Source organism: Nocardioides sp. (assembly GCF_041393715.1).
GTDB lineage: Bacteria > Actinomycetota > Actinomycetes > Propionibacteriales > Nocardioidaceae > Nocardioides.
On sequence record NZ_JAWKJQ010000014.1, the window covers coordinates 1 to 57,671 of the forward strand.

The 57,671-nt window shown below is 73.0% G+C and carries 48 protein-coding genes, 1 tRNA gene and 2 pseudogenes (1 of these 51 running past the window's edge); 27 read left to right on the top strand and 24 right to left on the bottom strand.

Annotation, left to right across the window (positions count from 1 at the left end; all coding sequences use genetic code 11):
- Positions 1-224 precede the first annotated feature (224 nt).
- Complete coding sequence (locus R2740_RS17495) at positions 225-1,937, bottom strand: helicase HerA-like domain-containing protein (protein WP_371303980.1); 1,713 nt, start codon at positions 1,935-1,937, stop codon at positions 225-227.
- An 89-nt stretch (positions 1,938-2,026) separates the two neighbouring features.
- Between R2740_RS17495 and R2740_RS17500 the strand changes: the two genes are divergently transcribed.
- Both R2740_RS17500 and R2740_RS17505 read left to right on the top strand, forming a co-directional pair.
- Positions 2,027-2,323: a type II toxin-antitoxin system VapB family antitoxin gene (locus R2740_RS17500; RefSeq protein ID WP_371303981.1), complete on the top strand. Its 297-nt coding sequence runs from the start codon at positions 2,027-2,029 to the stop codon at positions 2,321-2,323.
- Positions 2,323-2,835, top strand: coding sequence for a LytR C-terminal domain-containing protein (locus R2740_RS17505; RefSeq protein ID WP_371303982.1), 513 nt, complete (start codon positions 2,323-2,325; stop codon positions 2,833-2,835). Before R2740_RS17500 ends, R2740_RS17505 begins: the two co-directional genes overlap by 1 nt.
- Positions 2,836-2,844: 9 nt before the next feature.
- Here the strand turns inward: R2740_RS17505 and R2740_RS17510 are convergent, their stop codons facing one another.
- From R2740_RS17510 to R2740_RS17520, 3 genes and pseudogenes are all read right to left on the bottom strand, one after another.
- Positions 2,845-3,366, bottom strand: a complete 522-nt coding sequence (locus R2740_RS17510; protein WP_371303983.1) for a 2'-5' RNA ligase family protein — start codon at positions 3,364-3,366, stop codon at positions 2,845-2,847.
- Positions 3,367-3,369: 3 nt separating this feature from the next.
- The gene (locus tag R2740_RS17515; protein WP_371303984.1) at positions 3,370-3,960 is read right to left on the bottom strand and encodes a cation:proton antiporter; all 591 of its coding nucleotides are present in this window, start codon (positions 3,958-3,960) and stop codon (positions 3,370-3,372) included.
- A 67-nt stretch (positions 3,961-4,027) separates the two neighbouring features.
- Positions 4,028-4,999: pseudogene (locus R2740_RS17520) on the bottom strand (cation:proton antiporter); the annotation flags it as partial.
- Here R2740_RS17520 and R2740_RS17525 point away from each other — a divergent pair.
- Positions 4,998-6,200, top strand: coding sequence for a pyridoxal phosphate-dependent aminotransferase (locus R2740_RS17525; protein WP_371303985.1), 1,203 nt, complete (start codon positions 4,998-5,000; stop codon positions 6,198-6,200). The pseudogene R2740_RS17520 and the gene R2740_RS17525 overlap by 2 nt on opposite strands.
- An 18-nt stretch (positions 6,201-6,218) precedes the next feature.
- Here the strand turns inward: R2740_RS17525 and R2740_RS17530 are convergent, their stop codons facing one another.
- Positions 6,219-9,335, bottom strand: coding sequence for an alpha-amylase family glycosyl hydrolase (locus tag R2740_RS17530; protein WP_371303986.1), 3,117 nt, complete (start codon positions 9,333-9,335; stop codon positions 6,219-6,221).
- 249 nt (positions 9,336-9,584) lie between these two features.
- Here R2740_RS17530 and R2740_RS17535 point away from each other — a divergent pair, with 249 nt between their 5' ends.
- From R2740_RS17535 to R2740_RS17570, 8 genes are all read left to right on the top strand, one after another.
- The gene (locus R2740_RS17535; RefSeq protein WP_371303987.1) at positions 9,585-9,992 is read left to right on the top strand and encodes a hypothetical protein; all 408 of its coding nucleotides are present in this window, start codon (positions 9,585-9,587) and stop codon (positions 9,990-9,992) included.
- Positions 9,989-10,873 (top strand): hypothetical protein, encoded by an 885-nt coding sequence (locus tag R2740_RS17540; RefSeq protein WP_371303988.1) that lies wholly within the window; start codon positions 9,989-9,991, stop codon positions 10,871-10,873. Before R2740_RS17535 ends, R2740_RS17540 begins: the two co-directional genes overlap by 4 nt.
- Entirely contained in the window at positions 10,870-12,387 is a 1,518-nt protein-coding gene (locus R2740_RS17545) for a hypothetical protein (protein WP_371303989.1), read from the top strand. The genes R2740_RS17540 and R2740_RS17545 overlap by 4 nt, the downstream gene beginning before the upstream one ends.
- A 63-nt stretch (positions 12,388-12,450) precedes the next feature.
- Entirely contained in the window at positions 12,451-12,846 is a 396-nt protein-coding gene (locus R2740_RS17550) for a hypothetical protein (RefSeq protein WP_371303990.1), read from the top strand.
- Entirely contained in the window at positions 12,843-13,814 is a 972-nt protein-coding gene (locus R2740_RS17555; RefSeq protein WP_371303991.1) for a hypothetical protein, read from the top strand. The genes R2740_RS17550 and R2740_RS17555 overlap by 4 nt, the downstream gene beginning before the upstream one ends.
- A complete protein-coding gene (locus tag R2740_RS17560) occupies positions 13,811-15,076 on the top strand; it encodes a hypothetical protein (protein WP_371303992.1) in 1,266 nt (421 codons plus the stop codon). Before R2740_RS17555 ends, R2740_RS17560 begins: the two co-directional genes overlap by 4 nt.
- 46 nt (positions 15,077-15,122) lie before the next feature.
- Positions 15,123-16,634 carry a hypothetical protein gene (locus R2740_RS17565; RefSeq protein ID WP_371303993.1) on the top strand — a complete coding sequence of 504 codons (1,512 nt, stop codon included), beginning with the start codon at positions 15,123-15,125 and terminating at the stop codon, positions 16,632-16,634.
- 68 nt (positions 16,635-16,702) lie between these two features.
- Positions 16,703-17,104 carry a pyridoxamine 5'-phosphate oxidase family protein gene (locus tag R2740_RS17570; RefSeq protein WP_371303994.1) on the top strand — a complete coding sequence of 134 codons (402 nt, stop codon included), beginning with the start codon at positions 16,703-16,705 and terminating at the stop codon, positions 17,102-17,104.
- Positions 17,105-17,174: 70 nt separating this feature from the next.
- Here the strand turns inward: R2740_RS17570 and R2740_RS17575 are convergent.
- The 3 genes from R2740_RS17575 to R2740_RS17585 all read right to left on the bottom strand — a co-directional run bounded on the left by R2740_RS17575 (position 17,175) and on the right by R2740_RS17585 (position 18,316).
- A tRNA-Ser gene (locus R2740_RS17575) sits at positions 17,175-17,264 on the bottom strand.
- A gap of 73 nt (positions 17,265-17,337) precedes the next feature.
- On the bottom strand, positions 17,338-17,778 hold the full coding sequence (gene tadA, locus R2740_RS17580; RefSeq protein WP_371304029.1) for a tRNA adenosine(34) deaminase TadA: 441 nt from the start codon (positions 17,776-17,778) through the stop codon (positions 17,338-17,340).
- Between the two features lie 43 nt (positions 17,779-17,821).
- Positions 17,822-18,316 (bottom strand): tRNA adenosine deaminase-associated protein, encoded by a 495-nt coding sequence (locus R2740_RS17585; RefSeq protein WP_371303995.1) that lies wholly within the window; start codon positions 18,314-18,316, stop codon positions 17,822-17,824.
- Between the two features lie 121 nt (positions 18,317-18,437).
- On the opposite strand from R2740_RS17585, the gene upp reads away from it, so the two are divergent.
- Positions 18,438-19,085: a uracil phosphoribosyltransferase gene (gene upp / locus R2740_RS17590; protein ID WP_371303996.1), complete on the top strand. Its 648-nt coding sequence runs from the start codon at positions 18,438-18,440 to the stop codon at positions 19,083-19,085.
- Between the two features lie 225 nt (positions 19,086-19,310).
- Here the strand turns inward: upp and R2740_RS17595 are convergent, their stop codons facing one another.
- Positions 19,311-20,231, bottom strand: a complete 921-nt coding sequence (locus R2740_RS17595) for a hypothetical protein (RefSeq protein ID WP_371303997.1) — start codon at positions 20,229-20,231, stop codon at positions 19,311-19,313.
- 275 nt (positions 20,232-20,506) lie between these two features.
- Here R2740_RS17595 and R2740_RS17600 point away from each other — a divergent pair, with 275 nt between their 5' ends.
- Positions 20,507-22,060: a Re/Si-specific NAD(P)(+) transhydrogenase subunit alpha gene (locus R2740_RS17600; protein WP_371303998.1), complete on the top strand. Its 1,554-nt coding sequence runs from the start codon at positions 20,507-20,509 to the stop codon at positions 22,058-22,060.
- Between the two features lie 2 nt (positions 22,061-22,062).
- On the top strand, positions 22,063-23,499 hold the full coding sequence (gene pntB / locus R2740_RS17605) for a Re/Si-specific NAD(P)(+) transhydrogenase subunit beta (protein WP_371303999.1): 1,437 nt from the start codon (positions 22,063-22,065) through the stop codon (positions 23,497-23,499).
- Here pntB and R2740_RS17610 read toward each other — a convergent pair whose 3' ends face one another.
- From R2740_RS17610 to R2740_RS17620, 3 genes are all read right to left on the bottom strand, one after another.
- On the bottom strand, positions 23,500-23,874 hold the full coding sequence (locus R2740_RS17610; protein ID WP_371304000.1) for a DUF2510 domain-containing protein: 375 nt from the start codon (positions 23,872-23,874) through the stop codon (positions 23,500-23,502).
- 120 nt (positions 23,875-23,994) lie between these two features.
- Positions 23,995-24,564 (bottom strand): RNA 2',3'-cyclic phosphodiesterase, encoded by a 570-nt coding sequence (gene thpR / locus R2740_RS17615; protein ID WP_371304030.1) that lies wholly within the window; start codon positions 24,562-24,564, stop codon positions 23,995-23,997.
- Between the two features lie 55 nt (positions 24,565-24,619).
- Positions 24,620-25,126 (bottom strand): DUF2231 domain-containing protein, encoded by a 507-nt coding sequence (locus R2740_RS17620; RefSeq protein ID WP_371304001.1) that lies wholly within the window; start codon positions 25,124-25,126, stop codon positions 24,620-24,622.
- Positions 25,127-25,217: 91 nt separating this feature from the next.
- Here R2740_RS17620 and R2740_RS17625 point away from each other — a divergent pair, with 91 nt between their 5' ends.
- Positions 25,218-25,907 carry a response regulator transcription factor gene (locus tag R2740_RS17625; protein WP_371304002.1) on the top strand — a complete coding sequence of 230 codons (690 nt, stop codon included), beginning with the start codon at positions 25,218-25,220 and terminating at the stop codon, positions 25,905-25,907.
- Here the strand turns inward: R2740_RS17625 and R2740_RS17630 are convergent.
- Positions 25,888-27,255 (bottom strand): sensor histidine kinase, encoded by a 1,368-nt coding sequence (locus R2740_RS17630; RefSeq protein ID WP_371304003.1) that lies wholly within the window; start codon positions 27,253-27,255, stop codon positions 25,888-25,890. The genes R2740_RS17625 and R2740_RS17630 overlap by 20 nt on opposite strands.
- Positions 27,252-27,995: a VIT family protein gene (locus R2740_RS17635; protein ID WP_371304004.1), complete on the bottom strand. Its 744-nt coding sequence runs from the start codon at positions 27,993-27,995 to the stop codon at positions 27,252-27,254. The genes R2740_RS17630 and R2740_RS17635 overlap by 4 nt, the downstream gene beginning before the upstream one ends.
- A 140-nt stretch (positions 27,996-28,135) precedes the next feature.
- Between R2740_RS17635 and R2740_RS17640 the strand changes: the two genes are divergently transcribed.
- Complete coding sequence (locus R2740_RS17640; protein ID WP_371304005.1) at positions 28,136-28,942, top strand: isocitrate lyase/phosphoenolpyruvate mutase family protein; 807 nt, start codon at positions 28,136-28,138, stop codon at positions 28,940-28,942.
- Positions 28,943-28,952: 10 nt separating this feature from the next.
- On the opposite strand, the gene R2740_RS17645 is transcribed toward R2740_RS17640, so the two are convergent.
- Together R2740_RS17645 and R2740_RS17650 are read right to left on the bottom strand one after the other, a co-directional pair.
- The gene (locus R2740_RS17645) at positions 28,953-30,098 is read right to left on the bottom strand and encodes an acyl-CoA dehydrogenase family protein (protein WP_371304006.1); all 1,146 of its coding nucleotides are present in this window, start codon (positions 30,096-30,098) and stop codon (positions 28,953-28,955) included.
- A 23-nt stretch (positions 30,099-30,121) separates the two neighbouring features.
- Positions 30,122-30,835 carry an NAD-dependent deacylase gene (locus R2740_RS17650; RefSeq protein ID WP_371304007.1) on the bottom strand — a complete coding sequence of 238 codons (714 nt, stop codon included), beginning with the start codon at positions 30,833-30,835 and terminating at the stop codon, positions 30,122-30,124.
- Positions 30,836-30,888: 53 nt separating this feature from the next.
- On the opposite strand from R2740_RS17650, the pseudogene R2740_RS17655 reads away from it, so the two are divergent.
- A pseudogene (locus R2740_RS17655) lies at positions 30,889-31,406 on the top strand (DUF3291 domain-containing protein).
- A gap of 185 nt (positions 31,407-31,591) precedes the next feature.
- Here R2740_RS17655 and R2740_RS17660 read toward each other — a convergent pair.
- The 4 genes from R2740_RS17660 to recC are packed head-to-tail and all read right to left on the bottom strand — an operon-like array spanning position 31,592 to position 40,750.
- The gene (locus R2740_RS17660) at positions 31,592-32,239 is read right to left on the bottom strand and encodes an ACT domain-containing protein (RefSeq protein WP_371304008.1); all 648 of its coding nucleotides are present in this window, start codon (positions 32,237-32,239) and stop codon (positions 31,592-31,594) included.
- 23 nt (positions 32,240-32,262) lie between these two features.
- Positions 32,263-34,050 (bottom strand): exodeoxyribonuclease V subunit alpha, encoded by a 1,788-nt coding sequence (gene recD, locus R2740_RS17665; RefSeq protein ID WP_371304009.1) that lies wholly within the window; start codon positions 34,048-34,050, stop codon positions 32,263-32,265.
- Positions 34,047-37,373, bottom strand: a complete 3,327-nt coding sequence (locus R2740_RS17670) for a UvrD-helicase domain-containing protein (RefSeq protein WP_371304010.1) — start codon at positions 37,371-37,373, stop codon at positions 34,047-34,049. Before R2740_RS17670 ends, recD begins: the two co-directional genes overlap by 4 nt.
- On the bottom strand, positions 37,373-40,750 hold the full coding sequence (gene recC / locus R2740_RS17675) for an exodeoxyribonuclease V subunit gamma (RefSeq protein ID WP_371304011.1): 3,378 nt from the start codon (positions 40,748-40,750) through the stop codon (positions 37,373-37,375). Before recC ends, R2740_RS17670 begins: the two co-directional genes overlap by 1 nt.
- Before the next feature lie 244 nt (positions 40,751-40,994).
- On the opposite strand from recC, the gene R2740_RS17680 reads away from it, so the two are divergent.
- Complete coding sequence (locus R2740_RS17680; RefSeq protein ID WP_371304012.1) at positions 40,995-42,674, top strand: formate--tetrahydrofolate ligase; 1,680 nt, start codon at positions 40,995-40,997, stop codon at positions 42,672-42,674.
- Between the two features lie 88 nt (positions 42,675-42,762).
- On the opposite strand, the gene R2740_RS17685 is transcribed toward R2740_RS17680, so the two are convergent.
- Positions 42,763-42,972: a DUF6458 family protein gene (locus R2740_RS17685; RefSeq protein WP_371304013.1), complete on the bottom strand. Its 210-nt coding sequence runs from the start codon at positions 42,970-42,972 to the stop codon at positions 42,763-42,765.
- An 11-nt stretch (positions 42,973-42,983) separates the two neighbouring features.
- A complete protein-coding gene (locus R2740_RS17690; RefSeq protein WP_371304014.1) occupies positions 42,984-43,127 on the bottom strand; it encodes a hypothetical protein in 144 nt (47 codons plus the stop codon).
- Positions 43,128-43,257: 130 nt separating this feature from the next.
- Between R2740_RS17690 and R2740_RS17695 the strand changes: the two genes are divergently transcribed.
- From R2740_RS17695 to R2740_RS17705, 3 genes are all read left to right on the top strand, one after another.
- The gene (locus tag R2740_RS17695; RefSeq protein WP_371304015.1) at positions 43,258-43,911 is read left to right on the top strand and encodes a DNA-binding response regulator; all 654 of its coding nucleotides are present in this window, start codon (positions 43,258-43,260) and stop codon (positions 43,909-43,911) included.
- 69 nt (positions 43,912-43,980) lie between these two features.
- Positions 43,981-46,038, top strand: a complete 2,058-nt coding sequence (locus R2740_RS17700) for a CapA family protein (RefSeq protein WP_371304016.1) — start codon at positions 43,981-43,983, stop codon at positions 46,036-46,038.
- A 128-nt stretch (positions 46,039-46,166) separates the two neighbouring features.
- Positions 46,167-46,520: a hypothetical protein gene (locus R2740_RS17705; protein WP_371304017.1), complete on the top strand. Its 354-nt coding sequence runs from the start codon at positions 46,167-46,169 to the stop codon at positions 46,518-46,520.
- Between the two features lie 66 nt (positions 46,521-46,586).
- Here the strand turns inward: R2740_RS17705 and R2740_RS17710 are convergent, their stop codons facing one another.
- A complete protein-coding gene (locus R2740_RS17710) occupies positions 46,587-47,030 on the bottom strand; it encodes a hypothetical protein (RefSeq protein ID WP_371304018.1) in 444 nt (147 codons plus the stop codon).
- A gap of 363 nt (positions 47,031-47,393) precedes the next feature.
- The gene (locus R2740_RS17715; protein WP_371304019.1) at positions 47,394-48,626 is read right to left on the bottom strand and encodes an endonuclease/exonuclease/phosphatase family protein; all 1,233 of its coding nucleotides are present in this window, start codon (positions 48,624-48,626) and stop codon (positions 47,394-47,396) included.
- Between the two features lie 110 nt (positions 48,627-48,736).
- On the opposite strand from R2740_RS17715, the gene R2740_RS17720 reads away from it, so the two are divergent.
- The 6 genes from R2740_RS17720 to R2740_RS17745 form a co-directional block, all read left to right on the top strand.
- Positions 48,737-50,446, top strand: a complete 1,710-nt coding sequence (locus tag R2740_RS17720) for an NAD-dependent malic enzyme (protein ID WP_371304020.1) — start codon at positions 48,737-48,739, stop codon at positions 50,444-50,446.
- 217 nt (positions 50,447-50,663) lie between these two features.
- Positions 50,664-51,539 carry a DUF6576 domain-containing protein gene (locus R2740_RS17725; RefSeq protein ID WP_371304021.1) on the top strand — a complete coding sequence of 292 codons (876 nt, stop codon included), beginning with the start codon at positions 50,664-50,666 and terminating at the stop codon, positions 51,537-51,539.
- Positions 51,540-51,657: 118 nt separating this feature from the next.
- The gene (locus R2740_RS17730) at positions 51,658-53,067 is read left to right on the top strand and encodes a hypothetical protein (protein WP_371304022.1); all 1,410 of its coding nucleotides are present in this window, start codon (positions 51,658-51,660) and stop codon (positions 53,065-53,067) included.
- Positions 53,068-53,265: 198 nt separating this feature from the next.
- Positions 53,266-56,271, top strand: coding sequence for a S8 family peptidase (locus R2740_RS17735; protein WP_371304023.1), 3,006 nt, complete (start codon positions 53,266-53,268; stop codon positions 56,269-56,271).
- Positions 56,272-56,284: 13 nt separating this feature from the next.
- Positions 56,285-56,635: a hypothetical protein gene (locus R2740_RS17740; protein WP_371304024.1), complete on the top strand. Its 351-nt coding sequence runs from the start codon at positions 56,285-56,287 to the stop codon at positions 56,633-56,635.
- A gap of 50 nt (positions 56,636-56,685) precedes the next feature.
- Positions 56,686-57,671, top strand: the 5' portion of a protein-coding gene (locus tag R2740_RS17745) for an alpha/beta hydrolase family protein (protein WP_371304025.1). It continues 88 nt past the right edge of the window; 986 of the gene's 1,074 nt are visible here — the first part of the coding sequence; it begins with the start codon at positions 56,686-56,688; its stop codon lies off the right edge, out of view.

The window sequence follows — 57,671 nt, forward strand, 5'->3', positions numbered from 1 at the left end:
CCCCAACTCCGGCCCCGGATCCACCACCAGATCCACGCCTCGCGCGAGCCCTCGGAGCAGACCCGGAAGCCGCCGTACCCGCCGCAACCCCAGCAGCGCTCCCGCCCCTCACAGCCAAGAACCGCCACCACATCAGAGCCGGCAGCCGCAAGGGCACCTGAGTTCGCGGCGCGCCCTACGCGATCACCTCAGCGACGACCCCAGCGACGACCTCAGCGACGAACCTAGCGCCGACCCGACTTGAACATCCCCCGCGCGATCTCCCGGGCGGCGGTGCGCATGAAGTCCTTGAAGGCGCTCGACTGCACGACATCGCTGATCAGACCGCCGTCGTCCTTCTTCTTCGCGGCCTCCTTGCGCTCCTGCGCCTGGTCGAGCTTCTCCTGGCGCAGCTGCTCCTTGAGCTTGGCGTCCTCCTCGGCCTTGCGCGCGCCCTCCTCGAGCTTGGCGGCGAGCTTCTCGCGGGCGGACTCGCGGTCCACGGCCTCGGCGTACGTCGCGTAACGGGGGCTGGCCTTGACCGTGGCCTCCATCGCGGCCGGGTCGGCGGGGCCCATCAGCGACTCGGGCGCGCGCAGCCGGGTCCAGGCCACGGGGGTGGGGGCGCCGCGCTCGTTCATCACGGTGATGACCGCCTCGCCGATGCCGAGGCTGGTGATCACCTCGCCGAGGTCGTCGTAGGCCGAGGTCGGGTAGGTGTTGACCGTCGCCTTGAGCGCCTTGGCGTCGTTGGGCGTGTGGGCGCGCAGCTGGTGCTGCACCCGGGAGCCGAGCTGCGCCAGCACGTCGTCGGGCACGTCGGTCGGGCTCTGCGTCACGAAGAAGACGCCGACCCCCTTGGACCGGATCAGCCTGACGGTCTGGGCGATCTGGTCGAGGAAGGCGTCGGAGGCGTCGTGGAAGAGCAGGTGCGCCTCGTCGAAGAAGAAGACCAGCTTGGGCTTGTCGATGTCGCCGACCTCGGGCAGGTCGTGGAACAGGTCGGCCAGCAGCCACATCAGGAACGTCGAGAACAGCGCCGGCCGGTCATTGAGGTTGGGCAGCTCCAGGAGGCTGATCAGCCCCTTGCCGTCGGCGGTGGTCTGCAGGAAGTCCTTGGACTCGAACTCCGGCTCCCCGAAGAACAGGTCGGCGCCCTGGTCCTGGAAGGCGATCAGCTCGCGCAGGATCACCCCGGCCGTCGCGGTCGACAGGCCACCGAGGCTCTTCAGCTCGGGCTTGCCCTCGTCGGAGGTGAGGAACCCGACCACGGCACGCAGGTCGGCCAGGTCGAGCAGCGGCAGGCCGGCCTTGTCGGCGTAGTGGAAGATCAGCCCGAGGCTGGACTCCTGGGTGTCGTTGAGGCCGAGCACCTTCGACAGCAGCATCGGCCCGAACGCCGTCATGGTGACCCGCAGCGGGATGCCGGTGCCCTGGCCGCCGAGGGCGTAGAACTCGGTGGGGAAGCCGGTCGCGGTCCAGGTCTGACCCACCGACGCCGCCCGGGCGTCGATCTTCGCGCCTCCCTCACCGGGGACGCTCAGCCCCGACAGGTCGCCCTTGATGTCGGCCGCGAAGACCGGCACCCCGTTGGTGCTGAGCTGCTCCGCGAGCAGCTGCAGCGTCTTGGTCTTGCCGGTGCCGGTGGCACCGGCCACCAGGCCGTGCCGGTTGACCATCCCGAGCGGGATGCGGATGTGGACGTCGGCCAGGTCGGTGGCGTTGAGCATCAGGCCACCGAGCTCGAGCGCCGGCCCCTCGAACGCGTAGCCCGGCGCCACGGCGGCGGAGATCGGGTCCTGCTCGGCCGCCGGCTCGGCGGGCTCGGCCGGCTCGGCGGGCTCGGCCGGTGCGGGGGACGCCTCGGCGGGAGCGGGTGGCGCCTCGGCCTCGGCCGGGGGTGCCGCGGCGTCGGGGTCGGCGGACTCGGGGGCGGCGGCGTCGGGCGTCTCGCTCATGAGCGGCAAGCCTAGTCTCGCCGGGCCGGTCGGCGTACCGCCGGATCGCGCGGACGGACACCGGCTCCGCCGTGGTTAGACTCGCGGGCGTGATCTTCAAGCGCGTCGGCGAGGGGCGGCCCTACCCCGACCACGGCCTGTCCGACAAGGGATGGGCCGACGTGCCGCCGCGCCAGGTGCGCCTCGACCAGCTGGTCACCACCAAGGACACCCTGCAGCTGGCCACCCTCCTCGACGAGGACTCGACCTTCTTCGGCGACCTGTTCGCCCACGTCGTGGAGTGGAAGGGCGAGTACTACCTCGAGACCGGCCTGCACCGCGCGCTGCGGGCGGCGCTGCAGCAGCGCAACGTGCTGCACGCCCGCGTGGTGGCGGTGCAGGGCTGATGCCGCGCGGAGTCAAGACGGCCCTCACGCTGACCGCCCTGGTCGCACTCGTCGTCGTGGGGGGCATGTGGGGATGGGCGGCGTTCACCGAGCCCTTCCCCCAGCGCTCCGCACAGACGACGGCGTGCACCGACACGACGCTGGCCGCGGGCACCTCGCTGACCCCCGAGAAGATGCTGGTCGACGTCTTCAACGCCAGCGACCGGGTCGGCCTGGCCAGCCGCACCTCCGAGGAGCTCACCTCGGCGGGGTTCGCGGTGGGCCGCGCCAGCGACGCCCCCGACGGCACCAAGGTCAAGGTCGCCGAGATCTGGACCACCGACCCCCAGGGGCCGGAGGCGAAGCTGCTGCGTTCCTACCTCGGCAAGCGCGCCAGGATCACCAACGCCGAACCGCTCGACGACGGCGTCACGCTCGTGCTCGGCCCCAAGTTCAAGCAGGTCACCAAGGGCAAGAAGTCCCTCGAGCTCGCCGAGGACACCACCGTGTGCGTCCCTCCGGCGCCGGAGTGAGCAGCCCCGTCAGGCGCCGAGGCTGAACCGCCGGTCCACGGTCCACCGACCGCCTTCGCCCTCGACCAGCAGGGTGAGCCGCTCGGCACGACCCTCCACCGGGAGCTGGGACAGCACCGAGGCCTCCGCCCGTTGCAGCGCCGATCGGTCGTTGCCGTGTCCGATCGTCAGGTGCGGGATGACCTCGTCGAACGCACCGCCGTACGGCGGCTGATCGGGGAAGGCAGCCCACAGCAGCTCGGTGAGACGCACGAACGGCTCCGGTGGCTCCGGTGCCAGGTAGACCACGTCGTCCCCGAACCACGCCGGCGTCGAGAAGCGGTAGGAGAAGGTCTCCACCGACCCCGCGATCGCCGCGACCCGATCATGTACTCCCTCGTCGAGCTTCTCAACGGGCACGAAGGGAAACAGCACGGTCACGTGCGCGGGCACCCCCAGCGACGCCAGAGGGTCGAGGCGCAGACGGTGCTGCGCCACGGTCGACTCCGCCGCCGGAACCTCCACCACCAGCCCCGAACGGCCACCGGTCATGCTTCACCCCTTCCCCGGGTCGGCGTGCAACCACTGGGCCAGCCGGCCGCCGGCGGAGACCTCGCGGAGCCGGCGCTCGGTGTCCTCGCGGGCGTCGCGCGGGGTGACGATGAGCAGGTCGTCGCCGTGGCGGAGGACGGTACGCCGTTCGGGCACCAGCGTCCGGCCACCCCGGATCACCATCGACACCGAGGCACCCACCGGCAGCCGAAGCTCGCCGACCTCGACACCGTGCATCTTCGAGACCGGGCTGATCGTGACCTGCAGCAGGTCGGCGGCGATGCGTTCCAGCGGCGCCACCTCGACGTCGAGCCCCCGGGGCTCGGAGCGGCGCGCCACCCGAAGCACCTTCGCCACCCAGGGAAGCGTGGGCCCGGTGAGCAGGGTCGCGACGACGACCAGGACGAAGACCAGGTCGAACAGCCGGCGGGAGGACTCGACGTGCTCGGCGTAGGGGATCGTCGCCAGGACCACCGGCACCGCACCGCGCAGTCCCGCCCAGGACAGGAACGTCTTCTCCCGCGCGGACAACCCGCTCCCGATCGAGGACACCACCACCGACAGCGGCCGGGCCACGAAGGTGAGCACGACCACCGACCACCAGGGCCATCCCCAACGTGGACGGGGTGATCCGGCCGGGCGAGACGAGCAGCCCGAGCATCACGAACAGCCCGATCTGGGCGAGCCAGGCCACGCCCTCGGCGAAGGACCGGGTCGCGGCGCGGTGCGGGAGCTCCTGGTTGCCGAGCACGAGCGAGCCGACGTAGACGGCGGCGAACCCGGAGGCGTGAACGCCCGCGCCGGCGCCGTAGGCCAGCAGAGCCAGGGTCAGGAAGGCCAGCGGGTAGAGGCCGGACGCCGGCAGCGCGACCCGGCGCAGCACCCACGCCCCGGCGAAGCCGATCGCCAGGCCGACCAGCACGCCGGCGACCAGCTCGTAGACGATGATGCCGGCCACGGCGGGGCGCCGTACTCCGCGACCGCGCCGGTCGAGATCAGCGTCACCAGCACCACGGTGGGGGCGTCGTTGAGCCCGGACTCGCCTCCAGGCGCCGACCAGCCGCTGCGGCAGCGGCACCACCCGCAGCACCGAGAACACCGCGGCGGCATCGGTCGGCGACGTGACCGCGCCGAGCAGGACCGCGAGCTCCCACGGCATCCCCAGCAGGTAATGCCCGGCGACCGCGACCACCGAGACCGACACCGCGACCCCGACCGTGGCCAGCAGGAAGCCGAGCCGCATCGACGGCCGCACCTCCCGCCACGAGGTGGTGAGACCACCCTCGGCCAGGATCAGCGCCAGCGCGCCGAAGCCGATCGCGTGCGCGACCTCGGGGTTGTCGAACTGGATGCCGGCGCCGCGCTCCCCGAGCGCGACCCCCATCAGGAGGTAGATCAGCAGGCTCGGCAGCCCGGCTCGCGAGGACAGCCGGACGGCCAGGATGGCCAGGAACGTGACCGCGGCGCCCACCAGCACGAACGTGTCGAGCTGGTGGAGGTCGAAGGTCACGAGGCTCCTTCGGCGGCGCGCGGGCGGTGAGCACGATCCTATCGGGGCCGAGAGTGCGTCCCTGCATCGGTGGTCCGGGGGTGGATGGCGAGCGGCCGCGCCGAGGGGGCACGATGGCGGCATGAGCGGCGACACGACCGAGCGGTACGCCGTCGCCGCGCGCGCCGCCGTACCCCCGTTCCACGTGATGGACCTGCTCGCCGCCGCGGCGGCCCGCCAGGCCTCGCACGGCGACCTGGTCAACCTGGTGGCCGGACAGCCGATGACCGGGGCGCCGGAGCCGGTGCGCCGCGAGGCGATCCGGCTGCTGGAGTCGGGCGACCCGCTGGGCTACACCGTGGCCACCGGCATCCCCGAGCTGCGCGCCGCGATCGCCGGGCACCACCGACGCGCGCACGGCATCGAGGTGAGCCCCGACGACGTGGTGGTCACGACGGGCTCGTCCGGAGGCTTCCTGCTGGCCTTCCTCGCGGCCTTCGACGTAGGCGACCGGGTGGCGATGGCACGGCCCGGCTATGCCTGCTACCGCAACGTGCTCGCCGCGCTCGGCTGCGAGGTCGTCGAGATCCCGACCGGGCCCGACGACCGGTTCCAGCCGACGGTCGCGCAGGTGGAGGAGCTGGTCGCCCGCACCGGGCCGATCGCCGGCCTCGTGGTCGCCTCACCGGCCAACCCGACCGGCACCATGCTGCTGCCCGAGGAGCTGGCCGCCCTGGCCCGCTGGTGCGAGGAGCACGGCGTCCAGCTGGTGTCCGACGAGATCTACCACGGCATCGAGTACGCCCCGCTCGACGGCGACGAGGCACTGGCCCGCAGCGCCTGGGAGACCTCCCGCGAGGCGATCGTGTTCTCGTCGTTCTCGAAGTACTTCTCGATGACCGGCTGGCGGATCGGCTGGATGCTGGTGCCCGAGCGACTGCGCCGCGCGGTCGACGTGCTCACCGGCAACTTCACCATCTGCCCGCCGGTGATCGCCCAGCGCGCCTGTCTCGCGGCCTTCGACGACGCGTCGTACGCCGAGCTCGACGGCCACGTCCGCCGCTACGCCGTCAACCGGCGGCTGCTGCTCGAGGGCCTGCCCCGGCTGGGCATCGACCGGCTCGCCCCGGCCGACGGCGCGTTCTACGTGTACGCCGACCTCGGCCACCTCACCGACGACTCGATGGCCTGGTGCCACCGCACGCTGGCCGAGACCGGCGTCGCGCTCACCCCCGGGGTCGACTTCGACCCCGAGCACGGTCACCGCTTCGTGCGGTTCAGCTTCGCCGGCACCACCGAGGACATCCACGAGGCGCTCGACCGGCTTGGTCGCTACCTCGGCTGACCTCGTCGGCCGGCGACGTCAGGAAACCGTCGCCGTGGCGAGGTGGGTGGCGATGTCGTAGGAGATCGTGACGGTCGCCCCCTCAGTCACGGACAGCGGGATGTTGGGGCCGTTGGCCACGCCGCCGGCGCCGTAGTTCTCGTCCCACGACAGGCCGTGCGCGACCTTGAACTCGTAGTCGCCGGCCGGGAGCAGCGTGGTCACCCAGGTGTAGGTGCCGTCGCCGTCGGGGTCCTGCAGCCACGGTCGCATGCAGTCGGGCTGCCAGTCGCCCGGGCAGCCCAGCGCGCTCTGGTAGCTGCCGGGTGCGGTGATGATCGGCCCCTGCGCGTCGCTGGTCACCCAGTGCGTGCCGTGGTCGTAGTAGAACGTCACGGGGGCCGCCGTGGTGGTCAGGTCGATGTTGGGCCCGTCCGGGACCGCGCCGGCGCCGTAGTTCTCCTCCCACGACTTGTTGATGGCGACCTTGTAGCCCCAGCCGCCGGCCGGGAGGGTGTAGGTGCCCTTCCAGATCTGGTCGTCGGGATCGAGCGCGAGCTGCGCCTGGTCGCAGTCGGGCGCCCAGTCGGTCGCGCAGCCCATGGCCGTGTTCAGCGTGCCCGGGACGCTGACGTTGTCGGGCTGCACCACGACGCCGCCGCCACCGCCGGTGGGCGGCTTGGGCGGGTCGCCCACGACGGCCGAGGTCGACGCCGCCGACAGGTGACCGCGCGGGTCGCGGACGACGGCGCGGTACTCCAGCACGGTGCCCTTGGTCAGCCCGGTGACGTCGTGGAAGACCCGGTAGGGCGCGTTGTCGTCGACGCCGAGCTTGGTCCAGTCGCGGGTGCCGACCGGGCGGTAGGAGAACGACACCTGGTTGAGGCCCGCAGCGCCGGTTCCGGTCAGGTCCACGCCCACCTCCGCACGGCCGCCGACCGTGCCGGTGGTCGGGGTGCGGAAGGTGACCGCCGGCGCCTGCTTGCCGACGTCCATCGGCTTGCTGGCGCGGAACACCACCGCGGACAGCGGCGGCACGGTCACGGTGACGGACCCGTCGGCGCCGGACCGCACCGAGCGGCGGCTGCCGTAGACCGGCTTGAAGGTCGCCCGGGAGGTGCCGGTCACGAACGTCGCCGACGACTCGGTGGCGGCGTTGTTGAGCGCGACGACGTACTCCCGCGGATGCTTGCTGCGCGAGACGCGGGAGAACGCGAAGACCCCAGCCTCGTCAGCGGCGTAGCGCGGCAGCTGCGCCCCGTTGGCGAGCGCCACGTTGCTGCGGCGCAGGTGGGACAGCGACCGGATCTGACGGTAGAGCGGGTGCGAGGGGTCGAAGCGGTCCAGCGACCCGGACGGCCCGGCGAGCACCTTCTCGGTGGCGTACTGGTCGGTCTGGGTGGCGAACATGTCCTCGCGCGCGTCCTTGTCGCCGCCGAGGCCGATGAAGCCCTGCTCGTCGCCGTAGTAGACGACCGGCTGGCCGCGGGTGAGGTACATCAGGTCGTTGGCGAGCTCGACCCGCGCCAGCAGGTCGGCGTCGTCGCTGGCGGCGCCCTGCAGCATCATCGCGACCCGGCCCATGTCGTGGTTCCCGAGGAACGTGGGGAGCTGGTAGGCGTTGGAGTCGGTGTCGGTGTAGTAGTCGTCCAGGGCATAGAAGTCGGCCATCTTCGTCGGCTCGGAGCCGGAGGCGAACGGCACCGCCTTGGCCTGGAAGCCGAAGTCGAGGGTGGCCTGCAGCCGGCCGTTGGTCGTGAAGGTCGAGAGGTACGCCGGGTTGCCGTCGTAGACCTCGCCGAACATGAAGAAGTCGTCGTTGCCCAGGCCGTGGGCGTAGTCGAGCAGGGCCGGCGAGAACTGCTGCCAGAACTCGATGTTGACGTGCTTCACGGTGTCGATGCGGAAGCCGTCGATGCCGAGGTCGGCCCAGGACTCGTAGACCTTGGTCATCCCGTCGACCACCTCGGGCCGCTCGGTGAACAGGTCGTCGAGGCCGACGAAGTCACCCCACTCGCTCGACTCGCCGGCGAAGGTCGAGTCGCCGCGGTTGTGGTACATCGTCACGTCGTTGAGCCACGCCGGCACCTTGACCGTCGCGTCGGCCGGCGTCGGGAAGACCGGGTGGTAGGGGAACGACACGTTCGGGTCGAGCGCCGGGAAGTCCGCCGAGCCGGCGACGGCATGCGGGTCGAACACGTTGCCGTCGGCGTCGCGGTAGGGGCTGGTGGTCGAGGGGATGTAGCCGTAGGTGCCCTCCTGGTAGGAGATCACGTCGGCCGTGTGGTTGGTGATGATGTCGAAGAACACCTTCATGCCCTTGGCGTGCGCCTGGTCGATGAGGTTCTTCATGTCGTCGTTGGTGCCGAGGTGCGGGTCGATCTGGGTGAAGTCGGTGATCCAGTAGCCGTGGTAGCCCGCGCTCACGTTGGCGCCCGTGCCCTGGACGGGACGGTTCTTGAACGACGGGGTCAGCCAGATGGCAGTGGTGCCGAGCCCCTTGATGTAGTCGAGGTGGCTGGTCACTCCCTTGAGGTCGCCACCGTGGTAGAAGCCCTTGTCCGTGGGGTCGAAGCCGGTCTCGAGCCGGCCTCCGGTCAGGCCGCCGAGGTCGTTGCCGGTGTCGCCGTTGGCGAAGCGGTCGGCCATCAGGAAGTAGAACCGCTCCTTGGTCAGCGAGGAGCGGAGCGAGGTGCCGGAGCGGCCCCAGTCGCCGCGGGTCGGACCGCCGAGCACCTCGGCCCGCACGGTGAGCAGGTGGGTGGCCTCGTCGAAGGAGAAGGTCAGCCGGGCGTCGCCCTCGAGGACGAGTGGGAGGTTGGGACCGTCGGCGACGCCGCCCGCGCCGTAGTTCTCGTCCCAGCCGTCGTTGACCGCGATCTTCATCTCATAGCTGCCGGCCGGCACGTCATAGGCACCGCTCCAGACGCCGGTGGCCGGGTCGAGCGTCAGGTGGGTGGCCGCACAGGCGGGGTCCCAGTCGGTCGGACACCCCAGCGCGGCCTGCAGGCTGCCGACCAGGGTGACGCTGTCGGTCGCGGCGCGCGAGGGTCCACTCGGCAGCACCACGAGGGCAGCGACCAGCGCTGACGCGAACGCTGCCCAGAGTGCGGCCGGCAGGCGCAAGGTGGCGGACGGACGGCGGCGAGACGGCATCACGGACTCCCATGCACTAGGCCCCCGAGACGGGGCGGCGTGTGTCGGCCCTCACAACTGGCCGTCTCCGCACCGTAGCGGGGTGGCGCGGTGCTGTGAACCCCGCGTCGAGCTCCCCGAAGGCGGCTCATCCCCAGGCGCGCGGTGCCGTGGTTTGTGGTCGCGCTCGGCGGGGCAGGAACACCAGCACGCGAGAGAGGTGGGGCGATGTATGGCGACACGACGGTGATCCGCGGCCTCGGAACCCGCATGCGGGACCAGGCGGAGGACCTGCGCGGCCAGGCCGACGAGCTGCTGGCCCGGGCCGAGGGGGTGGCCTGGCAGGGCTGGGCGGCCGACGCGATGCGCACCCACGCGCGCGACCGGGTCGCCGCGCTGCGCACCACCGCGACGGCCCACGACGACGCCGCCGGCGCGCTCGACCACCACGCCGCCGAGGTCGACCGTCTCACCGCGCTGATCGCGGCCCTCGAGCAGCGGGCCCGCCGGCTGATCGCCGCCGCCCGCGACCGGCTGGCGGCGCTGGCGCATCGTCTGCTCGACGGCCTCGCCGGTCCGCTGCCGGACCCCCTCGACCAGCTGCTCGACCGGTTCGTCCCACCGCCCAGCGGCCACCGCGACTGGCTCGACGTCGACCTCCCGGGGCTGCACCGGTGAGCGCCACGAGGGTCCGGCTCGGGGCACCCCCGACGCCGCGACAGCAGCTCGCCGACCTGCCGATGCGACTGCCGCTCAGCCCTGGCGCCGTCGCGTGGCTGGCCACCGCCGCCGGCGTGGAGCTGCCCTGGCACCGACCCACCACCCCCTCACTGCTGACCACTCGGCTGTCGGGGCCGGGAGCCTCGCCGCCGATCGCCACCGACGAGGCGGCGCGGGCCGAGCTGCGTGGTCTCGGGGCGCTCGACCGCGACGGGCGGGTGCGGCCGACGGTGCTCACCGCACTCGCGGCCTTCGCCCGCGCCGAGACGACCGTCGACGTCGTGCTGGTCCGCCGGCTGTCCGCAGGTCCGGTGAGCCTGCATGCCTGGCACCGCCGGTGGGGCGACCGGGTCACCTGGCTCACCGCGGCCGGTGGCGCTGTCGAGCTCGGCTGGTGCGGCCTCGGCCACTGGCACGCCCAGCTGACGGCCCTGCCCGCCGGCGCTCAGCAGGGACCGCGCGACCGGTGCGGTCCCGGGCCTCGGGTCGGGTTGACCCTTCCCCTCCCCCTGGTGCTGGGCACCGGCACCGCCGCCACCGAGGGTCGGGCCGACTTGCTGGAGGAGCTGCTGAGCCGTCCCGACGCGACCGGGGAGACCGAGCAGCTCCGGCTGCTTCACGAGGGTGCGAGCGCCCGGCTGCGCGCGACCGTGGCGGGCCACGGCCCGGCCGGCGACCGGCGGCTCGGCATCGTGAGCTGGCTGCGCTACGACGACGGCTGGCGGTCCCTGACCCCGGTCCACCGCGACGGCCAGGCCTTCGTCCGGGTCGACCCGGTGCCGCCGACCCGGCTCGGCACCGAGGTGGCCCGCCTGCTGCGTGGGGTGGCCGGCCGATGACCCCCGACCACGACGGCACGATCACGCCGGTCCCACCCGGCGAGGTGCGCGGCGGCGCCGCCGGCCTGGCCGCGCAGTACGCCGAGATGCGCGCCCTCGCCACGGCGTACGACACCGCGGGCAACCGGCAGCGCGACCAGGCCGGGCTCGGCAGTCGGGTGCTGGCCGACACCGACCTGCTGCAGTCGGCGCTGCTCTCGCCGTTGACCTTCGCCGACGCCGAGGCCGCGGTGCTCGCCGCCACCCTCGGGCCCGACGGTCTGCTGGTCGCCTCGCTGGCCTGGGAGGCCGACGCGCTGCTGGTCCGGGTGACCATCGAGGCGTTCGAGTCGACCGACGAGCTGGTCCGGCTCACCTTCGAGGTCGTCGACTACTCCCTCGGCCGGCTCGCGGGGTTCGCCCTCGGCGCGGCCTTCGTGACCGCCGCCGCCACCGCGCCCCTGTGGCTCCCCCCGCTGGCTCTCGACGCCGCGGGCGCCGCGACCATCTACGGTCTGCTGCCGCCGGCGCTCCAGGAGCGGCTGCGCAAGGCCGGCGGCCGGCTCACCGACGACCTCACCGACGACGTGCAGCAGTGGCTGGTCGACCACCCCGGGGCCGTGCAGCACCTCGTCAACGGCGGCGGTGGCGTCATCGACGGCTTCTGGGACGGGGTGACCCCGGGGCCGTGGGGGTTCCCGCCGGTCACGCCGACCACCGAGGACGCCGCCGGTCTGCTCGCGGGGCTCTACCCGCCCGACGGGCCGCCGCACGTCGACGTCCGCGACGACCTGTCGAGCCTCGGCGGCAGCCAGCCGGTGCCCGGCAGCCTGGCCGACGTGATGACCCATCTCGACCAGGTCAATGGATGGTCCGACGCCGACCATCCCGCCGACAACGGCACCATCGAGATCCAGACGTGGACCGGTGGCGACGGCGTGCCTCACCACATCGTCTATCTCCCCGGCACCGACGACCTGACCACGCTGCCGTGGACGGCCGACGACGACGTCCGCGACCTGCCGACCAACCTCCTGGCCCTCAACGGACAGAGCACCACCTACGCCGAGGGCATCCTCTCGGCGATGCACCAGGCCGGCATCGCCCCCACCGACACGGTGATGCTGGCCGGCCACTCGCAGGGAGGCATCGAGGCCGCGTGGATCGCCTCGCACAGCCAGGAGTTCCACGTCACCCAGGTGGTGACGGCAGGGTCCCCCGTCGCGGGCCTCGGCGACTACCCACCCGGCACCCAGGTTCTCTCGCTCGAGCACCACGGCGACGTGGTCCCGTTGCTCGACGGGGAGGACAACTCCGACGCCGCCAACCACGTGACCGTCACCTTCGACGACCACGAGACCAGCGTCGGCGGCAACCATGCGCTGTCCCACTACGTCAACGGCGCGGCCGGTGTCGACGCCTCGACGCACCCCTCGCTGACGGCCGCGCTCGCCGACCTCCACGACGACGGCTTCCTGACCGGCGAGACCACCGACGTGGCCTACCAGGCGTTCCAGATCACCCGGCGGCCCTGAGCCTCGGGGCCGAGGCTGGCTACCCTGACGCACACCGACACGACGCGCGGAGGGGAGACGGCGGTGTACGGCGACCCCGAGGTGATGCGGCATCGCGCCACCGAGCTGCGCGAGCAGGCCACCGAGCTGCGCCGGCTGGCCGACCGCCTCGTCGGCCAGGCCGAGACCGTCGCGTGGACCGGCCGGGCCGCCGTCGCCATGCGCGAGCGGATCCGCGACCGCGCAGCCCGGCTGCGCGACCTGGCCGGCGGCCACGAGGAGGCCGCGACGCTGCTCGACCGGCATCGCGAGGAGGTCGAGCGGCTCACCGAGCTGATCGCCGAGCGGGAGCGTCGCACCCGACCGGACGCGCCCGGGCCGCTGCCACCCTCCGGGCACCGCGACTGGCTGAACTACGTCGGGACCTCGGCGACGGCCCCGCCGGACGACGTCCCTCGTGACACCGGAGGTGCGCCGTGACCGTCGTCGACCTCACCACCACCCCCGCGCCCGAGCCGGCCGGGCTGCTGGACGGGCTGCCCCGCCGGGTCGGCCTCACCCTGGCCGAGCTGCGGCATGCCGCCCGGCTCGCGGGCGGTGCGCCCCTCCCCTTCGACGACGCGGCGACGGCCGGCGGCGTCGCACCCGGCGGGCGGCCGGCAGACCGGTTGGCCGACCGGCTGGGCGAGGAGGCGACCGGCGCCGCGGGGCCGGCGTACGACCGGATCGTGGCGGGCCTCCCCGACCCCGCCTCGTCGCTCGGCCGGCGCGGGCTGGCCCAGGGCACGGCCCTCGACGCCGGGCTCGCCGGCGCCCTCGGACTGCTCGCCACACCGAGGCTGGCCGTCGACCTCGACCTCGCCACGCCGACCGGACGGGTGCGGTCGTGGCACCGACAGCGGGGCCCGGCCGTCGCGACCCTGTCGACGGCCGACGGGGTGCTCTTCGAGGTCGCGTGGTGCCACGCGAGCCAGTGGACCGACGAGCTGGCCCGGGTGGCGACGGTGCCCGAGCTGCCGACGGGGCCCGAGGAGCCGGACGAGCGCGCGCGACGGACCGTGCTGCTGCCCTTCGAGCTGGCCGACGCGGCAACCGAGGCCCAGACCGCGGGGAGGCACGACGTGCTGCCGGCGTTGCTCGACCAGGCCGGGCCGGTCACCGACGTCCAGGGCCGCGCCCTCGAGCGGGCCGAGGCACTCGCCGCGCTGTCGGGGCTGGCGGCCGCCACCCACGGGCGGCTCCGCGCGCTCGCCACCGACGTCACCCGGACCGACGCGCTGCCCGTCGCCACCGTCGCCTGGCTGCTCGGCGACCGGGGCTGGCTGGCACTCGAGCCGGCCTCGGGAGCAACCGCCACGCTGCGCCTCGCGCCCGTGCGGCCCGTCGACCTCGGCGGTGCCCTCGCCCCCGCCCTGGCCGCCGTGACCTCCGCCGGGGCGGCGTCGTGACCGGGGTGCCGGGGGCCACCGACGGCTTCGAGCAGATGATGGCGCTGGCCGACGTGTTCGACGCCACCGGGGCCGAGCTGCGCCATCGCGCCCGGCTCGGGACCGACGTCCTGGCCGACCCCGACATCGAGCCGTCCGCCGCGCTCAGCCCGCGCACCTTCGAGGCGCTCGAGACGGCGCTGCGCGCCCTCTCGACCGGCAAGGCCGGGCTGCAGACCCGCTCGGTCGAGCTGGACGCCGACGCGTTCGTGGTGCGGGCGACGGTGCTGACCTACCGCTGGATCGAGGAGCTGCAGGAGGCGGCGTACTCCACCCTCGGCCGGATCGCCGGGCGCGCCGTCGGCTACCTCGCCCCCCAGGTCGCGCTGGGCGGGGCGATCGTGTCGGCCGGTCTGATCGAGACCGAGTCGATGGAGCGCGACGACGTCGCGGCCTATCTCTCCGAGCTCGCGGAGCAGAACCCCGAGCTGCGTGAGCACCTCACCAGCGGAGGAGGCGGGCTGCTGGAGAGTCTGCAGATGCGTGGCCTCCTCACCACCGGACTGTCGGCCGACGAGACCCCGGGACTGGCCGCGGAGGGGCTCGACCGGCTGGGGCTGTCGGCGCTGCCGGTCTCGCCCTCGGCCGCGGTGCGCGATGTCGCGGGGGCCGTGCTCGGGAGTGCCGAGCACGACGGGGCCACCGAGGTCGCGGAGGGCAGGCCCCGCGGCCTCGCGGATCTGGTCGACGGACTGCTGGCCGCGACGAGCCGGGTGGTGGTGGCCCGCGTCGCCGAGGGGCGGTACGTCGCCTGGCTGCCCGGCCCGCACGTCGGGCTGCGCGGGCTGCGGTTGGTGGGGGACGAGGGTGACTACCCCTCGGCGGTGGTCGAGGCGCTGGCCGACGCGACGGCCGGCGACGAGGACGCGCGGGTGCTGCTGGTCGGACTGGCACAGGGCGGCGTCGCGGCCGCCGCGGTCGCGGCCGCCGAGCACGAGGGCTTCACGGTCGACCAGGTCGTGGTCGCCGGCTCCCCCGCGGCGCAGGTGCCGCGGCTCCCCGACCACGTGCGGCTGCTGGCGCTGGAGGAGCGGAGCGACCCGGTGGCGCTGCTCGGAGCCGTGCTGCATGCCGGTGACGAACGCCGGGTCACCGTGGTCTTCGAGTCCCGCGAGCCCGGACCCTCGGCCTACGCCGAGGGCGCGCGGGTCGCCGATGCGGCCGCCGACCCCGTGCTGCGCGCCGAGTTCGCGCGGCTCCGCCAGACGGGCTTCCTGGGCTGAGCCGCTCTCAGCGGGGCTTCAGCGGGGCCGCCGTACCGTCGGAGAAGTGCCGACGACCGTTGCTCGCACCAGCCGTGACCAGGCCGCGCAACCGTCGGGGACGGGGTCCTCGGGGATGCGGGTGGTCGTGCTGGTCGCCGTCGCGACGGCCCTGCTGCGGGTGCCCTTCCTGGCCCGCCAGGAGTATCCCGACGAGGGCGGTCTGCTGGTGGTCGCCCGCCACTGGACCAGCCTCGGTCCGTACCTCTACGGCTCGCTGTTCGTCGACCGGCCGCCGGCGCTGGTGGCGGTCTTCAAGGTGGCCGATCTCGCGGGTGGTCTGACCGCGCTCCGCCTGCTGGGCCTGCTCCTGGCCGGCGCCTCGGTGCTGCTGGCCGGCATGGCCGGCTCGGCGGTCGGCGGCCGCCGTGGGGCGATCGCGGCCGCTGCCACCGCGGCGATCCTGCTCAGCAACCCGATGCTCGGCAGCCATGAGGTCAACGCCGAGCTGGTCGGGCTGCCGTGGGTGCTGGGCGCGGTGGTGCTCGGGCTGCACGCCCGCCACCGGGTCGGCCCCTGGCCGTGGCTGGTGGCCGGGGCGCTCGCCGGCGTGGCCCCGCTGGTGAAGCAGAACCTCCTCGACGGGCTCGCCTTCCTGGTGGTGCTGGCCGTCGCGGACGCCCTGCGGGAGCGGCACGGATGGCGGGTGGGCGTGCTCCGGGTGGCCGCGACCGCGGCCGGCGCCCTGGCTCCGGCGCTCGTGACGGTCGCCTGGGCCGCCACCGGGCCGGGGCTCGCCCCGCTGTGGGAGGCCGTCGTCACCTTCCGGGTCTCGGCCTCCGAGGTGCTCGCCCAGACCAGCTCCCCGGCCAACGACCATCGGGTCCGGCTGCTGCTGCTCATCGCCGTGCTGAGCGGACTCGTGCCGCTGCTGCTCACCGCGATCTGGCGGCTGCGACGAGCCTCGCCCCGGAACCCGGTCCTGCTCGCCGGTGCGGCGCTGCTGCTGGTGGAGCTGGTGGGGGTCGTGGGCGGTGGCAGCTATTGGGACCACTATCTGCTGGCCACCATCCCAGGGGTGGCGCTGTTGGTCGCCCTGGCGACCCGGCCGCCCGGGCAGCGGCTGCTCACCGGCGTGCTCGCCGGCTCCCTCGTCTCCGCGCTGGTGGCCGGGGGCGTGACCCTGATCGCCGAGACCGAGCGGTCGCTGGGCCGGGAGGCGACGATGGCCGCGTGGCTGCGCGAGGCACGACAGCCCGGCGACACCGGCCTGGTCATCCACGGCCAGCCGCAGGTGCTGGAGCGGGCCGGGCTGCGGCCGGCGTACCCGTTCCTGTGGAGCCTGCCGACCCGGGTGATGGACCCCGAGCTGGCGCGGATGACGGCGACGCTCGACTCACCCGGCGGCCCCGACTGGGTGGTCCAGCTCGGCTCGATCGACACCTGGTCGCTGGACCCGACGGGTCGGGCCCAGCAGGCGCTCGACGCGCACTACCGCCCGGTGGCGAACGTCTGCGGCTTCCCGGTGCTGCTGCGCCAGGGCGTGCAGCGCACCCTGCCTCCGCCCCCGGACTGCTGACGGGCTCGCCACTCGGTGTGGCAGGGGCCACCCTTCCGGCACGAGGACCGAGGGGGCAGGATGGAGGCGTGAGCGATGTCGCCGTGCTGTCGGACTCCCAGTGCCTCGAGCTGCTCCGGGGCGAGCAGGTCGGCCGGGTCGCGCTCTGCACGGTCGACGGGCCCCAGGTGTTCCCCGTCAACTTCACCCTGACCGACGACTCGGTGGTCTTCCGGACCACGGCCTACAGCGTGCTGGGCACCCACGCCTGGCAGTCCCGGCTGGCCTTCGAGGTCGACCAGATCGACACCGAACGGCGCAGCGGATGGAGCGTGGTCGCCTCCGGGCCCGGAGCCCAGGTGCGGCCCGGCCCCGAGCTCGACGACATCGTGCGGACCTGGAACCCCGACCCGTGGGCCGGCGGCACCCGCCCGCTCTACGTGCGGCTGCGGTGGGACACCCTGTCGGGGCGGCGGATCGGCCCTGCCTAGGTCGTTCGCGTCGCCGGTCACCGGATGACGAAACCCCGCCCGGACGGACCGGACGGGGTCCCGCCTCAGCTGGCGGTGGCGGAGGGATTTGAACCCTCGGTGGGCTTGCACCCACAAACGCTTTCGAGGCGTTCTCCTTAGGCCGCTCGGACACGCCACCGCCGACGAGGGTACCGGAGCGGCACCGGCCCGCCGAATCGGCCGGACCGCCGACGGTGGCTCGCGGAGCCGGGTCAGCCGCTGTCGCGCTGGGCCGCGAAGAACTCCTCCAGCAGCGCCGCGGACTCCTCGGCGAGCACGCCGGTCACCACCTCGGGTCGGTGGTTGAGACGGCGGTCGCGGACGACGTCCCAGAGGCTGCCGACGGCGCCCGCCTTGTCGTCGTACGCCGCGAACACGACGCGCTCGACCCGGGACAGCACGGCGGCGCCCGCGCACATGGTGCACGGCTCGAGCGTCACCACGAGCGTGCAGCCCTCCAGCCGCCACTCACCCCGCCGCGCCGCCGCGGCCCGCAGCGCGACGACCTCGGCGTGGCCGGTGGGGTCGTGGGCCGCCTCCCGCACGTTGTGGCCCGAGCCGAGCACCCGGCCGTCGGGATCGAGGACGACGGCGCCGATCGGCACGTCGCCGGTCGCGAGCGCTGCCCGCGCCTCGTCGAGCGCGAGCCGCATCGGGTCGCCCCAACGAGCGACGGCGGGGTCGGTCATCCTCGCCTCAGGCCGGGCTGAGCCCGACGGCCGCGTCGAACAGGGCGCCGAAGCCGAGCCGGCGGGCCACCTCGGACAGCACCTCGTCGGGATAGAGGTCCTCGGCGTCCTCGTCGAGCAGCGCGCCGAGGTCCATCGCGCTCATCCCGAGGTCGCCCAGGATGTCGAGGTCACCGGCCGGCGCGGGCTCGTCGTCGTCCTCCGGCGTGGGCAGCCCGAGGTGCTCGACGGCCGACGAGGCGAGCTCCCACTCCTCGGCCGCCGTCACGTCCGAGAGCAGCAGCCGCACGTGCGGGCCGGCCACCCGCACCACCAGGAAGAAGTCCTCGTCGACGCCGACGAGACCCAACGCACCGAAGTCGCCGGGGAACCGACGCAGCGCGCCCGCGAAGGTGTCGAGGTCATCGAGCACGGCATGGGCGACCTCCTCCAGCGCCCAGACGCCCTCCTCGCGGTAGGCGGCGAACGCGAAGTCGATCCCCTCGAGCTGCTCGATGGTCACGACTCCAGGGTGACAGACGGCCCCGGCCGCGCCAAGCCGTTTCGACGGCGTCGGGTCACCGGCGGGTCGGGCGTGGAACCGGCCTTCGCCCAGGGCCGTCGGCGGCACTAGGGTGCCGGTCATGCGCACCCTCGTCGTCGACCACCCGCTCGTGTCCCACAAGCTCACCGCGCTGCGCAAGGAGACGACCGACACTCCGACGTTCCGGAGGCTCGCCGACCAGCTGGTCACGCTGCTCGCCTACGAGGCGACGCGCGACGTCCGCGTCGAGGCGATCGACATCCAGACCCCGGTGGCGCCGACCACCGGCGTACGCCTCCGCTCACCGCAGCCGCTGGTGGTCCCGATCCTGCGCGCCGGCCTCGGGATGCTCGACGGGATGCTGCGACTGCTGCCGACCGCCGAGGTCGGCTTCCTCGGCATGATGCGCAACGAGGAGACCCTCGAGGCGTCGACGTACGCCGAGCGGTTGCCCGACGACCTCTCCGGGCGGCAGTGCTACGTCCTGGACCCGATGCTGGCCACCGGCGGCACCCTGGCCGCGGCCATCCACTTCCTCACCGACCGGGGTGCCGACGACATCACCGCGATCTGCCTGCTGGCCGCGCCCGAGGGCTGCGCCCGCCTGGAGCAGGAGCTCGACGGCCTCGACGTCCCCGTCACCGTCGTCACCGCCGCGATGGACGAGCGGCTCAACGAGAAGGGCTACATCGTGCCCGGCCTCGGCGACGCCGGCGATCGCCTCTACGGCAGCGCCGGCTCGCACTGACCGCCCCCTCCCCCGCGGGTCGTGTGTCCCAGCCGTCGTAGTCCCCGCGGGGACGGTCACACAACCCACCTCCCCCGCGGGTCGTGTGTCCCAGCCGTCGTAGTCCCGCGCGGGCCGCCACAACCCGCCGCCCGCGGGTTGTGTGTCCCAGCCGTCGTAGTCCCCGCGGGCACGCGCACACAACCCCACCCAGGCCGACCGATCGGCCGAGCAGAGGCACAGACCTCAGGCGGCGCGGACGAGCGGCACACCCAGGGCGACCAGGTCGGCCATCACCTGGTGCGGCTCGTCACGCAGCTCCACTGCCGTGCAGCGCACGATCACCCGCCCCGGCACCGTGAGCCGGCGTTGGCGGCGCATGTCGTCGGCATAGGTAGCGACGTCGAGATGGAAGGCGCCATCGACCTCGAGAACGAGCAGCCTCCCGTCGGGCAGGTCCCACTCGCAGTCGGTGTAGCGCCGGCGGCCACTGCGGTCCGTCCGCACCTGCTGACGCCTGGGAAGCGCGACTCCCGCGCGCCGGCACGCACGTCGTACGTCGATCTCGGCGACCGACTGCGCGCCCCCGGCAAGATCGCCGATGAGTCGTCGGAAATGGCGACTCCGCCTCAACGGCGGCAGGGCATCGACCGCTTCGGCGTAGCGCGCCGGCGTGGTGAGCCGCTGTTGCACCGTGGCGGCGATCGCTCCCTGACCGGTGCGCAGCTCGCATGAGTAGGCCGCGAACAGCAGCACGGCCTGCTCGAGCCGCATCGTCGGGATCGCGAGGTGGCCGGCGACCCAGATCGGGTAGGGACGTCGACTGCGGAAGAACTTCACCCCCGGGAGCGGCGGAGGCACGTGCTGGTCGTTGACCACCACGGTGATCTCGTCTCGATGCCAGCCGCGCAGGCCGTGCAGCTCTCCACTCGTGAGCGCGCCGAGCACCGCCCGGGGCCCACCGTGCAGCACGGCGACCCAGAGCCTCTGCTCCCAGGACAAGGGGCCCGTGGTCGTGGTCAGCACGGTCGGCGTCCGCTCCGCCCATCGCCCTACGCGCAGGTGGTGGCGCACGGTGGACTCGGTCACTCCGAGTGCTCGCAGCTGTCGTCTCGCCAGCACCCCGGTCTGCCGCTCGGCGAGGGGCGCCCATCGTCGGTCGTCCATGCCAGGGAGCATGCCCACCCGAGCGACTGCCCGCGTCGGCCCTCCACAGGTGCCGTCCCAGACTCGGGCGGGTTGTGTGTCCCAGCCGTCGTAGTCCCCGCGGGGACGGTCACACAGCCCGCGCAGCGGAGTGAGTCGTGTGATCGGCCCGGCGCGGAGGACGACGGCTGGGACACACAACCCCCAGGGCGGGGGGAACCCACCACCTTTAGTACGTTGAAGGCCGGGCGTGCCGTCGATGGCCACCCCTCGAGCAGGACCCCCAGGAGGGCAGCGTGCGCATCGGCATCCCCCGCGAGTCCCAGGACGGCCAGACCCTGGTCGCGGCGACGGCGAAGACGGCTCAGCAGCTGGCCGGGCTCGGCTACGACGTGGTGGTCGAGGCGGGCGCCGGAGCCCATGCCGACCAGCCGGACGCGGCGTACGCCGACGCCGGGATCACCCTCGGCTCCGACGGCGACGTGTGGGGCAGCGACATCGTGGTCAAGGTCGACGCTCCCTCCGACGCCGAGATCGGCAGGCTCCAGCAGGGCGCCACGGTCGTGTCGCTGATGGCGCCGGCCCGCAGCCCCGAGCTGCTGGAGCGGTTGCAGGCAGCCGGGGTGACCGGGCTCGCCATGGACGCAGTGCCGCGGATCTCCCGGGCCCAGTCGATGGACGTGCTGTCGTCGATGGCCAACGTCGCGGGCTACCGCGCGGTGATCGAGGCGGCGCATGCGTTCGGCCGCCAGTTCACCGGACAGGTCACGGCGGCCGGCAAGGTGCCGCCGGCGCGGGTGTTCGTGGTCGGTGCCGGCGTCGCGGGACTGGCCGCGATCGGGGCGGCCGGCTCGATGGGCGCCATCGTGCGCGCCTTCGATGTCCGCCCCGAGGTGGCCGAGCAGGTCGAGTCGATGGGTGCCGAGTTCGTCACCGTCGACATGGAGCAGGAGGTCTCCTCCGACGGCTACGCCAAGGAGATGACCGCCGAGCAGGAGGCCGCCACCGCGGCGATGTACGACGAGGAGGCGAGGGCCGCCGACATCGTCATCACCACCGCCCTGATCCCCGGGCGACCGGCGCCGCTGCTCGTCAAGGAGGAGACGGTGGCCGGCATGCGGCCGGGCACCGTGGTCGTCGACATGGCCGCCGCCAACGGCGGCAACGTGGCCGGCACCGTCGCGGGCGAGAAGGTCGTCACCGCGGGCGGGGTCACGATCATCGGCTACACCGACCTCGCCGGACGGCTCCCGGCGCAGACCTCCCAGCTCTACGGCACCAACATCGTCAACCTGTTCAAGCTGCTCACCCCCGAGAAGGACGGGCAGCTGACCCTCGACATGGACGACGTGGTCCAGCGCGGGATCACCGTGGTCAAGGACGGCGAGCCGATGTGGCCACCGCCGCCGGTGCAGGTCTCGGCCGCGCCCGCGGCGGCCCCGGTGGCGGAGCCGGAGGACCCGGCCGTCCGGGCCGCCCGCGAGGCCGCCGAGGCACACAGCCGCACCCAGCGCCGGCTGGTGATGTCGGCCGTCGCGGCCGCCCTGGTCGTCGCGGCGGTGACCTGGTCGCCGCCGAGCTTCACCGGCTACTTCACGGTGTTCGCGCTCGCGGTCGTGGTCGGGTTCTACGTCATCAGCGGGGTCTCCCACTCGCTGCACACCCCGTTGATGTCGCAGACCAATGCGATCTCGGGGATCATCCTGGTCGGCGCGCTGCTCCAGCTCGGGTCGACGGATCTCGCGGTGACGGTCATGTCCTTCGTGGCCGCGTCCATCGCCTCGATCAACATCTTCGGCGGCTTCCTGGTGACCTACCGCATGCTCGGCATGTTCCGGAAGGAGGCCTGAGCATGGTGATCCAGTTCGTCGCCGGCCTCTACATCATCGCCGGCGTGATGTTCATCCTGTCGCTCGCCGGCCTCTCCCGCCCCACCACGGCGCGGATGGGCACGCTCACCGGCATGGTCGGCATGGCCCTGGCCCTCGCGGCCACGATCATCCACTCGCTCTACATGTCGGGCCACGACCCCGACCGTCGCTCGGTCGGCGTCACCCTGCTGCTGATCGTCGTGGTGCTCGCCATCGGCGCGGCGATCGGTACGCCGGTCGCCCGGCGGGTCGAGATGACCCAGATGCCCGAGCTGATCGCGGCGTTCCACTCCTTCGTCGGCATGGCCGCCGTGCTGGTCGGGTTCAACTCCTTCCTCTCCCCCGAGGGCGAGGGCGGCGCCGTCCACCTGATCGAGGTCGCGCTCGGCGTGCTGATCGGTGCGTTCACCTTCACCGGCTCGGTCGTCGCCTACCTCAAGCTGTCGGCGAAGATGAAGTCCTCTCCGCTCGTGCTGCCTGCCCGCAACGTCCTCAACATGGTCGGGTTCGCGGCGTTCTTCGTGCTGATGATCTGGCTCGTCGTCGCCGAGGACGATTCCCTCGGCGACCCGAGCGGGCTCGGTCTCACCCTGCTGCTGATCATGGCGGCGCTGGGCTTCGCCCTCGGCTTCCACATGGTCGCGGCCATCGGCGGCGGCGACATGCCGGTCGTGGTGTCCATGCTCAACAGCTACTCCGGGTGGGCCGCCGCGGCCGCCGGCTTCATGCTCGGCAACTCGCTGCTGATCATCACCGGGTCGTTGGTCGGCTCCTCCGGTGCGATCCTGAGCTACATCATGTGCCGGGCGATGAACCGGTCGTTCATCTCCGTCATCCTCGGCGGCTTCGGCTCCGACGGGGGCGTCGTCGGCGAGGCCAAGGACTACGGCGAGCACCGCGAGATCAACGCCGACGCGGCGGCCGAGCTGCTGGCCGGCGCCTCCTCGGTGGTGATCACGCCGGGCTACGGCATGGCCACCGCCCAGGCGCAGTACGCCGTCGCCGACCTCACCGCCAAGCTCCGGGCCAAGGGCATCGACGTCCGCTTCGGCATCCACCCCGTCGCGGGCCGGCTCCCCGGGCACATGAACGTGCTGCTGGCCGAGGCCAAGGTCCCCTACGACATCGTCCTGGAGATGGACGAGATCAACGACGACCTCGCCGACACCGACGTCGTCCTGGTCATCGGCGCCAACGACACCGTCAACCCCGCCGCCCTGGAGGAGCCCAACTCCCCCATCGCCGGCATGCCCGTCCTCGAGGTCTGGCACGCGAAGGACGTCATCGTCTTCAAGCGCTCGATGGCCACCGGCTACGCCGGCGTACAGAACCCGCTCTTCTTCCGCGACAACACCCAGATGCTCTTCGGCGACGCCAAGGAGCGCGTCGAGGACATCATCCGCAGCCTGCCGGGCTGATCAGCCCGGGACGCCGCTGCCGGAGTCCATCCGCCCCAGGACGCTGACCATCGCCCACAGGATCATGAACTGGATCACGAAGTAGAACACCGTGATGATCAGCTTGACCGAGGTGGGGGTGCCGGGTCGGGTCCAGGTGAGCACCAGCCCGATGCATCCGCTGCAGACGAAGAGCATCACCCAGATGAACCACCACTGGTGGTACCACTTGATCACGCTGCCCGGCTGCACGAGCGGCCCGCCGCGCATGGTGGCCGCGACGGAGTAGCCCGGACCGGCCTGGCCCTGGACGTGCTCACTCCAGTTGCTGCCGTCCCACCACCGCAGCCCCTCGCCGCCCCACGGGTCGGGGTACCACCCAGGTCCCTTGGCCATCGTCGCGCTCCTCCCGGCCGAGCCGTTGCCGCCAGGATTCCCGATCGTTTGCTGCAATCAGCCCCCCCTCGCGGGCGTGTCGCGGGGTCAAGTGCAGCAAACGATCGCCGAGCGGGACCACTACGTCGGATCGGTCACGAGGGGGAACGACGCGACGGTCTCGTAGCGGGGACGACCCCGAGGACCCTCGCCGAGGTACGACGCCACGAGATCGATCCGGTCGACCGGCCAGGAGGGGCCGGCGTACCCGTCGAGGAGGCGCACCCAGCTGGACACCTCGGTGGGTCGGTTCAGGCGGGCGACCGTGACGTGCGGACGGAACCGCTGGCCGTCGACCTCGATGCCCGACCTGGCGGCGGCCGCCCGCGCGCCGGTGGCCATCCGGCGCAGCTCCTCCTGCCCGGCCTCCTCGAGGTCGAGCCCACACCACAGCACCCGCGCCCGGCCGGCGTTCGGGAAGGCGCCGCCGCCGGCCAGCCGCGCCGGGAAGGGGTGCCGGCGCCCGGCGGCTCGACCCAGCCGCTCCTCCAGCTCGTCGAGCCGGCGCTCGGGCACCTCGGCCAGGAACGCGAGCGTGACGTGCAGCTGCTCGGCCGCGGCCCAGCGGAAGGGCGCCGCATCCCGACGCACCGCGAGGAATGAGTCGAGATCCTCCACGGCCTCGTCACTGGGCGTGACCGCCGCGAACATCCGCACGGCCCCCAGGCTACGGGGGAGAGCGCTGGGGGCCGTGCGGGTCGGTGGGTCAGTCGCCCTCGCCGGGGGTGGTCGTGGCGACCACCTCGCTCCAGCTCGCCTTGGCGCCCGTGTGCCCGGCGTTGACCACGCCGAAGGTGGCGAAGGCGACCGCGCCGAGGGCGACCACGACGCCGGCGGTGCGCAGGATCGGCGCGCGCCCGGCCCTGGCGACCGGCGGCAGCAGGAAGAACACGACGAGCACGATGGCGCCGGCCAGCACGTAGAGGCTGGCCGCGGCCAGGTCGCCGGCCTCGGCGTGCTCCTCGACCAGCTGGCGGGCCGCCGCCGTGGCCGCCTCGTCGACGCGGTGCTGCAGCGCCTCGCCGCTCGCGGAGGCGACCGCGGCGCTCAGGGCGGCCCCGCCGCCGGTCAACACCAGCGGCCACCGCAGGCCGAGCCGCCACCCGGGCTTGACGACATAGACCAGCAGCAGCAGGGCGGCCAGCGGTCCGAGGACCACGGCGGCGTGCACGACGAGCGGGTGCACGGGCAGGCCGGCAATGGTGTCGAACACGGGGCTCCTCCGAGAGGCGAGAGAAAAGACGTGGTGGATGCGGCGAGGCTAGGTGCCCAGCGCTGAGAGGACTCTGAGACGCTGGACCACGATGAGAGTGCTGCTGGTGGAGGACGAGCGTCCGTTGGCGGCGGCCCTGAGCCGCGGCCTCGGCGACGAGGGCTTCGTGGTCGATGTCGCCCACGACGGCGTGACCGGCTATGGCATGGCGCGGCACGGCGACTACGACGTCGTCGTCCTCGACATCATGCTGCCCGGCAAGCACGGCTACGACGTGCTGCGCGACCTGCGCACCGCCGAGGTGTGGACGCCGGTGCTGATGCTCACGGCCAAGGACGGCGAGTTCGACCAGACCGACGCCTTCGACCTGGGCGTCGACGACTACCTCACCAAGCCGTTCAGCTTCCCCGTGCTCGTCGCCCGGCTCAAGGCGCTGGTCCGGCGGGGCGCCCCCGAGCGACCCGTGGTGCTGACCAGCGGCGACCTCAGCCTGGACCCCAACACCCGCCTGGTCCGTCGCGGCGAGGTGCCGATCGAGCTGACGCCACGGGAGTTCCTCCTGCTGCAGTACCTGCTGCGCCGTGCCGGGGACGCGGTGACCAAGGGCGAGATCCTGGCCAACGTCTGGGACTCCGACTATCCCGGCAGCGACAACCTCGTGGAGGTCTACGTCGGCTATCTGCGCAAGAAGATCGACGTGCCCTTCGGCACCACGAGCCTGAAGACGGTGCGGGGCGTGGGCTATCGGCTGGCGCCCGACGTCACTCCCGAGGAAGCCTGAGCTCGAAGCGGCACCAGCCGTCATCGGCCTCCCCGGCCACCAGGGTGCCGCCGTGGGCGCGCGCGATGTCGGCCGCGATGGCCAGCCCCAGACCGGCGCCGCCCGTGTCCCGGTCGCGGGTCGCATCGAGGCGCACGAAGCGGTCGAAGACCCGCTCCCTGTCCTCTGCCGCCACCGGCGGGCCGTCGTTGTCGACCGTCACCACTGCCTCGTCACCGTCGGCGGAGAGCCCGACACGAACGGCCGACCGGGCGTAGCGTCCGGCGTTGTCGAGCAGGTTGCGCAGCACCTGGCCGAGGCGGTCGGGGTCGGCCACCGCGCGCACCGGCTCGGGGGCCACGGCGAAGGCCGGGCCGTCGACGGTCCGCACCTGGCGCACCGCCTCGACCACCAGGTCGTCGAGGTCGCACTCGCGCCGCCGCAGCGGCACCGCGCCGGCGTCGTACTTGCTCAGGGTGAGCAGGTCGTCGACGAGGCGCTGCAGGCGGAGGATCTCGTTCATCACGATCGGCCTGGTCTCCGCCCAGACCTGCCCGGTCGGGTCGGCGGCGGCCAGCTCGACCGAGGTGCGCAGCGTCGAGAGCGGGCTGCGCAGCTCGTGGCTGGCGTCGGAGACGAACCCCGCCTGGGCGGCGTAGGCGCCCTCGAGGCGGGTCAGCATCTGGTTCATCGTCTCGGCCAGCCGGGTCAGCTCGTCGCCGGTCTCGGGAACGTCGACCCGGTCGCCGATCGTGTGCCCGTCGATCTCGGCGAGCTGACCGCGGAGCCGCTCGACGGGCAGCAGGCTGGCCCCCACGGCCCACCTCACCAGGATCGCCGCGATCGCAAGCACCAGCGCGGCCGCGAGCCCCCCGGTCAGGAAGATGCGCGACTCCACGCCCTCCTCGATGTGCACCGGGCTGGCGACCACGACCGTCAGCGCCTCCCCGTCGACGCCGGTGGCGCCGCGGGCCACCAGCACGAACGCATCCCGGTCGATGCCCTCCAGACCGTCGACCTCCTCGACGAGGACGTGGCCGTCGGCGGGCTGCTCGTCGGTCAGGGGCTCCTGGAGGGCGTCCTCACGGGAGGCCGCCACCACCTGCCCGGAGCCGTCGATCACCTGCACGGTGATGTCGTTGCCGTTGGCGTGGTCACGCACCGGCACGGCGCTCGCGGGCTCGACCAGCTCGAGGGTGGACGCGAGCTGCTGCGCCTCGACCTCCGCGTGCCCGCGCGCGGAGCCGATCAGCGCGGCGTCGAAGACCCGCCAGAACAGCCACGTCCACAGCAGCAGCGTGAGCAGCAGCACCGTGATCGCGACCAGCAGGACGCGGGAGCGCACCCCGAACCCGTCGAGCACGGTCACCCCACCTGGGTGCCGACCAGCGAGCCGACGACGTGGGTGATCGCCATCGCCAGCACGCCGCCGGCGACGTTGCGGACCACCGCCCGGCCGGTCGGGCCGTAGCCGAGCCGCGCGCTGGTCCACCCGGTCAACGCCAGCGCCACCGCCACGGAACCGACGGTCACCCACAGTCGGACCGCCTCCGGCGACAGGGTGATGGTGAGCAGTGGGAGCAGCGCGCCGACGGTGAAGGCGACCATCGACGCGAACGCCGCGTGCCACGGGTTGGTCAGCTCGTCGGGGTCGAGGCCGAGCTCGACCTCGGCGTGCGCGGCCAGCGCGTCGTGCTCGGTGAGCTCCACGGCGACCTGGCGGGCGAGGTCCTCGCTGAGCCCCTTGTCCATGTAGAGCATGGTCAGCTCGGCCAGCTCCTCCTCGGGCTCCTCCGCGAGCTCGCGACGCTCCTTGGCGAGCAGTGCCTTCTCGGAGTCGCGCTGCGTGCTGACCGAGACATACTCACCGGCGCCCATGCTCATCGCGCCGGCGAAGAGCCCCGCGACCCCGGCCACCATGATCGCCGTGGTGTCGCTGGTCGCACCGGCCACCCCGACGACCAGGCTCGCCGTCGACACGATCCCGTCGTTGGCGCCCAGGACGCCGGCGCGCAGCCAGTTGAGCCGACCGCTGACGTTGCCCTCGTGGGGCTCGTCCTCATGCGGGCCGGGCTCGATCGTGTCGGGGTCGGGGGTCTGCGCGGTCACGGGGTGATCCTCGCATCCCTCTCCTGAGGAATCGGGTTGTGTGTCCCAGCCGTCGTGGTCCCCGCGGGGCCGGACACACGACCCGCCCGTACGACGACCGCGCGAGGGCCGACGTCGGCGGGACGGCGTACGTTGCGGGCATGAGCGCGACGGACACCGCGGAGTTGCGGCGACGCTTCCGAACCCTGCACCAGACGGGCATCTTCGTGATGCCCAACCCGTGGGACGTGGGGTCGGCCCGGCTGCTGGAGGTGGTGGGGTTCCCGGCGCTGGCCACCACGAGCTCGGGGCTCGGCGCCGCGCTCGGGCGCGACGACCAGACGGTCGGCCGTGACGAGCTGGTCCGGCACGTCGCCGAGCTGACCGCCGCGGTGGGCATCCCGGTGTCCGTGGACGCGGAGTGTGCCTTCCCCCGCGAGCCCGGCGGCGTTGCCGAGACGGTGCGGATGCTCGCCGACGCCGGCGCGAGCGGGGTCTCGATCGAGGACTTCGACCCGGTCGCGGGCGAGGTGCTGGCGCTCGAGCGGGCGAGCGAGGCGGTCGGGCAGGCGGTCGAGGCGGCCGCCCGCCACGGGCTGGTCGTGACCGCGCGGGCCGAGAACCACCTCTATGACCGTGACGACCTCGACGACACGGTGCGGCGGCTGCGGGCCTACGTCGCCGCCGGGGCCGACGCGGTCTATGCACCCGGGCTCACCGACGCCGACGACATCGCCCGCCTGGTCGCCGAGGCGGGCGCCCCGGTCAACGTGCTGGCGCTGCCCGGCGCCCCGTCGGTGCCCGAGCTCGGCCGGCTCGGCGTCCGCCGGGTGTCCACCGGCGGCGGCCTCACCTGGACGGCGTACGGCGCCCTCGTCGACGCCGCGCGCACCCTGCTCGACGAGGGCCGCTATGCGTTCCTCGAGCACGGGCTGGACCCCGAGGTGCGAGCCCGCGCCTTCGGCTGACGCGCCAGGGTCAGAGCCCGAGGTCGCGGCCGATGAGCTCCTTCATGATCTCGTTGGAGCCGGCCCAGATCTTGGTGACCCGGGCGTCTCGCCAGGCGCGTGCGACGCGGTACTCGTTCATGAAGCCGTAGCCGCCGTGCAGCTGCACGCAGTGGTCGAGCACGTCGTTCTGCACCTGCGCCGTCCACCACTTGGCCTTGGCGGCGTCGATCGGCGTGAGCTCGCCGTCGCAGTGCGCGAGCACGCACTGGTCGACGAAGGCCTGGGTGACCTCGACCCGGGTGACCAGGTCGGCCATCAGGAACTTGTTGTGCTGGAAGTGCCCGACCGGCTGGCCGAAGGCCTGGCGCTCCTTCACGTAGTCCAGCGTCTCGTCGAGGATCTGGCGGGCGTGCGCCAGGTTGGTGACGGCCGAGCCGAGCCGCTCCTGCGGCAGCCAGGTCATCATGTGGATGAAGCCCTCGTCGAGCTGACCGACGATGTTCTCGTCGGGCACCCGGACGTCCTCGAAGAACAGCTCGGCGGTGTCGGACTCGTCCTGTCCGACCTTGTCGAGCTTGCGGCCGCGGGAGTAGCCCTCGCGGTCGGCCTCGACGGCGAACAGGGTGATGCCGCGCGCCTTCTTCTCCGGGCTGGTGCGGGCCGCGACGAGCACCAGGTCGGCGGAGTAGCCGTTGGTGATGAACGTCTTGGAGCCGTTGAGGACCCACTCGTCGCCGTCGCGGACGGCGGTGGTCTTCAGCGCCGCGAGGTCGGAGCCGCCGCTCGGCTCGGTCATCCCGATCGCGGTGAGCAGCTCACCGGAGCAGAAGCCCGGGAGCCAGCGCTGCTTCTGCTCCTCGGTCGTCAGGTGCACGAGGTAGGGCGCCACGATGTCGCCGTGGATGCCCACGCAGGACGGGAGCGCCATGTTGACCTTGGCGAGCTCCTCGGTGAAGACCGCGTTGAAGCGGTAGTCGCCGGCCTCCGCGCCGCCGTACTGCTCGGGCACCTCGAGGCCGAGCAGGTCCTGCTTGCCGGCCGCCAGCCAGAACGACCGGGGCAGCGCCTTGGCCTCCGCCCAGTCCTCCAGGTGGGGCCGGGCCTCGCGGTCGAGGAACTCCCTCGCCGACTCGCGGAAGGCCTCGTGGTCCTCGGTGTAGATCGTGCGCCTCATGCCGAGATGCTACTGGCCGGTAATCAGAGCCGGCCACCCTCCGTGACCAGCATCTCCTCGACCCAGGCGGGAACCAGCAGCGACGCGGGGCCGTGCCGGGTCTCGTCGAAGACCGAGCTGGCGGCGCTGCGGTCGAGGTTGAGCTCGAGGGTCCGGGCGCCATGATGTCGCGCGGCGACGACGAAGCCGGCGGCCGGGTAGACCATGCTCGAGGTGCCGATCGACACGAACAGCTCGGCGTCGGCCAGCGCCTCCTCGATCAGGTCCATGCCGTGCGGCACCTCGCCGAACCAGACGATGTCGGGTCGCAGCGTCGGCTCGCCACAGGTGGGGCACGCGGGGCCGTGGGCCAGGTCGTCGTGCCACACGGTGCGGGCGCCGCACGCCAGGCACCGGGCAGAGCGCAGGTGGCCGTGCATGTGGTGGACCCGCGTCGAGCCGGCACGCTCGTGGAGGTCGTCGACGTTCTGGGTGACGACGAGCAGGTCGTCTCCGAGGACCGCCTCCAGGTCGGCCAGCGCATGGTGGGCGGGGTTGGGGTCGACGCCGGCGAGCGCGGCCCGGCGGGCGTCGTAGAACCGATGGACGACGTGGGGGTGGGCCTCGAAGGCCTCCGGGGTCGCGACCTCCTCGACGCGGTGGCCCTCCCAGAGCCCGTCGGCGTCGCGGAACGTCGGCACCCCGCTCTCGGCGGAGATGCCGGCGCCGGTGAGTACGACGACCTTGGCGCGGCCCATGAGTCAGTCCTACCAGGACGACGAGGGGCGTGGGAGCGTCGTACGGTGTCGGCATGCGCAGCCACGACCTCGCTCAGCTCAACATCGGCCGACTCGTCGCCTCCGAGGACTCCCCCGTGGTGGCGCCGTTCATGGAGGCGCTCGACGAGATCAACGCGCTCGCCGAGGCCAGCCCGGGGTTCCTCTGGCGGTTCCAGACCGAGGACGGCAACGCGATCGCCGAGCGGCCGTTCCCCGACGACGCCTCGATGCTCGTCAACTTCTCGACCTGGGAGTCGGTGGAGGCGCTGGCCGACTATGTGTTCCGGTCGGCGCACGTGGGTTCCTGCGCCGGCGCCGCGAGTGGTTCGAGCGGCTCGACTCGGTGGTGACGGTGCTCTGGTGGGTCCCGCGGGGCCACCGGCCGACGGCCGCGGAGGCGATCGAGCGGCTCGAGCACCTGGAACGGCACGGCCCGACGGCGTACGCCTTCACGTTCCGCAAGCGCTTCGACCCGGAGGCCGCGGAGGCGGCGGACGACCGGCGCCTGCCCGGACGAGCGTCGACGCTGTCTCGTGTGTTCCCGGCCTGACGCGTCCCACAACCCCGGGGCGCGTGTCCCCGTCGGGGCGGGTCGTGTGTCCCCGCCCGCGGAGACTACGACGGCTCGGACACACAACCCACAACCCGGGGGTCGTGTCCCCGCCCGCGGAGACTACGACGGCGCAGACACACAACCCACAACCCCGGCGGGTCGGGTGTGCCCCCCCGCGGAGACTACGACGGCGCAGACACACGACCCGGGGGGTGCGGGCGCGCGATGGAGGTCGCCAGCGAGACCAGGTGACCGAGCCGGGCGAGCTCGGAGTCGAGGAACTCGGGGCCGCCGGTGCGGCCGAGCACCACCATCTCGCCCGGACCGATCGGGGCCGCGCAGCACAGCGTGTCGCCACCGTCGCGGTCGGGGAGCCGGCTGGCCTGGAGCAGGTCGGTCCAGACGAGGTCGGCGGGCGCGGCGTCGGTGGCGCGGACCACCGCACCACCGGCCTCGGTCTGCTCGACCCGGGCCGCCCAGTCGGCTCGGAAGGTGATCGGCAGCATGCCGACCAGGGCGTCGAGCGCCTCGGCGCCGAGTGTCGTCAGCTCCTCCACGACCTCGAGGTCGAGGAAGAGGTTGCCGCCGGCGGCATAGTGGGTGATCCAGATGACCTCCACGCCGTCGAGGGCGTGGCACGCGGACACGACCGAGTCGGGCATCGCTCCGGGCGGCATCTCGAGCAGCACGTCGTCGACGGCCACGCCGTCGTGGCGGTGCTCGACGATCTCGATCGCCTCGATGTCGGCGCCGGCCTGGCCGATCGCCGTGGCGACGCGGCCCAGCGACCCGGGCACGTCGGGCAGGGCGACCCGCAGGAGGTAGGGCATGCAGCGAGGCTAGCCGGAGGTGGTTACGCAGGTGTTTCACTGCCCGGAGTGCGGGCGAGGCGCTGCCGCAGTCCGGAGGCGCGCAGGGCACGGCGCTCCACCGCGGCGCGTACGGCGGCCTCGGTGCCGACCACCCGGACCCGGGACTGAGCACGCGTGACGGCGGTGTAGAAGAGCTCGCGGGAGAGCAGCCGGGAGTCGTCGTCGGGCAACAGGACGGTGACCTCCTCGGCCTGACTGCCCTGGCTCTTGTGCACGGTCATGGCGTGCATCGTCTCGACGTCGGCGAGCCGGGTGGTTGCCAGCGACACCGGCGCCGCGGCGCTCGCGATGACCGCGCGCAGCCCGTCGCCGGCGCGGACCACGACCCCGGTGTCGCCGTTGTAGAGACGCAGGCCGTAGTCGTTGGCGGTGACCAGCAGCGGCCGGCCGGCGTACCACTCGCGGCCCCAGGCGCCGCCGACCGGCGTGCCGAGCTCGTCCCCCAGCCAGCGCTCGACCTGTCGGTTCCAGTGGCCGGCCCCGAACGGACCCTCGCGGTGGGCGCACAGCAGGCGATGCCGGTCGAGGGCGGCGAGCGCCGACGACGCGTCGCCGGCCTCGGCGGCGGCGTGCACCTCGCGGGCGGCGGCCAGCGCCACCTCGCGGACCGCGGCCGACGCGTCGACGACCGAGGGGTCGACGAGCTCGACCTCGTCACCGCCCTCGTGGAGCAGCGCGAGGGCCGTGTCGGCGTCACCGTCGCGGATCGCGGCGGCCAGCGCGCCGATCTGCTCTCCGAACCGGTGGGAGGTGCGCAGCGCGACGACCGAGCCCGGGTCGCGCTCCCCCAGCCCGGCCACCAGGTCGGCCAGCACGGCGCCGGCCTCGACGGAGGCGAGCTGGTCGGGGTCGCCGACCAGGACCAGCCGGGTCTGCGGGCGCACCGCCTCGAGCAGCCGCGCCATCATCGTCAGCGAGACCATCGAAGTCTCGTCGACGACCACGACGTCGTGGGGCAACCGGTTGTCGCGGTCATGGCGGAACCGCGTGTGGCTGCCCGGCCGGAAGCCCAGCAGCCGGTGGAGGGTGAGTGCGGGGGGCAGGTGGTCGAGCCGCGCCCGGTCGTCGGCGGGCAGCTCTCGGGTGGCGGCCGCCACGGCCTCCTGCAGTCGCGCGGCCGCCTTGCCGGTGGGGGCCGTGAGGGCGACCCGGAGACGGACGCCGGCCGCCTCCTCCTGCTCGGCCAGCAGCGCCAGCAGCCCCGCGACGGCGGTGGTCTTGCCGGTGCCGGGCCCGCCCGTCAGCACGGTGGTCCACCGGTCGGCGGCGGCGGTGGCGGCGGCTCGCTGCTCGTCGAAGCCGGCGGGGAAGACGCGGCCCGCCGCCGCCGTCAGCAACGTGGGGTCGACCGGGGGCGCCGGCCGGGCGGCCCTGGCCACCAGGTCGTCGGCGACCTGCCCCTCCTCGCGCCAGTAGCGGTCGAGGGAGACCAGGCCGTCGTCCACGTGCAGCACCGACGCCGCCACCAGCGGGCTCGCGGCGACGGCCGCCAGCCACCCCGACGGCTCGGGCCACGGCAGCGACGGATCGAGGTCGGCCACCTCGACGAGGTCGAGGGCCACCGAGCCGCGGCGTACGGCTCGGACGGCGAGGGCCACCGCGAGCCGCACCGACTCGTCGGGCTCGTCGACGAGCTCGCCCACCCGGGTGGCGACATGGAGGTCGCTCGCCTCCAGGACGCCCGCCTGGTTGAACGCCGCGAGCAGGCCGGTCGCCGAGCGGGCCAGGCGGCGGTCATGACGGCCGTCGGGTTCGAAGAGCTCCGTCACGAGGCCCCCTCTCCGGCCAACAGGTCGGACACGGCGGTCACCAGGGACGCCGGAGGTGACCAGCTGAAGACGCCGCTGGGGTGGCCGTCGACGACCGGCGACGCGGGGCCGCACATGCCGCGGAGATAGAGGTAGAGCACGCCACCGAGGTGCCGCTCGGGGTGGTAGCCCGGCAGCCGCCAGCGCAGGAAGCGGTGCAGGACCACGGAGTAGAGCATCGCCTGCAGGGGGTAGTGCGAGTGCAGCATCGCGGCGGCCAGCTCGGCCGGGCCGTAGTCGGCGGCGGTCACCGGGCGCCCCGGCTCGCCGAGCAGGTTGGTCTTGTAGTCGACGACGATGAACCGCGGGTCGCCGCCCGGGCCGGAGGCCCGCAGCACCACGTCGATCGACCCCGAGAGATAGCCACGCAGCACCTGACCGCCCAACAGCGGCCGGTCGAGCGTGGCGGCGTAGGGGGCCAGCGGGTCGTCGGCCGGCAGGTGCGCACGCCACAGTCCCGCCAGCTCGCCGAGCAGCACCCGCGGGGTCCGGCCGCGGGCGTCGCCGCCGGCCAACGGGAACTCGAAGTCGAGCTCGCAGAGCCGGTCGCGCAGCGGCAGGTCGGCCAGCGTGAGACCCGCGGCGAGTGGTCCGAGCGGCGTGTGGTGCAACGGCACCAACGCGTCGGCGATCGCCTCGGGCGTCGCGTCGACGGGCCACCAGCCGAGCTGCTCGGTCACCCGGTCGAGCAGCTCGGCGCGCAGGTCCGGAGCCTCGGGGTCCGCGTGCTCCAGCACCGCATGGACCAGGCTGCCGAACCCGGCACCGGCGGGCAGCTCGGCCATCGGGGACACCGGTGCCTCCGCCACCGGGGCTGCCGGGCCCGCCGGCTCGTTGTCGTCGAGCTCGGCCGGCTCGTCGTCGAGCGGCCGTCGCTCGGGCTCGCTGGTGACACCCGGCTCGGACTCCTCGACCCGGATCAGCCCGGAGTACGACGTCCGCCGCCAGTCGGTGTCGATCGCGCGGTCGAACACCCGCGCGGCGAGCGACGGCGGGGCCGCGGCAGGCGCGACGACCGGCGGGTCGGCCACGACGCTGCGTTCGTAGGCCGGGCCGCGCAGCTCCTCGATCATCCGCAGCACCTGGTGGGCGTAGTCGTCGTCCTTGACCGGCATCCGGTCGGGCACCGCGGGCTGGCCGGGCTGCCGCCCGAAGAGCAGCCGGTGCAGTCCCCCGTCGGGGGTGTTGGCCGTCGGCGCCCACCAGGCGACGACCTGCGACTGGGCCCGGGTCAACGCGACGTAGAGCTCGCGCAGCTCCTCGCCGGCCTCCTCGGCGCGGTGCCGCGCGACATGGTCGGACCACTGCGGGCCGGAGCCCGACACGTCGAGGGTCCGGACCCCGGAGTCGTGGAACAGCGCCTGGTCGACGGTGTGCAGGAACTTCTCGAAGACGAAGGGGAGATAGACCAGCGGGTACTGCAGACCCTTGCTGGCGTGGATCGTGACGATCTGCACCGCCGCGGCGTCACTGTCGAGGCGGCGCGTGCGTTCGCTGGTGGGGGCGTTGCGCTCACGCTCCTCGCGCAGCCAGTGGAGCAGCGCCGTGAGACCGAGGCGCTCCCGGGTCGCGACGTCGTGGAGCAGCTGGGCGAGGTGACGCAGGTCGGTGAGGAGCCGCTCGCCGTCGGTGCGGCCGAGCACCCGCGCGGTCAGCCCGCGCTCCTCGGCGGCCTCGAAGAGCGCGGCGACCCCCCGGCCGCGCAGCAGCAGCGCCCAGCCGCGCAGCACGTCGGCGACCTCGTCGGTGAGGTCCTCGCCGCGCTCGTCGAGGTCGGTGGTGGTCATCCCGAAGAACGACGTCAGGGCCGCGGCGCGCACCCGCCTCGACTGGTGCGGCTGGTCGAGGGCCTCGAGCAGCGCCACCATCTCGTCGGCCGCGGGGGTGAGCAGCACGTGGCCGCCGCCGGCCAGCACCGCGGGCACGCCTCGGGCGACCAGCTCGGACTGGACCAGATGCCCCTGGTCACGGGTGCCGACGAGGACGGCGACGTCGGCGGCGACGAGTGGGCGGTCGTCGTAGGTGGCTCCGGAGGCGAGGGCGCCGACGATGTCGGCGGCGCAGTCGGCCGCGATGTGGTCGCGCACCGCCCGCATCGGGATGTCACCGGCCCGGGTGAGCCGGAAGCCGTCGCGGGCGACCGCGCGGAGCCGGAAGGGCTCGGGATGCGGGAGCGCGCCGAGCCGGGAGCCCTCGTGGGCGGCTCGCACCTCACGCACGGTGATCTCCTCGTCGCCGAGGGCAGCGTTGCGCAGCACCACCTGCAGCCGCTCGACGAGCGCGGCGTCGGAGCGCCAGTTGGTGCCGAGCGTGGCGCGCCGTGTCGCGGTCGCCGCCGCGGCGAGGTAGGTCACGACGTCGCCGCCGCGGAAGGCGTAGATCGCCTGCTTGGGGTCGCCGATCAGCACCACCGTGGCGTGGCCGACGAAGGCCCGCTCGATCACCTGCCACTGGACCGGGTCGGTGTCCTGGAACTCGTCGACCAGCACGATCCGCCAGCGGGAGCGCATCCGGTCGCGGGCCGGGGCGGCTGGGTCGGCGAGGGCCTCGGCGAGCCGGCCGAGCAGGTCGTCGTAGCTCAGGATGCCCAGGCGCTGCTTGCGCCGCTCGACCTCGGCCCGCACGGCGAGCGCGAAGGCGACCCGGGCGCCGCCGGCGGTGTCCGGATCGGGGTCGGCGGGCGTCAACGCGGCCTGCGGGTCGCCGACGGCGGCGTAGGCGAGGGTGAGCGCCGCGCCGCGGTCGAACGGCGGCGCCTCGGCCAGGTCGCCGAAGCGCTGCAGGTAGAGGTCGTCGACGACCTCCTCGACCAGCTCGTCGAGGTTCTCCACCAGCGCTGCGCCGGCCTCGGTGTCGCCTGCCACGCCCAGCGAGCGGAGCACGAGATGGCAGAACTGGTGGGTGGTCGCGATGGTGGCGGTGTCGAACTCGGCCAGCGCGTCGCGCAGCCGCTGCCGGCGCCGCGCGAGCTCGGCCGCGTCGACGTCGAGCAGCTGCCCGACGTAGGCATGGTCCGGATCGGCGGACGCCGGGTCGGCCAGGGCGCGCTCGACGATCAGCAGGTGCTCGCGGACGCGCTCGCGGAGCTCCTGGCTGGCCGCGCGACCGAAGGTGATCACCAGCAGCTCGTCGAGCCGGGCGACGCCCTCGGCGACATAGCGGGCGACCAGCGCGGCCACGGTGTAGGTCTTGCCGGTGCCGGCGCTGGCCTCGAGCAGCGTGGTGCCCGACGGCAGCGGGCCGGTCAGGTCGAACGGCGTCAGCTCGGCGGGGCTCCCGGTCATCACCAGCTCCCCTGCTCGGCTCGGAGCAACGGGCTCCACAGCCGCAGCGCCAGCGCCCCGAACCGCGAGGTCTCCCCGGGGTGCTCCTCGCCCGGCAGCGGCGGCACCTCGCGACCGGGGATCGGGGAACCCGGCCCGTACGCCCGGAGGTTGGCGGCGTCGGACTGCTCGCCCGGGAACCGGCCGTCGTCCCAGTCGAACCCCGCCTTGCGCAGCGCCTCGGCCACCGGGGCGTCGGTGCGGCGCAGCCGGGCGTAGGAGAACGACGCCTTGATCGGCAGCGGCAGCGGCTCGCACAGGCCGCGGTCACGCAGGTCGACGAGGTCGCGGAGCACCGAGCGCGCGGTGAGGTCGTCGAGCGGCCCGAGCAGCGAGACGGCGTGGTCGTCGCGGGAGCGGGTGTTGGTCGGCCGCCCGATCGTGTGGGCGGTCCAGTTGTGGTCGGGGTCGGCCGCCGACAGGGCCAGCAGCCGCAGCCAGGCGTGCAGCCGGTGGCGGGCGCCCAGCCGGGAGAAGCTCACGGCCACCAGCCGGTCGCCGTAGACCTCGGGGACGGTGCCCCGCAGCCAGCGCCCGTCACCGAGGTCGAGGTCGACGTCGACCGCCGTCGCCGGGCGGGTACGACGGTCGCGGGCGGCCTGCGCCAGCGGCATCGCCTGGTCGAGGAGTCGGCCGAGCGACCGCCAGCCGAGCCTCCCGGGGGGCAGCACGCCGCGCCGCCACTCCTGCTCGCGGGCGACCTGGGGCGGCAGGCCGGCCAGCAGGTCGTTCACCAGCCGCTCGCCGACCTGCCACTGCGCGAGATGGTCGATCTCGACGGGGAGCGTGTCCTGCGGCTGGTCCTCCTCGAAGGGCAGCGCGACGTCGAGTCGGGTCCGCAGGAAGTCGCCCACCGGGTTGCGATAGAAGCGCAGCAGGTCGTCGAGCGAGACGTCGCCCTCCGGTCGGGGGGCGAGCGGCCCGGGCAGGAACGCCGGCGGCGGCACCCGCGGCGCCGAGGCGGCGCGGGCCCCGGCGACGGCGGTGGCGTCGAAGGTGAACGGATGACCGGGCACCAGTGCCCCGGGCTCGGCGTTGCGCCGGTCGAAGGGCTGCAGCGGATGACGCACCGTCACCGCGGCACCGACCGGGCCGTCGGGCGCGGTCGCCGTCTCGTCGAGGGCGTCGAGCAGCTCGCCCAGCGGCACGGCGGGTGGCCGCTCGCGGCCGGTGAACGGGTCGGCGCCGGTGTAGCTGACGACCAGCGTCTGGGTGGCGGCCAGCACCGCATCGAGGAGGAGCTGGCGGTCCTCGCTGCGCGGGTCGCGCTCGCCGGTGCGCGGCTCGCGGGCCAGCAGGTCGTCACCGTCGACGACACCCGCACGCGGGAACACCCCGTCGTCGAGGCCGAGCAGGCACACCACCCGATGCGGCACCGACCGCATCGGGACCATCGTGCAGACGGTGAGCGTGCCGGTGCGGAAGTTGGCGCGGGTGGGTCGGCCCGCGAGCCGCTGGCCGACCAGCGTGCGCACGTCGGGGAGTCTCAGGTCGCCGGACGCACCCGCGCGCGAGCCGTGCGACCCGGCCGCCTCGGCCCCCACCCGGGACAGCTCGCGCTGCACCTGCCCGGACTGCCAGGCCTGGTCGGCGGCGACGTCGGTCAGCGCCGTCACCGCGTCGCCCAGCGCCGTCAGCCAGTGCTCGAGCGGATGGCTGCCGACCAGGGCGTCGGTCGCCGCGGCCAGCCGGTCGACGTACTCGGCGAGGCGGCCGACGAGGTCGACCTGGGCGCTGCCGACGTCGTCGAGCGGCAGGGTGCGGTCGAGCCAGGTGCGCGCGTCGGCCGACATGGTCACGCCGGCGAGCACCCGGTCGAGGCCGAACCGCCAGGTGTTCTGGACGACGCCGGCGAGCCCGAAGTCGGCGCGGTGCTCGGCGTCGAACGCCCAGCGGACGCCGGCCTCCCGCACCCAGTCGGCGAGCTGGTCGAGGTCATCGTCGGTGAACCGGAACCGGCGGCGCACCGGCTCGGCGTGGGCCAGGTCGAGCACCTCGCTCGCCGTCGCCCGGCCGCCGGCCAGGTCGAGCAACCGGGCCGCGACGGACAACAGCGGGTTGGTCTGGGTGAGCGCCCGGTCGGCGAGCCGGACCCGCAGCCGGTGGGCGGGGTGGCCCGCCTCGCCCACGACCTCGGCCAGGCCGAACGACGCCTGGATCAGCGGCGCATAGCCCTCGATGTCGGGGCACATGACGAGGATGTCGCGCGGCTCGAGTGTGGGGTCGTCGGCGAGCAGCCCGAGCAGCACCTCGCGCAGCACCTCGACCTGGCGCGCGGGACCGTGGCACGCATGCACCTGGACGCTGCGGTCGGTGGCGGCCAGGGCTCGGGTGGTGCGGGGGCCGGGGGCGTTGGCGGCCAGGTCGGACTGCAGCCAGGCGAGCAGCGTGTCGGAGCCGTCGGTTGCCGGCGAGGCGGCCAGCGCCTCGGAGGTCGCCCAGGTCGCCGTCGCGAGCGTGCGCTCCAGCTCGCGTACGTCGCGGCCCAGGGTGGCGAGCAGCGGGTGCCCGACCCGGTCGTGGCTGTGGTCGTCCGCCCGCGCCACCGGTCCCGGCAGGTCGGAGAGCGACTGCCACAGCGCCTCGGAGGGGTGCGGCAGCCAGAGGTGCACGTCGCGATGCTGGGCGAGCGCGGCCAACAGCTCGACCTCGGTGGTCGGCAGCCGGGTGTGGCCGACCAGCGAGATCCGGCCCGGCAGGTCGACCGAGCGCGGGTCCTCGCGCAGCCGGTCGAGGGTCGCCGCGTGCAGCTCGTGCGGCGGCGGGGCGCCGACCCTGCGGAGGACGCGACGCCACAGGTGAGGCTGCCAGGCGAGGTCGGCCGGGACGTGGTCGCCGGCGCCATCGGTGTCGCGCCCGGCGGTCCAGTCGGCGAGCACCGTCGGCCGCTGCTGGGCATAGGCGGCGAACAGTCCCGCGACGCGGCGCGCCACGGCGTACCTGCGGCCGCGGCGGAGGTCGCCCTCCTCCCCGTCGAGGCCGTGGCCGAGGTGTCGGGCGAGGACGGTCGCCCACGGCTCGTCGAGGGACTCGTCGAGCGCCGCCAGCACCGACCAGGCGAGCGGGTCGGGGGCCCACGGGTCGTCGTCGCGGGTGCCGCTGATCTCGCCGCGCAGCGACCAGGGCGAGCGGAAGTCGACCCCGGCACAGACGCCGTCACCGGCCTCCCCGGCCCCGAGCACGTGGGAGAGCCGCTGGGACAGCCAGCGCTCCATGCCGCGGGCCGGCACCACGACGATCTCCGTGGCGAACGGGTCCTCCAGGGGGGTCGCCAGCAGCGCTGCCAGCCCGTCGGCCAGCACGTCGGCCCGCCCGGCGCGATGGAGGTGCAGTCCCACGCACGGCACCCTACGGGCCGCAGCCGACGCCGTACCGCCGGGCGACCACGGCCAGCCCCGGCGCCGGGGTTTCCTCCTCCGAGGAGCGAAACCGCGAAATGCGGCACCGAAATCATCCATCTCGCTCCTCGGAGGAGCGAACCGTCACACCAGCCCCACCCCACGAGCACCCCCACCGTTGCGCCTTCAGCAACTCAATGCGCCATAAGAGACAAACGCCACACCCAGGAGTAGCGTGCCGAGCATGCTGTCCGACATCGAGATCGCCGACGCCGCCGATCTGCAACCCATCGTCCCGCTGGCCCAGGAGCGGCTCGGGATCGAGCCCGAGGCCCTCTCCCCCTACGGCCACACCAAGGCCAAGGTCTCGCTGCCCTACATCCGCGGGCTGGCCGATCGTTCCGACGGCACCCTGATCCTCGTCACGGCCATCTCGCCCACCCCCGCGGGCGAGGGCAAGACCACCACCTCGGTCGGCCTGGCCGACGGTCTCTCACGCCTCGGCAAGAACGCGATGGTCGCCCTCCGCGAGCCCTCGCTCGGCCCGGTCTTCGGCATGAAGGGTGGCGCGGCCGGCGGCGGCTACGCCCAGGTCGTGCCGATGACCGACATCAACCTGCACTTCACCGGCGACTTCGCCGCCATCGCCCTGGCCACCAACCTGCTGGCGGCGCTGATCGACAACCACGTCCACCACGGCAACGCGCTCGAGATCGACCCGCGCACGGTCAGCTGGAAGCGCGTGGTCGACCTCAACGACCGGGCGCTGCGCGACATCGTCGTCGGCCTCGGCGGGGTGGCCAACGGCTTCCCGCGCGAGGACGGCTTCGACATCGTGGTCGCCTCGGAGGTGATGGCGATCTTCTGCCTCGCCGAGTCGATCGCCGACCTCAAGAAGCGGCTCGGCGACATCGTGATCGGCTACAACCGGAGCAAGCAGCCGGTGACCGCACGCGACCTCAACGCCCACGGCGCCATGACGGTGCTCCTGCGTGACGCGTTCGCCCCCAACCTGGTGCAGACCCTCGAGCACACCCCGGCGATGATCCACGGCGGCCCCTTCGCCAACATCGCCCACGGCTGCAACTCCGTCGTCGCGACCCGCACCGCGCTGAAGCTCGCCGACTACGTCGTCACCGAGGCCGGCTTCGGGGCCGACCTCGGTGCTGAGAAGTTCATCGACATCAAGTGCCGGGCGAGCGGCCTGCGCCCCTCCGCGGTCGTCGTGGTGGCGACGGTCCGCGCCCTGAAGTACCACGGTGGGGTGCCGCTGGCCGACCTGCAGCAGGAGAACGTCGACGCGATCGCCGCCGGCATGGCCAACCTGCGCCGCCACATCCGCAACGTGCGCGACGTCTACGGCCTGCCGATGGTGGTCGCGGTCAACCGGTTCCCGAGCGACACCGACCTGGAGATGAAGACGGTCGTCGACCTGGTGGCCGAGGAGGGGGCGGTGGCCGTCCCCGCCACCCACTTCGCCGACGGCGGTGCGGGCGCCGAGGCCCTGGCGACCGCCGTCCTGGAGACGATCGAGGCCACCACCGAGGACAAGTTCTCCTTCGTCTACCCCGACGAGATGCCGCTGGCCGACAAGGCCGAGGCGGTCGCCACCTGGGTCTACGGCGCCGGACACGTCTCCTGGGACGCCAAGGCCCGCCGCCGGCTGGAGCGGATCGAGGCCGACGGCTACGGCCACCTGCCGATCTGCGTCGCGAAGACGCAGTACTCCTTCTCCACCGACCCGGCCGCGCTGGGCGCCCCCACCGGTCACACGGTCAACGTGCGCGAGGTGCGGCTCGCCGCCGGAGCGGGCTTCGTGGTGCTGGTGACCGGCGACGTCATGACGATGCCCGGGCTGCCCAAGGTGCCGGCGTCCGACCACATCGACATCGACGACGAGGGCCGCATCGTCGGTCTCTCCTGAGCCGACCCGGACCCCACGCCGGGCGTACGCCGGCCCCGCACCCACCCGAGGCGAGTGCGGGGCCGACGGGTGCTCCCCCCGGAGCTGGTCAGGCGGACAGGTCGCGGCGCTCCTCGACGTGCGTGACGCGCTGACGCTGCTGGTTCATCACCAGCGCGAGCACGATCGCCAACACGCCGACCGCGATCAGGATCCACCCGAGCGGACCCTCGTCCACCCACGTGCTTCCGACGTTGACGACATCGAAGGCGAGCACCAGCCCTGCGAGCAGCAGGATGATTCCCAGTCCTACTCCCATCTCGCGCCCCCCTAGAACACGCGCCGACGGCTGCCGCCGATCGGCACGAAGTTCAGGATCAGGCCCACCACCAGCAGGATCAGGCCGATGGTGGTCAGGATCGGGATGCTGGCGACAAGGCCGACGATCAGGAGGATCAGACCTAGGACGATCATGGAGACACTTCCTTCAGTTTTGGTGCCCGTCCGGCGCCGGAGAGGCACAGCGAGTCAAGCGACGTCGCCGCAGATCCGGTACCCCCCAAGGGGTGAAGGCATGCACCCTCGTTCGCAGTACGATCCGTAGGTGACGATCCGGATGGCGGTGGTGAACGACTACGAAGTGGTCGTCCACGGGGTCGCGGCCATGCTCCGGTCCTACACCGACCGGATCGAGGTGGTCGAGCTCGACGCCGACTCCTCGGTCCTGTCGAGCGTCGACATCGCCCTCTACGACACCTTCGCGCAGCCACAGGGCGACCAGGAGGCGGTGACCCGGCTGGTCCGCAACCCCCGGGTCGGCAAGGTCGTCGTCTACACCTGGAACCTCGACCCGCGCACGGAGCAGGCGAGCCTCAGGATCGGCGCTGCCGGCTATCTCTCCAAGCGGCTCACCGCCGGCGAGCTGGTCAGCGCGCTCGAGGCCGTCCACGGTGGCGAGGTGGTCGCGTCCGCCGAGGACAGCAGCAAGGCGCCGATCGGTGGCGACTGGCCGGGGCGCGAGGAGGGTCTGACGCCGCGGGAGTCGGAGGTGCTGTCGCTGATCACGCAGGGGCTCTCCAACAAGGAGATCCTCGACCGCACCGGTCTGTCCATCAACTCGGTGAAGTCCTACATCCGCTCCTGCTACCGCAAGATCGACGTGACGAGCCGCTCGCGTGCGGTGCTGTGGGGCATCGACCACGGCTTCCAGCCCGACCGCACCCGCACCGTCTCTCCGCAGATCCCCGGTGCCGACTGACGTCACGGCGGTCGTGCGGATCTCACCAAAACCCCTCTAGACCAGTCGCTTCGCTCCTATCCTCGACGGGTGCCCGGAGAGCAGGGCGGTCCTCGCCTCTACGTCCCCGTGGTCGTCGCGCTGACGGTGTGCGGCTTCTTCCTCTGGTTCGTCTGGTCGCAGGCGGCGCCGAGCCCGGAGCCCACGCCCAGCCAGACCGCGGTGGTCGACCCTGCCCTCACCACGATCGCCACCGTGGTCGACACCGAGACCGGTCAGCCGCTCCCGGACGCCTGGCTCACCGAGGTCCGTGACGGAGCGGACCCCCGCCGCGCGGACGCCGGCGGTCGGGTCACCCTGCAGCTGGACGCACCCGTGCTGGTGCGGGCCGGTGCGCCGGGCTACTCCTCGCGGGTGCTGGCGATCGCTCCCGGTCAGCAGCCGGCGGTCGACCTGGTCCGGCGTACGCCGGGCAGCGTGTCGCTGCGCTTCGGTGGCGACGTGATGCTGGGCCGCCGATTCTACGAGCCACTGCCCGACGGCGAGACCTGGTTGACCGACCCGGCCGGCATCGAGAAGCACGAGGCGGTGCTGCAGCACATCGCACCGCTGCTGGCTGACGCCGACGTGACCGTGGTCAACCTCGAGACCTCGCTGGTCAAGGACCCCTACTTCAGCGGCACCCGCCCGAAGCGGTTCCAGCAGCAGAAGGACCTGGTCTTCGCGACCGCGCCTGCGGCCGCGATCGCGCTGAAGCGCTCCGGTGTGGACGTCGTCGACCTCGGCAACAACCACGTCTACGACGCCCTGGGCGAGGGTCTCGACTCCACGCTGCGCAGCGTCGACGCCGCCGGCCTCGTCCACTTCGGCGCCGGCCGGACCCCGGCCGAGGCCTGGGCGCCGGCGTACGTCGAGGCGCGCGGCCAACGCATCGCCTTCATCGGCTGCACGACGGTGACCGGCTCCGACTACGACATCCACTACGTCGCCGGCCCCGGCCAGGGTGGCGCCGCCGAGTGCGCGCCGGTGCCGATGCGCCGGGCGATCGCGACCGCGCAGCGCAATGCCGACGTGGTCGTCGTGATGATGCACGGCGGCGTGGAGTACCAGCAGACCCAGGACCCGACGGTGCGCGCGATGACCGACCTCGCCGCCGGGGCGGGCGCCACCCTGGTCGTCAACGGGCACCCGCACGTGGTCGGCGGTGTCGTCGAGGACCGCGGCGCCCTGGTCGCCGAGACGATGGGCAACCTCGTCTTCGACCAGAACCTCTGGTCGACACTGCGCTCCTACCTGCTCCGCGTCGACCTGCGCGACGGCACCCCGGTGCGCAGCCAGATCGACCCGTTCGCCGTCGCCGACTACTCCCCCGTGCCCACGACCGGCCCGCTCGCCTCGTCCTCGGCCCGGGTGGCCGCGGGACTGCTCCCCGGTCCGCTACTGCTGAGCGCCGGCGGCGCCTCCACCACCCGGCTGCCCACCGCGGGCACGCCTCCGATGGAGGGCACGGCCGGCGAGATCCTGCCGCTCCCCGACGGCAGCTGGCTGCCACCCGGCCAGGACGACGTGGTCCTCGGCGAGGACCTGCTCTACGGCACCGGCACCTACGAGCGGATGGACACCGCCTCCGACGGGACCACCCCCCTGCTCTGGTCGCTCGGCAAGTACACCCGGGTGGGCAACGACGCGGCCTGCACCGGCAGCCGTGGACTGCACGCCGTCCGCCAGCCCGCGCGCGACTTCGACGTGGTCGCCTATCCCGCCCACCGGGTCCCGGTGACGCCCGGCGACCACCTCAGCCTGGTCGTGAGCGTGTCCACCGCCTCGCAGGGCGCGCAGGCCGAGATCCGGTGGTACGCCGAGATGTCCGGGCCGAGCAGCGACATCGCCGTGCTGCCCCTGGGTCCCTCGAAGGCCGGCGACGGCTGCCACCAGGTGCGCCTCGACGTCGTCGTACCCGACGGGGTCACCGCCGCCCAGCCCTACCTCCGCCTGGGCGACCCGGGCGGCGTCACCCGAGCCGGCGAGCTGATGGTCGACGACGTGCGCCTCATCCGCTGGGCCGCCCCCGGCGCCGGTGGACGCCTCTATGACGCCGTCGACTTCCGCCGCGACGCCACCGTCTCCCCGGTCACCGACTCCCGCTGAGGCGAGCCGGACGAGCGTTCCCGGCGCGTCGCCGCGGACTCCTCGGGTGGCCCACCCAGCCGACCAGGGCACCTGTCCTGCGCAGCCGATGAGCGGATGAGTCGGGATCGGAGACCTATGGTGTTGACATGTCCAACCTGGCGCGCATTCGGAGGCTGGTGCTCGGAGCGGTGAGGATCCCCGCGTTCCTCGGGTTGGCACTCGTGCTGCCGGGATGCTCTTCGGACAACGGCTTGGCCACCCGCGAGGTCACCCGCGATGGCTACGGATCGACCTGGCCGCTGACCGTTGACCGCGCGGTCTTGGCCTGTGAGCCGGGTGAGGTTCCGACAGTCACCGTGAAGGGTCGGTCCTTTGGGCTGCGTGAGACATCGACGGACCTGCCCCGGGGGCTGCTCCGGATTTGGGCAGACGACCCGGCGACTGGCCAGCCCATGGACCCAGCCCCGCTGCTTGACGACGCGCTCGCACTCTGCGACTGACCGCACTCGTCTGCCGCGTAGCGTGCGCAACGCTGCTGCCGAGGTCGACGCCGGCGTCGAGCATGGCTACTTGCCGGGGACGTAGCCGCCGTCGCGGGTAGCAACAAGGCACTCGCCCGCCTGGACCGCCATCCCGAAGTCACGACAACTGCCGTTGAACCGTGGCTCCATGTACGTGACCTCCGGGAACTGGAAGGCAAGTGCAGTGAGATGCGCCCACAGCACGTCGGACTGGGCGCTGGTGGTGCTCTGGAGACCTGCCCTCGTGAGATCGAGGTCGATGATCGCCCGCTCCCCGTCGAGCCTGACGCTGTTCAGCATGCCGGGCTGCCCGACGGACACGAAGTTGCGTCGCTCCGATCGACTAGGACCCTCGAGGTATTCGACGACGGCCCGTTGCAGCCGCTGCCTAGTATCCGCCCCGGGATCGACGTGGCGGGCGAGTCCGACTGCACTCCGCGGATCCTTCCCGGTGTTCAGGTCCGGCTTGCAGGCGAAGTAGACCAGCACGACGCCTTGGCCACGCTCGACATCGTCGCCCCGACAGGCCGATCCATGGGTCGCCGCAGGCGAAGGGGCCGGAGCCTGCGGCGTGACCGCGGGCTCATGGGTGCGCCCTGGCACGCCAGGGCCGGATGGTGAGCAGGCAGTGAGCAAGAACAAGGCAGCGAGGCTCGCGGCGATACGCATCGACTCTCGACCTTCCCACTAGACATCACCTGCACATACGACGATGGTGTATGTCCCTCGGTTGTCCGGATCTCGGCTGCAGATCAGGGCATGGGTGAGGGGTGTCCGGCCTCGGCACACGCGGTACCCGACTGGCGAGGCCGCGGAAGAACGCGCCCGCGCGAACCGTGTCGACGTCGACTCTCAGCGGTGCCCGGCTCCCAGCCGCAGCCGGAGCACCACCCCGCCGTGGTCCGAGGGCCACAGCCCGGTGGCCGGGTCACGGTCGGTGACCGAGGTGCCAGTGACGCGGCCCTTGTCGACGGCGTACCCCGCCCCGCGGGCCGAGCGCCCGAAGACCATGTCGATGCGGTGGTCGAAGCCGTCGCCGGTCGCGTCGTCGACGGTCTCCGACAGGCCGGAGGTCCAGCCCTCCTCCGCAGGTGCCCAGCGCAGCCACTCGTCGGTGAAGCCGCCCGCGCCGGTGACCAGGTCGTAGGGCGCCTTGTGCGGCACGTGGTCGAAGGGCTTGGTCGAGTCGTTGAGCGGGTCGGAGTTGCAGTCGCAGACGAAGATCACGTCGCGGTCCGTCGGGGTCGCCGCCAGCAGCTCGCTCACCTGCGCCAGCGCCAGGTCGGAGCTGAACGCCTCCAGGTGGGTGTTCACGAAGCGGAAGCGCTGGTGACCCTTGCGCACGTCGACCCACTGGTAGCCCCGGTCGAAGCTGGTCGGGACGCCGGCCACGCTGACCTGCAGGTTGTTGCTGTAGACCGCGCCGCCGCTGTCGAGCACCCGCATGCCCCGGCCGGCGCGCATCAGGATCACGTCGCGCATGGTCATCCGCACGTCGCGGACCGTCCCGCCCATGGTGCCGTCGAACGGGCTCCCGGTGAAGCTCGGCGCCTCGACGTCGGCTCGGTCGCCCACACTGACCGCGACGTAGTGCTGACCCCGCGCGGCCAACGCGTCGAGCAGCAGCTGGAGGTAGTCGTAGTCGACCGTGGTCGCGTTGGGCACGCCCACCTGGGTCAGCTCCAGGGGCCCACTGCGCCACAGGGCGACCTCCTGGAGGCCGACCAGGTCGGGTCGGGTCCTGGCGATCTCCTGGGCGATCAGCCCGGCGCGCACCGGGAAGTTCGTCCGGTCGACGATCTCGCGGGTCTGGTGCGTCGCGTTGGCGAGGGCGACCAGCACGTCCTGGGGCGACCCGCCCGCCGCCTGCGCCGCCAGCGCCGCGTTGACGGGCCGGTTGATGTCCGCCCCCAGGTAGAGGTTGCGGGTCATGACGGTGACCGGCTCACCGCGCTTGTCGTGCCCCTTCCCCCCGGCGTACGCCGGCCCGCTCAGGCCCACCGTCGCGATCGTCGTCGCCAGCGCGGCCACCGCCGCCGCGACCGCCTGCCACCTGACGCCACGCGTCCGTGCCCTGGTCCCCATGCCGATCCTCCTCCGTGCTCATCCTCTGGGGCGATCCTCGCCCCGCGGCGCGCTGCTGGCAATGGCCGGTCGAAGTTGTGGAGACCCGCACGGGCGGCCAAGGTAGGTCCATGGCCACCCGCGAGTACGAGCTCGACACTGCCGCCCGAGGGGGACCGCTCCGCGTCCGCACCCGCGGCCGGGCGGTGCTCTCGAACCCGATGACCAACCGGGGCACGGCTTTCACCGACGCGCAGCGGCGCGAGCTCGATCTCGTCGGGCTGCTCCCCACGGGCGTGACCACGATGGAGAACCAGACCCGCCGGCTCTACGAGCAGTTCCGCCGCACGTCCACGCCGTTGGGCAAGTACCTCCACCTGTCGGCGGTCCGCGACCGCAACGAGGTGCTGTTCTACCGGCTGCTGGCCGACCACCTCGAGGAGATGCTGCCGATCGTCTACACGCCCACCATCGGTGAGGCGATCGAGCGGTTCAGCCACGAGTTCAACCGACCCCGCGGGGTGTTCCTCTCCATCGACCGGCCCGAGGACGTCGAGCGCTCGCTGCTCGACTACGGCCTCGGCGCCGACGACATCGACCTGCTGGTGGTCACCGACTCCGAGGGCATCCTGGGCATCGGCGACCAGGGTGTGGGCGGCATCCAGATCGCGATCGGCAAGCTCTCGCTCTACACCGCGGCCGCCGGCATCCATCCGCGCCGTGGCATCCCGGTGGTGCTCGACGTGGGGACCGACAACCTCGGTCTGCTCAACAACGAGATGTACCTCGGCGAGCGGCACGCCCGCGTCCGCGGGCAGCGCTACGACGAGTTCATCGACCACTTCGTGACCACCGCCCGACGGCTGTTCCCGCACGCGATGATCCACTGGGAGGACCTCGGCCCGGCCACCGCCCACCACCTGCTCGACCGCTACGCCGACGTGTGCACCTTCAACGACGACATCCAGGGCACGGCCGCCGTCGTCCTGGCCGCGATCATGGCCGGAGTCGACGTCACCGGCCAGGACCTCGCCGACCACCGGATCGTGATCTTCGGCGCGGGCAACGCCGGCATCGGCATCGCCCAGCTGGTGCGCGAGCGGCTGGTCCGGTCGGGGCTGACCGAGGCCGAGGCGCTCGACCGCTTCCACGCGATCGGCATCAACGGCCTCTACGTCGACGACCAGCCCGAGCTGATGGCCTTCCAGAAGCCCTACGCCCGGCGGCGCGAGGAGCTCGCGGGCTGGACGATCGCCGACCCGCGGCACATCACCCTCGACGAGGTCGTCCGCGAGGTCCGGCCCACCATCCTGATCGGCACCTCCACCCGCGGCGGCGCGTTCAGTCAGTCGATCGTGCAGGAGATGGCGGCGCACTGCCCGCGGCCGATCATCATGCCGCTGTCCAACCCGACCAGCCGGGCCGAGGCGACGCCCGCCGACGTCCTGGCCTGGACCGACGGGCGAGCCCTGGTGGCGACCGGCAGCCCGTTCGGCTCGGTCGACCACGGCGGCGTGCGCTACCAGATCGCGCAGGCCAACAACGCGCTGATCTTCCCCGGCCTGGGGCTGGGCGTCGCGGCCTGCCGCGCCTCACGGGTGACCGACGGGATGGTCGGGGCGGCGGCCGACGCGCTGGCGGGCCTGGTCAACGCCTACCGCCCCGGCGCCTCGCTGCTGCCGTCGCTGGGCGAGCTGCGGATGGTCTCGGCGACCGTCGCCGTCGCCGTGGCTCGAGCCGCCGAGGCGGAGGGGGTCGCCGAGGCGCCCCTGACCGACCCGGTGCAACAGGTGTTCGCGCGGATGTGGCAGCCGGAGTACCCGCCGATCGAGGCGATCTGAGTCCCGCGCGTCGCGAGGCTCAGGACAACAGCTCGAGCACGGCTCGCTCCGCGATCGGCACGACGACGACTCCAGCCCGGGTCGCGGGGCGACACCGTGCGCAGTCTGGGCATCGGTCCTCCTCGGGCCGGACTGCCATTCAGGGGCTGCCGCCCGGCCTGGTCGGTACCCACCCGCGCCGCGCGCACGCCTGGGGCGAGCCGGATAGCATGCCCGCGTGGCGAGAGGATTCCGGTTCCCCGGCTCCGCGGGCGGTCAGCACGACCCGTGGTTCCGCATCGGCACGCTCGAGGTCACCACGACCTGGTTCGTGGTGCTGCTGTCGGGGTTCGTGCTCGTCCTCGGCGCGTTCTCGCCCACGCTGATCTTCTATCTCACCCTCTTCCCGGAGTACCTCCAGTCGGGCCAGGTGTGGCGGCTGGTCACCTGGCCGCTCGCCAACGACATCCGGCTCGGCATCTGGCCGGTCATCACGATCTTCTTCTTCTGGTACTTCGGCGGGATGCTCGAGGAGGAGCTCGGCCGGGCCACGATGGCGCGGCTGCTGCTCTGGACGACGCTGTTCGTCGGCGTGCTCGCGGTGGTGCTCAGCATCCCGTTCGGCTGGTTCGACCCGGTGGTGGGCGGGCTCGGCACGCTCGAGCTTCTGGTGCTGCTGATCTGGATCGCCGAGCGTCCCCACGCCCGCTTCCTGTTCAACATCCCGGCATGGGTCTTCGGCGTGGTCATCGTCGCCATCCAGGTGCTCCAGCTCACCGCCTACCGCTCCTGGCTGGTGCTGCTCCACCTGCTGCTCAGCATCGGCATCGGCGCCCTGGTCGCCCGCCACTACGGCCTGCTGCAGGAGTACGCCGCGATCCCCCGCCTCGGCAGTCCCGGCGGGCGGCCGAAGCGACAGCGGCGCACGCCGAGCTCCGGGAGCGGCGGGGTCGTGGCCGGTCCCTGGGCCGGCTCGTCGGTCCCTCGCGTCGACAACGACCGGGCCCAGCTCGACGCGCTGCTCGACAAGATCAGCGAGTCCGGCATGGACTCCCTGACCTCGGGCGAGCGCAAGCAGCTCGAGGTGCTGCGCCGGCGGATCCGCGGGGAGTAGCCCGACACCACCGCACCCCGCCGAATCACCACCCGGGGAGCCGTCGTTGCGGCAGGATGACCCCTGTCAGCGACGGACCGGCCGCCACCCCCGGCGGCCTCGTGGAAAGGCGGGCCCGATGTCGGTGCTGCGCCCTCCCGCGATGCTTCCGTCCATCGCCCGTTCCGTGGCGGCGCTGCTGGCGTGCGGGCTCGCCGCGCTGCTCGTGCTGGCCGGCGGCCAGCCGGCCGCGGCCGCCGGCACCCGCGGCGACGTCGACCACTATCTCGACCAGGTCGCCGACCGAGCCACCAAGCCGGGGGTCTACGTCGACCCCGCCGTGCTCGAGGACGACCTCATCGCGAGCGACGACGTCACCGCGCTCACCCGGCAGGCGGTCAAGGTCTCGGGGCCGGTCCGGGTGATGGTGCTGCCGGTGGACCGGCTCACGGTCGACAAGGGTGGGCACACCTCGGCCGACCTGGCCTATCGCCCGGCCCAGCTGGTGCGCAAGATCGCCGACCGGATCGACCGCAAGGGCACCTACGCCGTGCTGGTGACGGCGCCGAGCCGCGACGACGGCGCGTCCTTCTATGCCCTGCAGGTGGTCCGTGGCGGGCCGTCGTACGACATCGGGCGGGCGACCTCGGCCGCGATCGACTGCTGCTCCACCGACGCCGCCGCCCTGCTCCGTCGGTTCCTCAAGGAGGCCGACCACCCGCTCGCCTCGGGGAAGAAGGGACGCTCCGGCGGCGGACCGGTCGAGATCGGAGCCAGCACCACGACCGCGTCGAGCGGTACCGGTGGCCCAGGGGCTCTGGCCTACGGCGGGATCATCGCGCTGATCATCGGCATCGGCGCCGCCGGCGTCTACACCCGGTTCCGCTCGACCGGCAGCACCCCGCACGGGTTGGACGACCCGACCGCCGAGGCCCTGCGCGGCGCCCTCACCGAGGAGGTCGAGGAGCTCCGGCAGCGGGCCAAGAGCCTCGGGCCGGCGGTCACCGGCGACCGCGAGGCCGTCGACGCCAGGGTCGAGGCGCTGCGCCGCCTGCTCGACCAGGCGGCCGGCCGGGCCGCGGGCATCCGCACCTCGGCGGACGCCCAGTCGGTGGCCCGGACGCTCGCCGACGCTCGCTACGAGTACGCCGCCGCCACGGCGCTCCGCGACGGGCGCCCCGAGCCGACCCGGACACCGCCGTGCTTCGTCGACCCCCGGCACGGGCTCAGCGTCGCCACCATGGTCTACCCGTCGTCGGACCTGACGGCGCCGGTGCCGGTCTGCGCCACCTGCCGCACCGAGCTCGCGGCCGGCCAGCAGCCGCGCCCCCGGCTGCTCCACTATCGCGGGGCGTGGACCGACCACTGGCGCGCCGCCGGAGCCTCCTGGGTCTACCTGCACGGCTACTGGGCCGGGCAGCCCTTCATGCACCAGCACTTCTCGATGCCGCCGCCGGACCAGCCGGGCGTGGCCACCGCACCCGAGACCGGCGCAGCCTCCGAGACGGTGCCGCCGTCCTCGCCGAGCGGCGGGGCCACCGACGCCTGACGCACCGGCGGCTGCGCTCGGACGACCCACGTCGCCGATCGGGCGCGGGTGAGCGGATTTTACTGTCCATCGGCTCCCTGACCGCAGGAAGTCTCGGGCCGGGGGTTCCCCCCGTGGAGCCGGGCGGTTAGGGTCCGGCGGGTGGCCTCTCCGTGGCCACCTCACCTCGTGAGACGACATCAACCGAGGAGCACCTACATGTTGCGAAGGACGGTGGCTGCGCTCAGCGCCCTGCCGCTCGTCCTCGCGGGCGGAGCGTTGAACAGCGCGAGCGCCGCGGGGACTGAGAGTTCCACGACCACGCCGGAGTACTCCGACGGCATCTACGTCGTACAGATGCTGGAGCCCCCTGCAGCCGGCTACACCGGCGGCAAGGCCGGCCTCAAGGCCACCAAGCCCGCACCGGGTCGCAGCCTGAACCCAGGCCTGCCCCGGGTGCGCGACTACGTCGGCCACCTCGAGGACAAGCAGTCCGCCGCCCTGAAGGCGGTCGGCAACCCGCGCACCCTCTACACCTACCAGTACGCCTTCAACGGCTTCTCCGCGAAGCTGACCGCCGAGCAGGCGGCCGCGCTGGCCAAGCAGAAGGGCGTGCTCGCCGTCACCAAGCAGCGCACCTACACCGTCGACACCTCGACGACCCCTGACTTCCTGCACCTCTCGGGCCCCGGTGGACTGTGGAACAAGCTCGGCGGCCCCAAGCGCGCCGGCAACAACGTCGTGATCGGCATCATCGACTCCGGCGCCACGCCCGAGTCGCTGTCCTTCTCCGCGCGGGTCAACAAGAAGGGCATCCCGGCCAAGACCGGGCGGCTCGCCTACCAGCCGCTGGCCGGCTTCGGCGCCGACCAGTGCCAGACCGGTGAGGACTGGACCGCCGCCGACTGCAACAACAAGATCGTCGCCGCGCGCTACTACAATGCGGGCTACGGCGGCGACGCCGGCATCGACGCCGACCGTCCGTGGGAGTTCAACTCCGCACGCGACTACAACGGCCACGGCACCCACACCGGCAGCACCGCGGGCGGCAACTACCGCACGCCGACCACCGGAGAGGCCGTCGCGCTGGGCTCCAGCGTGAGCGGCATGGCTCCGCGCGCCCGGATCGCCGTCTACAAGGCCCTCTGGTCGACCGAGGACGCCTCCACCGCGGGCGGCACCACGTCCGACCTGGTGGCCGCCATCGACGACGCGGTCGCCGACGGTGTCGACGTCATCAACTACTCCATCAGCGGCACCCAGACGAACTTCCTCGACCCGGCCGAGGTGGCGTTCCTCTTCGCCGCCGACGCGGGCGTGTTCGTCTCGGCCTCGGCCGGCAACAGCGGTCCGACCGCCTCCACGGTGGCGCACCCCTCGCCGTGGATCACCACCGTCGCCGCGGGCACCCACCCGCGCAACGGCTCCGGCTCGGTGACGCTGGGCGACGGGCAGACCTTCCAGGGCGCCTCGCTGGCGGCCGAGGAGGTCAGCGCCGACCTGGTCAACTCCAAGGACGTCGGCCTGAACGGCGCCACGGACGCGGCCCGGCTGTGCTACCCCGACGCCGACAACGAGCTCGACCCGGCCAAGGTGACCGGCAAGATCGTCGTGTGTGAGCGCGGCGTGATCGCCCGAACGGCCAAGAGCCTGGCGGTCAAGCAGGCCGGTGGCGTGGGGATGATCCTCATCAACACCTCGCCGAGCTCGGTCAACGCCGACCTGCACTTCGTGCCGTCGATCCACCTGCAGAACGACGCACTGGCTCCGGTCGAGGCGTACGCCGCCACGGCGGGCGCCACGGCGACGATCGCCAAGAGCACGCTCACCTTCGACGACCCGGCGCCCTACACCGCGTCGTTCTCGTCGCGTGGCCCGCTGCTCGCGGGCGACGGTGACCTGCTCAAGCCCGACCTGATCGCCCCCGGGCAGGACATCCTGGCCGCGGTCGCGCCTCCGGGCAACCACGGTCGCGAGTTCGACGTCTACAGCGGCACCTCGATGTCGGCCCCGCACGTCGCGGGTCTGGCGGCGCTGCTGCGCTTCAAGCACCCGGCCTGGTCGCCGATGGCGATCAAGTCGACGCTGATGACGTCGGCCTACGACGTGCTCGACGGTCCGGCCGACGACCCGTCGGTGATCTTCAGCGCGGGCGCCGGTCACGTCGACCCGCGGAAGGCCAACAACACCCACCTGGTCTACGACAGCGACTTCTACGACTGGTTGGCGTTCCTGTGTGGCACCACCACCGGGGTCGGCGCGAGCACCTGCGCCAGCCTCGAGGGCGCCGGCTACTCGCTCGACCCGAGCGACATGAACACGCCGTCGGTCTCGATCGGTGGGTTGGCGGGCAGCCAGACGGTGACCCGACGGATCACCAACGTCGGTCCCTACGCCGGCAAGTTCACGGCGAGCGTGCAGGGCATGGACGGGGTGGACGTGAAGGTGTCCCCGCGGTCGATGTTCATCCACAAGGGCGAGACGAAGTCGTTCACGATCACCTACACGCGCACCGACGCCGCGCTCAACGAGTACACCGGCGGCTACCTCACCTGGCGGGGCAAGCACCGCCAGAAGGTGCGCATCCCGATGGTCGTGAAGCCGGTGGCGCTCGCCGCTCCGGCCGAGGTCTCCGGTTCCGGTGACCCCGTGACCTACTCGGTCGGCTTCGGCTACACCGGGCCGTTCTCCGCGACGCCGGCCGGGCTGATCCCGGCCACGACGCAGGACGGCACGGTCGCCGACGACCCGGGTGACAACTTCGTCAAGGACGGTCCCGGCACCGACCTGAAGCTGGTGGACATCCCGGCCGGCACGACGTACGCCCGGATCTCGCTGTTCGACGACTACACCAGCGGCGACGACGATCTGGACCTCTACGTCTACGACTCGAGCGGCAATCTCGTCGGCGGCAGCGGCAGCGGCACGTCGAACGAGGAGGTCGACCTGGTCAACCCGGCCGCCGGCACCTACTCGGTCTATGTGCACGGGTTCGCGACCGAGGGTCCGGACACCGACTACACGCTGTTCTCGTGGGCGCTCGGGAGCGCCGACGAGGGCAACATGACGGTGTCCGCGCCGGCGACGGCCACCACCGGGGGCTCGGGTGACATCACCCTGACCTTCAGTGGCCTGGCCGCCGCGACGAAGTACCTCGGGTCGGTGACCTACGCCGGCTCCGACGCGATGCCCGACCCGACGATCGTCCGGGTCGACACTCCGTAGGCACCACGCCTCGGTGAACCACGGTCAGGGAGGCCCCGGCAACGCCGGGGACCTCCCTGACCGCATTTCCGAGCAGGCCGCCGCTGCCCGGGACGCGCTGCGAGAGCTGCGCGACCGGTCGGCGGCGGCCTCCTCGTCTCCTCCCGCGGAGTCCCTCGCTGGGCTGCTCCACCACCTCGACCTCGAAGGTGGGGTGTGGGTGCTCGACGCGGACTCCGGTGAGCGGCTCCAGCTGCTGGGGTCGATCGATCCGGCGTGGTCGGGCCGGCGGCTCACCGTGACCGGCATCCGACGAACCGAGGTGATGACGACCGCCCAGGTCGGCCCGGTGTTCGAGCTCATCGCCGCAGCACTCGAGGAGTGAGCCGGCGGCGCGCCACCAGCGATCGGGCATCATCGACCTCGGAGGTCCCCGTGCGCCGCTCGCTGCTGGTCATCGCCGCCCTGTTCCTGGGTGGCTGCGCGAGCGCCGATGACGAGCCGGTGCCTGCGCCGTCGAGCCCGTCGAGCGGTCCCGCCAGCCCGGAGGCCACCACGCCGACCGCCGGGGCCAGCGCCTCGGGCGGCGTCGCGACCCCTCCGGACGAGAGCGCCACTCCCGACCCCGCGCCCTTCCCCGTCTCGCTGCCGGCGTACTTCGACCGCCGCTTCTCCGGTGGCGACCTGCGGCTGGGCGAGGTGCGCGAACGCACGGCCGCCTACACGTCGTACGCCGCGAGCTATCGCAGCGGGCGGCTGCGCATCACCGGGGTGCTCAACGTGCCGACGGGTCGGGGCCCGTTCCCCGCCGTGGTGCTCGCGCACGGCTACATCGACCCGGCGATCTATGTCACCGGGCAGGGCATGACCCGCGAGCGTGGCGTGCTCGCCAGTCGGGGCTACGTCGCCTTCCACGTCGACTACCGCGGCCACGCCGGCTCCGACAGCGACCCCGCCACCGCGCGGCGGCTGCGGCTCGACTACTCCGTCGACGTGATCAACGCCGTGCAGGCGCTGCGGTCGACGCGGGCGGTGCCGGTCGACGACGACCGGGTCGGGTTGATGGGTCGGTCGATGGGCGGCGGGGTCGTCTACAAGGCGCTGGAGATGGCGCCCGGGCTGGTCGACGCCGCGGCAGTGTGGGCACCGGTGAGCTCGTGGGAGCCCGACAACTTCAACCGGTGGGTCCGGGGTGATCCCGCGCGCGACGACCTGACGGCGTACGTCGAGCGGCGCTATGGGCTGCCCGGGCAGCCCGGGAGCCGGCGCTTCTGGCGGGAGATCAGCGCGCGCACCTATGTCGACCGGATCACCGAGCCGATCCTGCTCGTCCAGGGCGGCAGCGACGACACCTGCCCGCCGCGGTGGGCCCGCGCGACCCATCGCGCCCTGCGCGCGGCCGACGTCCGGGCCCGGCTGGC

Bases quoted from the DNA above. Each gene is read 5' to 3' on its own strand.
- R2740_RS17595 (WP_371303997.1), bottom strand. From the start codon at position 20,231: ATGGACGACCGACGATGGGCGCCCCTCGCCGAGCGGCAGACCGGGGTG.
- R2740_RS17685 (WP_371304013.1), bottom strand. From the start codon at position 42,972: ATGGGAGTAGGACTGGGAATCATCCTGCTGCTCGCAGGGCTGGTGCTC.
- R2740_RS17705 (WP_371304017.1), top strand. From the start codon at position 46,167: ATGTCCAACCTGGCGCGCATTCGGAGGCTGGTGCTCGGAGCGGTGAGG.
- tadA (WP_371304029.1), bottom strand. From the start codon at position 17,778: ATGCGGCTCGCGCTCGACGAGGCGCGGGCAGCGCTCGCGACCGGCGAC.
- R2740_RS17645 (WP_371304006.1), bottom strand. From the start codon at position 30,098: ATGAGGCGCACGATCTACACCGAGGACCACGAGGCCTTCCGCGAGTCG.
- R2740_RS17535 (WP_371303987.1), top strand. From the start codon at position 9,585: ATGCGGGACCAGGCGGAGGACCTGCGCGGCCAGGCCGACGAGCTGCTG.
- R2740_RS17660 (WP_371304008.1), bottom strand. From the start codon at position 32,239: ATGCCCTACCTCCTGCGGGTCGCCCTGCCCGACGTGCCCGGGTCGCTG.
- pntB (WP_371303999.1), top strand. From the start codon at position 22,063: ATGGTGATCCAGTTCGTCGCCGGCCTCTACATCATCGCCGGCGTGATG.
- R2740_RS17625 (WP_371304002.1), top strand. From the start codon at position 25,218: ATGAGAGTGCTGCTGGTGGAGGACGAGCGTCCGTTGGCGGCGGCCCTG.
- R2740_RS17530 (WP_371303986.1), bottom strand. From the start codon at position 9,335: ATGCCGTCTCGCCGCCGTCCGTCCGCCACCTTGCGCCTGCCGGCCGCA.
- R2740_RS17650 (WP_371304007.1), bottom strand. From the start codon at position 30,835: ATGGGCCGCGCCAAGGTCGTCGTACTCACCGGCGCCGGCATCTCCGCC.
- R2740_RS17720 (WP_371304020.1), top strand. From the start codon at position 48,737: ATGGCCACCCGCGAGTACGAGCTCGACACTGCCGCCCGAGGGGGACCG.
- R2740_RS17495 (WP_371303980.1), bottom strand. From the start codon at position 1,937: ATGAGCGAGACGCCCGACGCCGCCGCCCCCGAGTCCGCCGACCCCGAC.
- R2740_RS17525 (WP_371303985.1), top strand. From the start codon at position 4,998: ATGAGCGGCGACACGACCGAGCGGTACGCCGTCGCCGCGCGCGCCGCC.
- R2740_RS17670 (WP_371304010.1), bottom strand. From the start codon at position 37,373: ATGACCGGGAGCCCCGCCGAGCTGACGCCGTTCGACCTGACCGGCCCG.
- R2740_RS17545 (WP_371303989.1), top strand. From the start codon at position 10,870: ATGACCCCCGACCACGACGGCACGATCACGCCGGTCCCACCCGGCGAG.
- R2740_RS17690 (WP_371304014.1), bottom strand. From the start codon at position 43,127: ATGATCGTCCTAGGTCTGATCCTCCTGATCGTCGGCCTTGTCGCCAGC.
- R2740_RS17640 (WP_371304005.1), top strand. From the start codon at position 28,136: ATGAGCGCGACGGACACCGCGGAGTTGCGGCGACGCTTCCGAACCCTG.
- R2740_RS17505 (WP_371303982.1), top strand. From the start codon at position 2,323: ATGCCGCGCGGAGTCAAGACGGCCCTCACGCTGACCGCCCTGGTCGCA.
- R2740_RS17680 (WP_371304012.1), top strand. From the start codon at position 40,995: ATGCTGTCCGACATCGAGATCGCCGACGCCGCCGATCTGCAACCCATC.
- R2740_RS17730 (WP_371304022.1), top strand. From the start codon at position 51,658: ATGTCGGTGCTGCGCCCTCCCGCGATGCTTCCGTCCATCGCCCGTTCC.
- R2740_RS17715 (WP_371304019.1), bottom strand. From the start codon at position 48,626: ATGGGGACCAGGGCACGGACGCGTGGCGTCAGGTGGCAGGCGGTCGCG.
- upp (WP_371303996.1), top strand. From the start codon at position 18,438: ATGCGCACCCTCGTCGTCGACCACCCGCTCGTGTCCCACAAGCTCACC.
- R2740_RS17610 (WP_371304000.1), bottom strand. From the start codon at position 23,874: ATGGCCAAGGGACCTGGGTGGTACCCCGACCCGTGGGGCGGCGAGGGG.
- R2740_RS17735 (WP_371304023.1), top strand. From the start codon at position 53,266: ATGTTGCGAAGGACGGTGGCTGCGCTCAGCGCCCTGCCGCTCGTCCTC.
- R2740_RS17510 (WP_371303983.1), bottom strand. From the start codon at position 3,366: ATGACCGGTGGCCGTTCGGGGCTGGTGGTGGAGGTTCCGGCGGCGGAG.
- thpR (WP_371304030.1), bottom strand. From the start codon at position 24,564: ATGTTCGCGGCGGTCACGCCCAGTGACGAGGCCGTGGAGGATCTCGAC.